Here is a 56,964-nt window from a genome sequence, read left to right on the forward strand (position 1 = left end):
GCTCGTACAGTGCGGCCTTCAAACAATCGGTGCTGGTCAAGATCCGGCGCGAAGGTCTATCGGACACGCAGGCAGCAGTGTTGCTGGGGATTCGCCATACAGGGCACATCACGAAATGGCGCGCCCAGTATGATGCTGGGGGTATAGAGGCGCTGGCGCGTAAGCGTCGAGGAGCAAGCATGCCGCATAAGTATCCCCCCCAGCCGGTGTTCAAGGACATGACCAAGGAAGAACTTGAGCAAGAGTTGGCCTATCTGCGCGCGGAGAACGATTACCTAAAAAAAATGAAGGCCTTGATCGAAGCGGAGAAGACCCGGGCGCTGGTTGGAAAGCGCAAGTGGTCCAAGGATTAAGGCCCAAGCATCCGCTGGCACTCCTGCTACGCGTAGCCAAGCTGTCGCGCAGCACGTTCTACTACCACTTGAAGGCGCAGGGGGCCATCGATCCGTACGCCGAGCTCAAGCAGCGCATCGGCGCGGTCTACACCCGCCACAAGGGCCGCTACGGCTACCGGCGGATCACGGCGGTCTTGCGCCAGGCCGGTGAGCTGGTGAACCACAAGACCGTGCAGAAGCTGATGCAGGCGCTGGGCCTGAAGTCGCTGGTGCGCGCCAAGAAGTACCGCTCCTACCGAGGCCAATCGCACCACGTGGCGGCCAACGTGTTGGCGCGCGACTTCGAGGCGGCGCGTCCGAACCAGAAGTGGGTCACCGATGTTACCGAGTTCAATGTGCGCGGCGAGAAGCTATATCTGTCGCCGGTGATGGACCTGTACAACGGCGAGATCGTGGCCTACGAGATCAGCCGCCGGCCGGTGTTCAAGCTGGTGGGCGGCATGTTGAAGAAGGCGCTGGCGCGGCTGCTGCCCGATGATCGGCCAGTCCTGCACTCCGATCAGGGCTGGCAGTACCAGCAGCAGAACTACCGGCGAATGCTGAAAGATCGATCGGTCACGCAGAGCATGTCACGCAAGGGAAACTGTCTGGACAATGCCGCCATGGAGAGCTTCTTCGGCACGCTCAAAGCAGGGTTCTTCCACTTGAACCGCTTCGAGAGCGTCGAGCAGCTGCAGGCCGGCATCCGGCAGTACATCCGATACTACAATCACGAACGCATCAAGCTCAAGCTAAAAGGCCTGAGCCCGGTGCAGTACCGAGCTCAGGCCTTCGGGCTTTAGCTGACCGTCCAACTTCTGGGGGTCAGTTCATTACGGGGCGTTTACGATGACGGCGATCGCGCGGCGCGCTCAGGTCCGCAGCGGCGGATGGCGCTTGAACAGGTAGCGATACACGAAGCCGGGATAGGCCAACACCAGGTACAGGCTCAAGGTGATGGCGTAGAACTCCCAAGTCTGCTTGAAGCGGTTGCCCAGCACGGACTCGAACGCGAAGCCCAGGGCGCCCACGATCAGGTAGAACACCAGCACTTCAACCAGGCGCAGCCAGAACGGCTTGACCGCCTCGGCTCCGCCCCGCTTCCACGGCAACACCGCAAACACCCGCTCGGTGAGGAACGGCAGGTTCGCGCTGACCAGGGCCAGCGCGATCAGGAGCCATACCGCCAGGGTCTGGTTCATGGCTCCGTTCCGCTCACAGGCTGAGCGAGCTGCGGATGGCCTGCACGCACAGGGCCATCAGGCCGCCGGGCAACAGCCCCAGCACCAGGATCAGCAGGCCGTTGACCGACAGCACGCCGCGCTGGCCCAAGGTGGCCGACATCGGGGCGGCATCGGCCGCCGGCTCGTCGAAGTACACCACCTTGACCACGCGCAGGTAGTAGAACGCGCCGATCAGCGAGAACAGCACCGCAACCACGGCCAGGGTGACGTGCCCGGCGCTGATCAGGGCCTGCAGCACCGCCAGCTTGGCATAGAAGCCCACCAGCGGCGGAATGCCGGCCAGCGAGAACATCAGCAGCAGCACGACGGCGGCATGCCACGGGCTGCGGCGGTTCAGGCCCTTCAGGTCGTCGATCTGCTCGCACTCGAAACCCTGGCGCGACAGCAACAGCACGATGCCGAAGCTGGCCAGCGTGGTCAGCACGTAGGTCAGCATGTAGAACAGCGAGGCGCCGTAGGCGGCCGAGGCAAGTTCCGGCTTGCCGGCCACCGAACCCGACATCAGGCCCAGCAGCACGAAGCCCATGTGCGAGATGGTCGAGTAGGCCAGCATGCGCTTGAAGTTGGTCTGCGCAATGGCGGTGAGGTTGCCGATGGCCAGCGACAGCACCGCCAGGATCATCAGCATCGGCTGCCAGTCGGCGGCCAGACCATGCAGGCCGTCGACCAGCAGGCGCAGCGTGATGGCGAAGGCCGCCAGCTTGGGCGCGCCGCCCAGGATCAGCGTGACCGCGGTCGGCGAACCCTGGTAGACGTCCGGCACCCACATGTGGAACGGCACCGCGCCAAGCTTGAACGCCAGACCCGACACCAGGAACACGATGCCGAACACCAGCGCCATCTTCTCGGCCTTGCCGGCGGCGATGACCTTGGAGACTTCGGCCAGGTCGAGATGACCGGTGGCGCCATAGACCATCGACATGCCGTACAGCAGGAAGCCCGAGGCCAGCGCGCCCAGCACGAAGTACTTCATGGCGGCTTCGGTGGCGACGACGTTGTCACGGCGCAGCGCGATCAGCGCGTACAGCGCCAGCGACATCAGCTCCAGGCCCAGGTAGATCGAGATCAGGTTGCCCGACGAGATCATCACCATCTGGCCCAGCAGGGCGAACAGCGTCAGCACGTACAGCTCGCCGCCGCGGACCATGTCGCGCAACTGAGCGTAGACGCGGCCGTAGACCAGCGTGACCGCCACCGCGATATACGAGGCGATCTTGAGCAGGTGCGACAGTTCATCGGTGACATACAGGCCGTTGAAGGTCGAGCCGGTGACACCGTTCTTCCACTGCAATGCGGACACCACGGTCAGCACGCCCAGCGCCAGCATGGTCAACAGGAACGTCGGCTTGCGCTCGGGGTGATTGCTGACCGCGTCGACGAGCAGGATAGCCAGGCCGAAAACCAGCAGGAGGATTTCCGGTGTCGCCAGGGCGAAATCGATTTGGGATTGCATCATTGTCTTGTCTTACAGTTTCGAGACGGCAACGTGTTGCAGCAGGGCCTCGACCGACACGTGCATCACGTCGGTGAAGGGCTTGGGATAGATCCCCATGTACAGCACGGCGATCGCCATCACGCCAAGAATCACGAATTCGCGGCGGTTGATATCGGTCAGCTCGCGAACGTGGTCGTTGGCGATGTCGCCCAGCACCACGCGCTTGACCATCCACAGCGAATACGACGCCCCCAGGATCAGGGCGGTGGCCGCCAGCAGGCCGATCCAGAAGTTGTGCTCGACCGCGCCCATGATCACCATGAACTCGCCGACGAAGCCGCTGGTGGCCGGCAGGCCGCTGTTGGCCATCGAGAACAGGATGAAGAACGTGGCGAAGCGCGGCATCACGTTGACCACGCCGCCGTAGTCGGCGATGCGGCGCGAGTGCATGCGGTCATAGAGCACGCCGATACACATGAACATGGCGCCCGAGACGAAGCCGTGGGAGATCATCTGCACGATGGCGCCTTCGACGCCGGCCGTGTTGAAGATGAAGAAACCCAGGGTGACGAAGCCCATGTGGGCGACCGACGAATAGGCCACCAGCTTCTTCATGTCGTCCTGCACGATCGCCACCAGGCCGATGTAGATCACGGCGATCAGCGACAGCGTGATCATCAGGCCGGCCAGGCTGTGCGAGGCGTCCGGTGCGATCGGCAGCGAGAAGCGCAGGAAGCCGTAGGCGCCCAGCTTCAGCATGATCGCGGCCAGCACGATGGAGCCGCCCGTGGGCGCCTCGACGTGGGCATCCGGCAGCCAGGTGTGCACCGGCCACATCGGCACCTTGACGGCAAACGCCGCCAGCAGCGCCACGAAGATCAGGATCTGCGGGGTGTAGCCCAGTTTGGTCTGCTGCCAGGTCAGGATGTCGAACGAGCCGCCCGAAGCATTCCACAGGTAGATGAACGCGACCAGCGTCAGCAGCGAACCCATCAGGGTGTAGAGGAAGAACTTGAAGGCCGCGTACACCCGGTTCGGTCCGCCCCAGACGCCGATGATGATGTACATCGGGATCAGCGTGGCTTCGAAGAACACGTAGAACAGCATGCCGTCCAGCGCGCAGAACACGCCCACCATCAGACCCGACAGGATCAGGAAGGCGGCCATGTACTGCGACACGCGGCTGGTGATGACCTCCCAGCCAGCCAGCACCACGATGATGGTGATGAACGCGGTCAGGAGCACGAACCACAGCGAAATGCCGTCGATGCCCAGGTGGTAGTTGACGTTGAAGGCTTCGATCCAGGAGGCCTTCTCGACGAACTGCATGGCAGCCGTCTTGGAGTCGAACCCGGTGTACAGCGGGATCGTGACGAGGAAGCCGGCGATCGAGCCGATCAGCGACAGGCCGCGCGTCAGGCCGGGACGGTCGTCACGGCCCAGCGCCAGCACCAGCAGGCCGAATACGATCGGGACAAAGATCGCAAGCGTGAGCCAGGGGAAAGTGTTGGATGCCATCTCGCTTGCCATCATTGGGGAATCAGCACAAAGAAAGTCACCAGCGCCATGATGCCGATGATCATCGCGAACGCGTAGTGATAGATGAAGCCGGACTGCAGGTGGCGGCTGACGGCCGACACCCAGCCCACCACGCGGGCGCTGCCGTTGATCAGCAAGCCGTCGATGATGCCGCGGTCGCCGGTCTGCCACAGGCCACGGCCCAGGCAACGCAGGCCGCGGGCGATGATCTGCTCGTTGACCCAGTCGACGTAGTACTTGTTCTCAAGCACCTTGTTCACGCCCGACAGGCTCGACTTGATCGCGGCCGGCACCTTCGGGTTGATCAGGTAGCAGTACCAGGCGATGACCGCGCCGGCCACGACCAGCCAGAACGGCAGGGTCTGGAAGGCGTGCAGGCCGAAGGCGACCCAGCCATGCCATTCCTCGTGCAGTTCGTGCATGGCGGGATGCTGCGGCAGCACCGTGATCACGCCGTTGAAGAACTTGCCGAACAGCATCGGATCCACCGCCCAGGCGCCGATCAGCACCGACGGGATCGCCAGCAGGATCAGCGGCAGGGTGACGACCCAGGGCGACTCGTGCGGCTTGCCGCCGTGGTGGCCATGGCCATGGTCGTCGTGGCCGTGGTCGTCATGGCCGTGGCCATGACCGTGGTCGCTGGTATCGAAGCGTTCCTTGCCATGGAAGACCAGGAAGTACACGCGGAACGAGTACAGCGAGGTCACGAACACGCCGATCAGCGTGGCGTAGTAGGCAAAGCTGGCGCCCCAGACGTGGGCGGCGCCGGCGGCTTCGATGATGTGTTCCTTCGAGTAGAAACCCGAGAAGAACGGCGTGCCGACCAGGGCCAGCGTGCCCAGCAGGAAGGTGATCCAGGTGATGGGCATGTACTTGCGCAGGCCGCCCATGTTGCGGATGTCCTGGTCGTGGTGCATGCCGATGATGACCGAACCCGCGCCCAGGAACAGCAGCGCCTTGAAGAACGCGTGCGTCATCAGATGGAAGATCGCCACCGAGTAGGCCGAGGCGCCCAGCGCGACGGTCATGTAGCCCAGCTGCGACAGCGTCGAATACGCCACCACGCGCTTGATGTCGTTCTGGATGATGCCCAGGATGCCCAGGAACAGCGCGCCGATGGCGCCGATCACGATGATGAACGACAGCGCGGTGTCCGACAGCTCGAACAGCGGCGAGAAACGCGCGACCATGAAGATGCCGGCCGTCACCATGGTGGCGGCGTGGATCAGCGCGGAGATCGGGGTCGGGCCTTCCATCGAGTCGGGCAGCCAGGCGTGCAGGGGAACCTGCGCCGACTTGCCCATGGCGCCGATGAACAGGCAGATGCAGGCCACGGTCAGCAGCATCCAGTCCGAACCGGGCAGCGTCAGCTTGGCCAGCTTGTCGGCCTGGGCGAACACTTCACCGTAGTGCATGGTGCCGGCGTAGGCGAACAGCAGGCCGATGCCCAGCACGAAGCCGAAGTCGCCGACGCGGTTGATCAGGAACGCCTTCATGTTGGCGAAGATCGCCGTGGGGCGGGTGTACCAGAAGCCGATCAGCAGGTACGACACCAGACCCACCGCTTCCCAGCCGAAGAACAGCTGCACCATGTTGTTCGACATCACCAGCATCAGCATGGAGAACGTGAACAGCGAGATGTACGAGAAGAAGCGCTGGTAGCCGGGATCGTCGGCCATGTAGCCGATGGTGTAGATGTGCACCATCAGCGACACCGAGGTCACCACGACCATCATCATGGCCGACAGCGGATCGATCAGGAAGCCGATTTCCAGCTTGGTCTGGCCGATCAGGCTCCAGGTGTAGACCGCGCCGTCGAAGCGCAGGCCGTTGAGCACGTCGCCCAGCACCACCACCGAACCGATGGCGGAGATGAGCACGCCCAGGATGGTGATGACGTGCGAGGCGCGGCGGCCGATCGGACGGCCCAGGAACCCGGTGCCGAAAAGGCCCGCGAGGATTGCTCCGGCCAGCGGCGCCAGCGCGATGAGCAGGTAGAGATTGGGTGAGCTAGACATTTTCTTCCAATACCCCGTCAGCCCTTCAGGCGATCGAGTTCGTCAACGTTGATCGTGTTCAGGTTGCGGAACAGCAGCACCAAAATGGCCAGGCCGATCGCCGCTTCAGCGGCGGCCACGGTCAGGATGAAGAACACGAACACCTGGCCGGCGGTGTCGCCGAACCAGCTGGAGAACGCCACGAAGTTCATGTTGACGGCCAGGAGCACCAGCTCGATGGACATCAGCAGGATGATCAGGTTGCGGCGGTTCAGGAAGATGCCGAAGATCCCGATGGCGAACAGGATCGCCCCCAGGATCAGATAATGGGCCAGCGTCAGCGTCATTGTTTTTCTCCTTGGGGCGCGGCGGGCGCGGCGGTGCCGTTCTGCGCCTGGGCGCGCTCGCTCTGGGCGGGCATGCTCACCATGCGGAAACGGTCCTTCGAACGCACGCGGACGGCGGCGACCGGGTCGTTGTACTTGACGTCACGACGGCGGCGCAGGGTCAGCGCGATGGCGGCGACCATGCCGACCAGCAGCAGCGCGGCGCCGACTTCGATGGCATAGATGTAGTGCGTGTACATCGCTTCACCGAGGGCGCGGGCATTGTTGTAGTCGCCGGCCACCGGGGCTTGCGGGCCCGAGCCGTACCAGGTCGAACCCAGCACGAAGGCCATTTCCAGCACCATCACCAGGCCGATCACCAGGCCCAGCGGCAGGTAGGTCTTCATGCCCTGGCGCAGGGCATCCATGCGGATGTCCAGCATCATGACGACGAACAGGAACAGCACCATCACGGCGCCCACGTACACCAGCACCAGCAGCAGCGCGAGGAATTCGGCGCCCAGCAGCATCCACAGCATGGCCGCGTTGGCGAACGCCAGGATCAGGTGCAGGACGGCGGTGACCGGGCTGCGCGCGGTGATCACGCGGAACGCCGCGATCACCAGCACGGCGGCCAGTATGTAAAACAGGACAGTGGTAAAAGTCATGGATCAGGACCCTGGGCTCAACGGTAGGGAGCGTCTTCGGCCCGGCGGCGGGCGATTTCGGCTTCGTAGCGGTCGCCCACGGCGAGCAGCATGTCTTTGGTGAAATACAGGTCGCCGCGCTTTTCGCCGTGGTATTCGTGGATGTGCGTTTCCACGATCGAGTCCACCGGGCAGCTTTCCTCACAGAAGCCGCAGAAAATGCACTTGGTCAGGTCGATGTCGTAGCGCGTGGTGCGGCGGGTGCCGTCGTCACGCTGGTCCGACTCGATGGTGATGGCCAGCGCGGGGCACACGGCTTCACACAGTTTGCACGCGATGCAGCGCTCTTCCCCGTTGGGGTAGCGGCGCAACGCGTGCAGGCCGCGGAAACGCGCCGAGGTCGGCGTCTTTTCCTGCGGGTAGCGCAAGGTGACCTTGCGCTTGAAGAAATACTTGCCCGTCAGGCGCATGCCCTTGAGCAGTTCGGTCAGCATCAAGCTGCCGAAGAAATCTTTGATCGCTTCCATATCCTGCCTCTGCCTGGCGGCTTAGCGCCAAATGTTCCAGGGCGTCTGCATCCAGATCGCCACAACGACCAGCCAAACGCCGGTCAGCGGGATGAAGATCTTCCAACCCAAACGCATGATCTGGTCGTAGCGGTAACGCGGGAACGACGCCCGGAACCACACGAACAACGAAACCACGACAAACGTCTTCAGACCGAGCCAGATCCAACCCGGAATCCAGGTCAGCGGCGCGATGTCGATCGGCGAAGCCCAACCGCCCAGGAACATGATCGAGGCCATGCACGACAGCAGGATCATGTTGGCGTATTCGCCCAGGAAGAACAGCGCGAAGGCCATGCCTGAGTACTCGACCATGTGGCCGGCCACGATTTCCGATTCGCCTTCCACCACGTCGAACGGGTGGCGGTTGGTTTCGGCCACGGCCGAAATCACATAGATCACGAACAGCGGCAACAGCGGCAGCCAGTTCCAGGACAGGAACGTCAGGCCCTTGTCGGCGAACCAACCGCGGTTCTGCACATGCACGATCTCGGACATGTTCAGGCTGCCGGACACCAGCAGCACCGTCACCAGCACGAAACCGATGGCCAGTTCATACGACAGCATCTGGGCCGAGGCGCGCAGCGCGCCCAGGAAGGCGTACTTGGAGTTCGAGGCCCAGCCGGCGACGATCACGCCGTACACGCCGATCGACGTGATGGCCATGATGTACAGCAGGCCGGCGTTGACGTTGGCCAGCACCACGTCGGGGCCGAACGGCACCACCGCCCAGGCGGCCAACGCCGGCATCAGCGTGACCACGGGGGCCACGACGAACAGCACCTTGTTGGCCTGGCTGGGGACCACGACTTCCTTGGTCAGCAGCTTGAAGACGTCGGCGAACGGCTGCAGCAGCCCCTTGAAACCGACGCGGTTCGGGCCCATGCGCACGTGCATGGCGCCGATCATCTTGCGCTCCCAGTACGTCAGGTAGGCGACGCACAGGATGATGGGCACGGCGATGACCACGATCTTGATGAGGGTCCACAGGACCATCCAGACCGTCGGGCCCAGCAATGCCGTTCCCTGGCTTTCAAGAACATTGAGCCATTCCATCAGGCACGCTCCACGCTGAGTTGACCAAATGCGCCACCCAGGGCTGCGGTATTTTCAAAGGCTGCGGCGATGCGCACGGCGCGGTCGGCCACGGCGTCGTCCTGCACGGTTTCGAGCTCGACAGCGCCCTGCCCGCCCGTCACACGCACCTTGACGCCGGCGGTCAGGCCGAGGCTGGTGAGCGTGTTGCCGTTCATGCGCGCGGCGGGCAGCTTGGACGCCGGCGCGGCCTGCAGCGGCTCCGAGCGGCGCACCATGGCATCGCTGCGGTAGATCGGCACGTCGGCGACGCGTTCCAGGCCGGTAAGGGCCTGACCCAGGCCCAGCGGCGCCTTGATGTCGTTGGACAGGCGGGCTTCGACGCCGCCGGCCAGCGCGGTGTCGCGCACGGACTCGGAGGTTTCGTCGTCGAAGCCGGCCAGGTGCAGGACGTTGCCCAGCACGCGCAGGACCTTCCAGGCCGGACGGGTCTGGCCGAACGGCGCGACCGTGCCCTTGAAGCTCTGGGCCAGGCCCTGGGCGTTGACGAACGTGCCCGAGGTTTCGGTGAAAGGCGCCACCGGCAGCATGACGTCGGCCCATTCGGCGGCGGCCGAGCGGTAAGGCGTCAGCGCCACGGCGAATTGCGCGCCGCGCAGCGCGGCGATCGCTTGCTGGCCGTTATCGGCATCCAGCAGCGGCTCGGCATGCAGCACCACGTAGGCCTTGAGCGGCTCGGCCAGCATGGCAGCGGCGTTCTTGCCACCCTTGCCCGGGATGGCGCCGGCCAGGTAACCGCCGACGGTGTTGCCGCCCGAGGTCAGGAAACCGAACTTGCCGCCGGCCAGGTCGGCCACGGCGCGGCCGTTGGCGGCCAGGGTCGAGGCCTGGGCGCTGGCCACGGCCAGGTTGCCCATCAGCACGGCGGTGTTGGCGCCCGACGCCAGGCTGGCGGCGATGATCTTGGCGTTCTCGCCCGGCGTGACCGCGGCGAACTCGGCCGGCACCGCGGCTTCCTTGGCTTGCGCCAGGGCCACGGCCACTTCGGCCAGGGCGCGCGGCAGCTCGGACGGGGCCACGGTCAGGCGGCCGGCGACCGGCATCAGGGGATCGTCGGCGGCGCTGTCGACCATCAGGATCTGCGTGCCGCGCTTGGCGGCCTGGCGCAGGCGCTGGGCCATCAGCGGGTGGTCCTTGCGCAGGAACGAGCCGACCACCAGGACGCGGTCCAGGTTGTCGAGTTCGGCAATGGGCATGCCCAGCCACGGCGCGCCGGTCAGCGCGGCGTCGAAGGCCGGATCGGTCTGGCGCAGGCGGAAGTCGATGTTCTCGGAACCCAGCGCGCGGACCAGGCGACCCAGCAGCGCGTATTCCTCGGTGGTGGCGTATTCGGACGCCAGCGCGCCGATCTGGCCGGCGCCGAAGCTGTCACGCACACGCGACAGGCCCTGGGCCACGGCGGCCAGGGCGTCGGCCCAGGAGGCTTCCTGCCACTTGCCATCGGCGCCCTTGATCATCGGGGCGGCCAGGCGGTCTTCGCTGTTCAGGCCCTCGTACGAGAAGCGGTCGCGGTCGCTGATCCAGCATTCGTTGATGGCTTCGTCTTCGAACGGCACCACGCGCATGACGCGGTCGCCCTTGACCTGGACCACCAGGTTGGCGCCCAGGCTGTCGTGCGGGCTGACCGAACGGCGGCGGGCCAGTTCCCAGGTGCGAGCGCTATAGCGGAAGGGCTTGGAGGTCAGCGCGCCCACCGGACAGATGTCGATCATGTTGCCCGACAGTTCGGACTCGATCGAGCGGCCCACGAACGACGTGATTTCCGAGTGCTCGCCGCGGCCCAGCATGCCCAGTTCCATGACGCCGGCGATTTCCTGGCCGAAGCGCACGCAGCGGGTGCAATGGATGCAGCGGCTCATTTCCTCGGCGGAAACCAGCGGACCCAGGTCCTTGTGGAACACCACGCGCTTTTCTTCCTGGTAACGCGAGGAAGAGCCGCCGTAGCCCACGGCCAGGTCCTGCAGCTGGCATTCGCCGCCCTGATCGCAGATCGGGCAGTCGAGCGGGTGATTGATGAGCAAGAATTCCATCACCGACTTCTGAGCGGCGCGAGCCTTCTCGGAGCAGGTGTGCACGACCATGCCGTTCGTCACGGGGGTGGCGCAGGCGGGCAGCGCCTTGGGCGCTTTTTCCACTTCGACCAGGCACATGCGGCAGTTGGCCGCGATGGACAGTTTCTTGTGGTAGCAGAAATGCGGCACGTAAAGCCCGACTTTCTGGGCCGCATGCATCACCATGCTGCCTTCGGGCACTTCTACCGTATTGCCGTCGACGGTTAGTTCAACCATTGCTGTTCCTGAGACCTACAGATATTGCGGAACCACACACGACTTGTGCTCGATGTGGTGCGCGAATTCGTCGCGAAAATGCTTGAGGAAGCCACGCACGGGCATGGCGGCGGCGTCACCCAGGGCGCAGATGGTGCGGCCCATGATGTTGCCGGCCACGTTGTCCAGCATGTCCAGATCTTCCGGACGGCCGTGGCCGTGCTCGATGCGGTGCACCATGCGGTAGAGCCAGCCGGTGCCTTCGCGGCACGGCGTGCACTGGCCGCAGCTTTCCTCGAAATAGAAATACGACAGGCGCAGCAGCGACTTGACCATGCAGCGCGTCTCGTCCATGACGATCACGGCGCCCGAGCCCAGCATGGAACCGGCCTTGGCGATGGCGTCGTAGTCCATCGTGGTTTCCATCATGATGTCGGCCGGCAGCACCGGAGCGCTCGAGCCGCCGGGGATCACGGCCTTGAGCTTCTTGCCGCCGCGCATGCCGCCCGCCAGTTCCAGCAGGGTCGAGAACGGCGTGCCCAGCGGGATCTCGTAGTTGCCGGGACGCTCGACGTCGCCGGTGATCGAGAACAGCTTGGTGCCGCCGTTGTTGGGCTTGCCGACTTCGAGATAGGCCTGGCCGCTGTTGCGGATGATCCAGGGCACCGCCGCGAAGGTTTCGGTGTTGTTGATGGTGGTGGGCTTGCCGTACAGGCCGAAGCTGGCCGGGAACGGCGGCTTGAAGCGCGGCTGGCCCTTCTTGCCTTCCAGCGATTCGAGCAGCGCGGTTTCCTCGCCACAGATATAGGCGCCGTAGCCGTGGAACGCGTGCAGCTGGAAGTTGAATTCCGAACCCAGGATCTTGTCGCCCAGGAAGCCGGCGGCGCGCGCCTCTTCCAGGGCCTCTTCGAAGCGCTCGTAGACTTCGAAGATTTCACCGTGGATGTAGTTGTAGCCGACGCTGATGCCCATGGCGTAGGCGGCAATCGCCATGCCTTCGATCACGATGTGCGGGTTGAAGCGCAGGATGTCGCGATCCTTGAACGTGCCGGGCTCGCCTTCGTCGGAGTTGCAGACGAGGTACTTCTGGCCGGGGAAGGCGCGCGGCATGAAGCTCCACTTCAGGCCGGTCGGGAAACCCGCGCCACCACGGCCGCGCAGGCCCGACGCCTTGACCTCGGCGATCACGTCTTCCGGCTTCATGCCGGTGGTGAGGATCTTGCGCAGGGCTTCGTAGCCGCCGCGCTTGACGTAGTCGGCCAGGCGCCAGTTGGCGCCGTCGACGTCGGCCATGATCTGCGGCTTGATGTGGCGGCCGTGCAGGCACATCGAATTGGACAGGTCGTTCAGCGGGTTGGGCTCCAGGCCCTGCGCGAACTGCTTGTAGATGTCGGGCGCGTTCATGCCGACTCTCCTTGCGCCTTGAGGGCCGCGACCAGCGCGTCCAGCTTCTCTTCGGTCATGCGCACGCACATATGCTTGTTGTTCACGATCAGCACGGGGGAATCGCCGCAGGCGCCCATGCACTCGCCCTCGACCAGGGTGAACTGGCCGTCAGCGGTGGTTTCGCGGTAGTCCACGCCCAGCTTGCGCTTGAGGTAGTCGCCGGCACGTTCGCCGTCGCGCAAGGCACAGGGCAAGTTGGTGCAGACCGCGATCTTGGTCTTGCCGACGGGCTTGACGTCGAACATGTTGTAGAAGGTGGCGACTTCCTGGACCGCGATGGGCGGGACACCGATGTAGTTGGCCACGTCTTCGATGATGTCGGTAGCCAACCAGCCCTTCTCTTCCTGCGCGATGGCAAGAGAGGCCATGATGGCGGACTGCCGCTGGTCGGCCGGGAACTTGGCGAGTTCTCGGTCGATTTTCTGGTAGGCCTGTTCGGAAAGCAGCATAGTTTGAATCCGGGTTATGCGGGCGTGCTCGTGACGGTTCTGGGCGGATCAGCGATCGATCTCGCCGAAAACGATGTCCTGCGTACCAATGATGGTGACGGCGTCGGCGATCATGTGACCGCGCGACATTTCGTCCAGCGATTGCAGGTGGGCGAAGCCGGGCGCCCGAATCTTCAGGCGGTACGGCTTGTTGGCACCGTCCGACACCAGGTAGATGCCGAACTCGCCCTTGGGGTGTTCCACCGAGGCGAACGCTTCACCCGGGGGCACGTGGAAGCCTTCGGTGAAGAGCTTGAAGTGGTGGATCAGCTCTTCCATGTTGGTCTTCATGGCGGTGCGCTTGGGCGGGGCGATCTTGTGGTTCTCGATCATGACCGGGCCCGGGTTGTTGCGCAGCCATTCCACGCACTGGCGGATGATGCGGTTGCTCTCGCGCATTTCGGCGATGCGGACCAGGTAGCGGTCGTAGCAGTCGCCGTTGACGCCGACGGGAATGTCGAAATCGAGCAGATCGTAGACTTCGTAGGGCTGCATCTTGCGCAGGTCCCAGGCCACGCCCGAGCCACGCAGCATCGGGCCGGTGAAGCCCAGCGCCTTGGCGCGGTCGGGATCGACCACGCCGATGCCGACCAGGCGCTGCTTCCAGATGCGGTTGTCGGTGAGCAGGGTCTCGTACTCGTCGACGCAGGCGGGGAAGCGGTTGGTGAAGTCTTCGATGAAATCCAGCAGCGAGCCCGAACGCGCGTCGTTCATGACGCGCAGTTCCTTGTCGCCGCGATACTTGCTGGAGTCGCCGTACTGCGGCATGGTGTCCGGCAGGTCGCGATAGACGCCGCCCGGACGGTAGTAGGCCGCGTGCATGCGTGCGCCCGAGACCGCTTCGTAGCAGTCCATCAGGTCTTCGCGTTCACGGAAGGCGTACAGGAACACCGCCATGGCGCCCACGTCCAGCGCGTGCGAACCCAGCGACATCAGGTGGTTCAGGAGGCGCGTGATTTCGTCGAACATCACGCGGATGTACTGCGCGCGCAGCGGGGCTTCGACGCCCAGCAGCTTCTCGATGGCCATGACGTAGGCGTGCTCGTTGCACATCATGGACACGTAATCCAGGCGGTCCATGTAGGGCAACGCCTGGATGTAGGTCTTGTGCTCGGCCAGCTTTTCGGTGGCGCGGTGCAGCAGGCCGATGTGCGGATCGGCGCGCTGGATGACTTCACCGTCCAGTTCGAGCACCAGGCGCAGCACGCCGTGGGCGGCCGGGTGCTGCGGACCGAAGTTGAGCGTGTAGTTCTTGATTTCTGCCATGATTCAACGTCCCAAGCCGTAGGTGTCTTCGCGCACCACGCGCGGCGTGATCTCGCGCGGGTCGATCGTGACGGGCTGGTAAATGACGCGCTTCTGTTCCGGGTCGTAGCGCATTTCGACGGTGCCCGAGAGCGGGAAGTCCTTGCGGAACGGGTGGCCGATGAAGCCGTAGTCGGTCAGGATGCGGCGCAGGTCGGGGTGGCCTTCGAAGACGATGCCGTACAGGTCGAACGCCTCGCGCTCGAACCAGCCCACGGCCGGCCAGCATTCCATCAGCGATGCGACCATCGGGAACTCGTCGTCCGGCGCCCAGGTGCGCACGCGCAGGCGCCAGTTGTGCTCGACCGACAGCAGGTGCGCGACCACGGCGAAACGCGAGCGGTGCACCTTGGCGTTGGTTTCCTCGGGCAGCTGGCGCGTGCCGTTGCCCCAGGTCAGGTAATCGACGCCACAGAGGTCGATACAGATTTCAAAGCGCAGGCCGGCTTCGGTGCGCAGCTTGTTGCAGACGGAGAACCACTGCTGCGCGGGCACTTCGAGCGTCAGCTCGCCCAGCGCCTCGGTCAGCGCGATGTCCGCGCCGAGGGTGGTCTGCAAATTGTTTTTCAGGGTTTCGAGCCTGGTCATCATCTTGTACGCTTAGGTGAACCGATACGCTGTTTCGCGGGATCCTGCGGCGGCATTTGCGGCGGCCGCGGACCGGAGCGCAAACTCAGCGCGCAATCGTGTTGGTCAGGCGGATCTTGTTCTGCATCTGCAGCAAGCCGTAGACCAGCGCCTCGGCCGTGGGCGGGCAGCCCGGCACGTAGACGTCTACCGGTACGATGCGATCGCAGCCGCGCACCACGGAATACGAGTAGTGGTAGTAACCGCCACCATTGGCACAGGAGCCCATCGACACCACCCAACGCGGTTCGGGCATCTGGTCGTAGACCTTGCGCAACGCCGGCGCCATCTTGTTGCACAGCGTGCCGGCGACGATCATCAGGTCGGACTGACGCGGGCTCGGGCGGAAGATGATGCCGAACTGGTCCAGGTCGTAGCGGGCCGCGCCCGCGTGCATCATCTCGACCGCGCAACAGGCCAGGCCGAAGGTCATGGGCCACATGGAGCCGGTTTTCGCCCAGTTAAGGAACTTGTCGGCGCTGGTTGTGATGAACCCTTGCTTGAGAATGCCGTCTATAGCCATATTCGTCTCTGATAGCGTGCGGTGATGAAATAACCCGGCGGGTTATTCCCAGTCCAGCGCGCCCTTTTTCCATTCGTAGATGAAGCCGACGGTCAACACGGCGAGGAAAACCATGACCGTCCAGAAGCCGACGATTCCAACCGTACCCTGGGCGATGGCCCACGGGAACAGGAACGCGATTTCCAGGTCAAAAAGAATGAACAGGATCGCCACCAGGTAGTAGCGCACGTCAAACTTCATGCGCGCGTCTTCGAACGCTTCGAAGCCGCACTCATAGGGGGATAGCTTCTCGGCGTAGGGACGCCGCGGGCCAAGGAGGGAGCCCGCCGTCAGAAGCGCGAACCCGATAAGGGTGGCCACTACGATAAACAGCAGGACGGGGAAATACTGTTGCAGGTTCATTCAGGCGTCCGTCAAATGCGCAAACCTTAGGATTGTAGCATTCGCGCGGTTACTTCCGGCTGAACTCTGTAGCGTGAACAGCGGGTGAAAGACTGCATTTCTCCGGTGGAACAATCGCAGTCTTTGACGGGACGCAAACAGGATACCGCAATCTCCATCCAGGCGCCTCGCGCCCACCCGATTTCGGGCCACGACGGACACTGATTCAAATAAAAAAGCCACCCCGAAGGGTGGCTTCATATGAGCTGGCCGCAGCCAGCTCATGCACTACGAATCTTGGCAGGGCTTGCACCCTGCTTTCGATTAGAAGCGGTGACGCAGGCCCACGCCGACGGCGGTCGACTTGACGCCATCCAGGAACGCGTAGTTCTTGGCGTACGAACCGTAGGCGTACAGGTTGGTGCGCTTGGACAGGTCGTAGGTGTAGCCCAGGCTGAACACGTTCATCGTGGCGTCGTCGCCGGTCAGCTTGTCGTTCGAAGCCGACACACGCTGCCACGAACCGAACAGCTTGCTGGCGCCGCCGATGGGGGCCGACAGACCGACCAGGTACGAGTTGGCCTTGAAGCCATCGGCGAAGGCGTTGGTGCCGAAGCCGATCGAACCAGCCGAGGTCTTGACGTCCTGGCTACCGAACCAGCCATCGGTCGTGCGAGCGTAGGCCAGAGCCAGCTTCACGACTTCAAAGTCGTACGAACCGCCAATGGTGTATTGACGCGGGGTGGCGTCAACTTGACCTTGGGTCAGCTTGTTCGAGGCGTTCAGTTGGTCGTACGACAGAGCGACGTTCAGCGGGCCGTTGACGTAACGCAGGCCGGTCGTGATGGCGCGGGTGTTGTCAGCGGTGCGGAAGCCGGTCTGAGCGGTGTTGGTGTCATTGGCGTTGAACGAGTAGCCGACGCCGAACTGGAAGCCGCTGAACGACGGGGTCTGGTACATGACCATGTTGTCGTAGCGGACGGTGTTCGCGGCGCTCAGGCCCAGACCGATGTTGGCTTGGCCGAAACCGGCGCCGAACGGATCGATCGAACCGAAGTACTTCGAGGCGATGTTGGTTTGACGACCGAAGTCAACTTGACCCCAGCTGTCGCTGGCCAGACCGATCGTGGCTTGACGGCCGAACAGACGGCCACCTTGAGCCGAGGTGCCGTTACCCGAGTCGAAGCCCGATTCCAGTTGGAAAACAGCGCGCAGGCCGTCACCCAGATCTTCCGAACCACGCAGACCCCAGCGCGAACCGTTCTGGACGCCGTTGATCATGCCGAACTTGCTGCCGTTCTGAGCGTCAGTGCCACCGCTGATCTTGTTGTAGCCGAGGCCCGTGTCGATGATGCCGTACAGGGTGACAGACGTTTCTGCCTGGGCGACACCGGCAAAACCGGCGAGCAGGGCGGCAGCGAGCAGAGTCTTTTTCATTTAAGAAATCTCCGTTGATTTGAGTGACAAGAGCAGCAATCCAGCAAACCAGCCTGCCGCCCCCCTAACTCCGCGAAGGGAAGTTGACGCTATTGCATCAAAAATCGGGGGGGCTGGCTATGGTCGACACCAGAAAAGTGCAGGTTTGCGACAGGCCTGTTGGGATATTGCAACATCAGACCGACTCCCCATAGGGCTAACCCTGCTTTTTACCAATGACCACGTATCCATGCGACTTTCAGCCCTGGCCCTAATATTTGTCGAACCCATCCCTGGTTTCTTTCAGATCCATTTCAAGACCGATTCCCGATCTCCCTGGCACCCGCCGACGGGCTGCCGGAGCGCGTGCGCGGCACTCCCCTCACCCACTAGAAATGACATTGTTATTTGAATAAAGCGCCGATATTATTCAAGAACACCTGGATACCCCCAATGACCCTCCGTACGCCCCGCAGCGACCGCAACGAACGCCTGACCGCCCTGCGGCGGCAACTCATCCTGGACGCCGCCCAGCGCGTGTTCGAGCGCGACGGCCTGGAGAAGACCAGCCTGCGCGCCATCGCCAAGGAAGCGGGTTGCACGACGGGCGCGATCTATCCCTGGTTCGCGGGCAAGGAGGCGTTATATGGCTCCCTGCTGGACGAATCCCTGCAGCGCCTGCACGCCCACCTGCTGGGCGCGACCGCCACCGGCGTTCCCGCCACGGCGGCGCGCCGGGCCATCCAGGCCTTTTTCGGCTACTACGCCGAGCGCCGCACCGATTTCTCGCTGGGGCTGTACCTGTTCCAGGGGCTGGGCCCGCGCGGGCTCGGCCGCGACATGGACGAGCAACTCAACGACCGGCTGCGGCAATGTGTCGACGTGCTGGGGCAGGCGCTGGCCCACACCAAGTCCTGGACGGCCGAGCGGGTACAGATCGAACAGATGAATGTCTTCACCTACCTGATCGGGCTGTTGCTGCTGCTGCATACCCGCCGCTTGAAATCACTGGGCCAGCAGGCCGACGTCCTGCTGGATCATTACTGTCTCGCGCTGGAACAACGATGACTGCCACGCCCCCGCCCTGCGCCGATCCCGACGCGCCGCTGATCAGCCTGGCCGACTTCCGGCTGTTGCTGGCCGAGCAGCACCCTTTTTCGCTCCTGCTCGGCATCGAGGTCCGGCATATCGGCCGCGGCACGGCGCGGGCCGTGCTGCCGGCGCGCGACAGCCACCAGCGGCTCGGTGGCATCGTTGCCGGTCCGATGCTGATGGGCTTGGCCGATCTGGCCATGTATGCCGCCGTGGTCGGCGCCACCGGCCAGGCGCACGCGGTGACCGCCAGCCTGACCATCAATTTCCTGCGCAAAAGCCCGGCCGGCGCGATCCACGCCGATGCGCGGCTGCTCAAGGTGGGCCGCCTGGCGGCGGGCGAGGTCATCCTGACCGGCGCCGGCAGCGATGAACCGCTGGCCCATATCGTCAGCACCTGGTCGGTCCCCAAGCCATGAGCCCGCGCATCAGCATCGTCGGCATGGGCCGCACCGGCACCCAGGCGGCGCGGCGCCTGCTTGCGGCCGAGCCCGACATCGCCCTGACCGTCTATGACGTCGATCCGGACCGTTGCGAGGATTTCCGTGGCGCCGCCACCTTGGCGACCTCGGCGCGCGAGGCGCTGGCCGAATCCGACACCATCGTGCTGGCCCTGCCGCGCGAACGCGAGATCGACCGCACGCTGGAGCGCTTCAGCGACGGCGAAGTGACCGCGCCTGTGGCAGGCAAGCTGATCGTGGACCTGCAACCGCCGCCGGCCGAGCGCGCGCGCCGCCTGGACCAGGCGATCACCACCGCCGGCGGCCGCTACGCCTGCGCGCCGCTGCGGCCGCGCCCGGACGGCGCACCCGACGCCCGCCTATTGAACGCCCTGATCGCGCCGCGCTGAGGCAGCCTGGCGTTCGGCCACGGCCGCGCACAGCACCAGCCAGGCGAAGCTGATGGCGAAACCGGCCACCACGTCGCTGGCGAAATGCACTTGCAGCAGGACGCGGCTCAGGCCGATCGCCATCACCAGCCCCGCCGCCAGCGCCACGCCCGGCAGCCGCCAGGGCGCGGGCGCCAGGCGCCAGGCCAGGTAGCAGGCCGTGCCGTATACCGCCATCGCGGCCGAGGCATGACCACTGGGAAAACTCCAGCCCAGCGCGGTGGCAAATCCGTGATCGTGCTCGGGCCGCGCGCGCTCGAAGCCGTATTTGAGGACACGGTTGATCAGCCCGCCGCCGCCGGTGGCAGCCACGCAGAAGAGCGCCAGGCCCCACTGGCGGCGCGCCAGCAGCGCGAGGGTCATCACAATGGCGAATACCGTCAGGACGTCGCGGTCGCCCAGCGTGGTGAACCAGGACAGCAGCCATAACAGGGAATCGCCCATTGACATGCTGAGCGCGCCGGCCAGGGCGCTGTCGAATTCCACCACCACGCCGGGCCGCGTCACCGCGTAGGCCAGCGTCAGGAACAGCGCGCCGGCCAGCGCCACGGCCGCGCCCCAGCCGGCCGCGCGCACCACCGGCGCGGCCCGCGCGCTGACGCGCGCCATGGCCACCGCCACGGTCGCCGCGCCCAGCGGCAGCAGCAGGAACAACAGCAGCGCGTGGGCCGATACCCATGCCGCGCAGGCATCGATCAGCGCAGACTGCGCAGCGCTCCCCATCGCCGCGCCCTACCCCGTCACCAGGGTCTTATCGACCGGCGCGAAGGCGTGGGTCGCGTCGGCATAGTCCCAGCGCTCGACATGGCAGGTCCGGGTTTCGCCCTCGCCCTGGCGGGTGATCACATTGACCGAATTGGGAATATTGCCGCGCACCCGGCGCGAGCAGGTCGTACCAGCCTGCACCGCCCAGCCGGCCGCCAGGGCCGGATCGGCGCTGGCCGGCAGCACATAGGGCAGATGGATATGGCCGCCCAGGATCAAATCGACGCCGGCCTCGGCCCACGCGGCCAGCGCGCGCTCGCGCCCGATCAGCAGATTGAAGCGGTCGGATTCGACCTTGGCGCGTACCGGATGGTGCGCCACCACCACCCGCAACTGTCCGGGCCGGGCCTGGCGCAGGCGCTGCGCCACCCGCGCAATCTGGGTGTCGGAGATTTCGCCGTCCTTGTGGCGGCGCGGCCGCGTGGTGTTGACCCCGATCGCCAGCAGGCGGCCGGTCTCATAGACCGGTTCGAGCACGGCGCCGAGCGCGCGCTTGTAGTTGCCGTAAGGGTTGAGCGCGCGCGCGAACAGGTTGAACAGCGGAATGTCGTGGTTGCCCGGCACCGCCAGCACCGGCAGTGACAGGCGCTCGATGAACTTGCGGGCGGCGGCGAACTGGCCGCGGCGGGCGCGCTGGGTGATGTCGCCGCTGATCACGACCAGGTCCGGCGCCAGCGTGCGCGCCAGGTCCAGCGCGGCCTCGAGCACCGGCTTGCGCTCGGTGCCGAAGTGCGTATCCGAGAACTGCAGGATGCGCGTCATGACCGCTCCTGGTCCGGGGCCTTGACCGGCACCACCAGCGGCAGGGGGACGTCGGACACCTTGAATTCCAGCGGCGTCTGCATCCACGAGATTTCGCCATCCATGGCGACCTTGACGCGGCGCCGTCCGCGGATCGAGACCATCAGGCGATCGAAGGCGAAGCTGACGACATGTTCGGCATCGCCCAGGCGGCTGAACAGGCCCCGCAGCAGCAGGCCATATAGCGCCAGCGTACCGACCGGGCGCGCCGCCATCGCCACCAGGCGGTTGCGGTCCAGTTCCGAGGGATCGATGCCGATGTGTTCCAGCTGCAAACGGTTGTTGCCCACCACCAGGGTCGGCGACCGCAGGTCGCGCATCCGCCCTTCGTAGTCGAGCCGCAGGCTGAGCTGGCGCGGCGCGCGCAGCAGCGTCACCAGGCCCGACCACAGCGCCACCATGCGGCTGCGGCCGAAGCGCTGCTTGTAGGCTTCGCGATCTTCGAGCAATTGCGGATAAAGGCCCAGACTGGCATTGACCAGGAACAGGCGGCCGTTGAGCAGGCCGACCTGCACCGGCCGCAGTTCGCCGCCCAACAAGCCGCGCAGCGCGGATTCGGTGTCCTGCGAGATGCCGTAACGCCGGCCGAAATAATTGAAGGTGCCCTGGGGCAGGATGCCGAACGGCACGCCCTGCCCCAGCACCTGGCCGGCAACGGCGTTGAGCGTGCCGTCGCCACCCGCGGCGACCACGATGCCGTTGGCCTGGCGCGCCTGCGCCACGGCGTCGCGAGCGGTGGCGGCCAGGCGCGTCGGATCGTCGACCGGCATCAGTTGATAACGTCGGCCAGCCTCGTCGAGCACACGGCGGATGATGTCCTGCAGCGCTTGCGCGTCGCCGCGCCCGGAGCCGGTGTTCAGGACGATGAAGAGAGGTTCGTGTCCCGCAAGGGGAGGAGCCCCGGTCGCCGGGCTCTGCTGGATAGGCGTCATGGGCAAAAGATAGCCCATGGCGGCAAATCGCCGCAACCGTGCCGGCGCCCGCCCGGCGGGCGCGCCGGCACGCGGCTCAACGGCCAACCGCGTAGGCCTGCATCAAGCGCGGCGTGGCGGCCGCATGCAGCAGGCCGTCGGCGTCGCGCGAGGCGGCGGTCAGGCGGCCGACCGACCATTGGGGCACTTCCTCGATCTGGTGGCCGCGGGCGCGCAGGGCGGCGATGGTCTCGGCGCCGAAGCCGCTTTCCACCGCCAGGTGTCCCGGCTTGCGGTCGCGCGGGTAGAACGAAGAGGGAAAGTGCATGGTGTGCGACATCGGCAGATCGATGGCTTCCTGCAGGTTCAGGCCATGGTGCGCATGGCGCAGGAAGAACAGCAGTTGCCATTGTTCCTGCTGGTCGCCGCCCGGCGTGCCGAACGCCAGGTACGGCCGGCCCTCGCGCAGCGCCAGCGACGGCGTCAGCGTGGTGCGCGGCCGCTTGCCCGGCGCCAGCGTGCCTGGCAGGCCCGCTTCCAGCCAGAACATCTGGGCGCGGGTGTTCAGGCCGAAGCCCAGTTCCGGGATCACCGGCGAGGACTGGAACCAACCGCCGGAAGGCGTGGCCGAGATCATGTTGCCCCAGCGGTCGATGACGTCCACGTGGGTGGTGTCGCCGCGCTTGACCGAGGCGCGCATGTCGGCCAGCGTCGGCTCGCGCGTCACGCTGCCGGGGTCCGACACCTTGGACAGGCGTTGCAGGGTGTCCATCACCCGCGCCACCTGCGCCTCGAAACCGGGGATCTGGCCGGGCCGCAGGTCTTGCGAGGCCCGTTCGCCGATGAGGGCCCGGCGGGCGTCGTTGTACTCGTCGGACAGCAGTTGCGCCAGCGGCACGTCGACGAAGGCCGGATCGCCGTAGTAGGCCTCGCGGTCGGCGAAGGCCAGTTTCATGGCTTCGGTGACGCGGTGCACGAACTCGGCGCTGGTCGGGCCGACGCCGGCCAGGTCCATGTCCTTGAGCAGCGCCAGGGTCTGCAGGAACACCGGTCCCTGGCTCCAGGCGCCGGCCTTGGCCACGGTGTAGCCATGGTAGTCATAGGTCGCGGGCGGGTCGTAGCTGGCCGACCAGCCGGCCAGGTCGTCGGCGGTGATCACGCCGCGATGGCGCGCGCCGCTTTCATCCATGACCTCGTTGTCGCGCGCGAACTTGTCGATGGCCTCGGCGACGAAGCCGCGGTAGAAGGCATCGCGGGCCGCCTCGATCTGGCGCTCGCGGTCGCCGCCGGCCTGCTCGGCGGCCTGCAGCACGCGGGTCCAGGTGGCGGCCAGCGCGGGATTGCGGAACAGCTTGCGGGCCTGCGGCACATTGCCGCCCGGCAGGTAGACCTGGGCGGTGGTGGGCCAGTGCGCCTGGAAAAAATCCTTCAGGCCGGCAATGGTGTTGGAAATGCGCGGCATCAGCGCATGGCCATGCCCGGCGTAATAGATGGCCGGCTCCAGCACGTCGCGCACCCGCATCGTGCCGTGGTCGCGCAGCAACTGCATCCAGGCATCGAAGGCGCCGGGAATGACGGTGGCGAGCAGGCCATTGCCGGGGATCAGTTCGAGGCCTTCGGCGCGGTAGCGTTCGAGCGTGGCGGCGGCGGGCGTGGTGCCCTGGCCGCACAGCACTTCGACGCGGCCGGTGCGGGCGGAATAGAACACCGCCGGCACTTCTCCGGCCGGCCCGACCAGGTGGGGCTCGACCACCTGCAGCACGAAAGCCGAGGCGACACAGGCGTCGAATGCGTTGCCGCCGCGCTCCAGCAGCGACATGCCGGCCGAGCTGGCCAGCCAATGGGTGGAGGTCACGACACCGAAGGTGCCGAGGATTTCCGGGCGAGTCGTAAACATGGTGCGATCCTGTTGCGGACGGCGCGGGGCCGGTGGCCGCGAGAACATGTAAAAACGGGACCCGCAGCCGGGTCCCGTGTCAGTCTTGATGCCTATTTCTTGGCGAGGCTGACGCCCTTGAGGCGGATCAGGCCATCGGGATACGGCACGAAGCCCTCCACCTTCTTCTGGGCGCCGAAGGTCCAGGGCAGGTAGAACAGGTAGATGATGGGGCGCTGCTCCTGCATCACCGACAGCACCTCGTCATACAGGGCGCGGCGCTTGGCGGGGTCGGACTCGGCGCGGGCCTCATTGAGCAGCTTGTCCGCCTGCGGGTCGCAGAACTTGCCGTCGTTCAGGTTGCCCTTGCAGCTCAGGTACTGGTGGATATTGCCGCTGGGGTCGACCCGGCCCGACCAGCCGTTCTGCCCCACTTCGAAATCGCCGCGGGCCAGCGACGCTTGCAGCGAGGCGAACTCGACCGGTCGCAAGGTGATGTCGAAGCCGGCGTCGGCGCCCATGGCCTGCACCAGTTCGAACACCTGTTGCATGGTGGTGTTGTTGCCGAAGGTGATCTCGAACTTGACGCGGTCGAAGCCCGCCTCCTTGAGCAGCGCCCGGGCCTTCTTGGGATCGCGGCCGGTGTGCTCGAACGACTTGTTGTAGGCGAAGCTGGCCGGCGGGAACGGCTGGTAAGCCGGCTGGTACTGGCCTTCGCCGATGACCTGGTTGAGCACGTCGCGGTCGATGGCCAGGTCGAGCGCCTGGCGCACGCGCTTGTCCTTGGCCAGGGGGTTGTTGGCGCGCGCGCCATTGCCCAGGTTGACCGAGATCGACTGGAAGCCCAGACCGGTGACCGGGGCCAGGCGCAGGTTGGCGTCGTCCTTGACCGCCTTGACGTCGCTGGGCGCCACGCGCTCGATGATGTCCAGGTCGCCGGCGCGCAGATTGTTCAGGCGCACGGTGTTGTCCGGGATCGGCGTGAACACCACGCGGTCAAAGTGATAGTTGGCGGCGTCCCAATACTTGGGAAATTTCTCCAGCACGATGCGGTCGTTCTGCACCCGTTCCTTGAACTGGTACGGGCCCGAGCAGACCGGCTTGCCGCCCGGGTCCTTGTCGAAGGAGGCGGGCGAGATCATCATGCCGGCGCGGTCGGACAACTGGGACAGCAGCGATGCATCGGGTTCGGAAAGGTGCAGCACCACGGTGCTGGCGTCGGGCGCGTCAACGCTGGCCACGGTGGCCAGTTCGCTCTTGCGGTTGCTGTCGGGCAGTGTGCGGGCGCGGTCGAGATTGGCCTTGACCGCCGCCGCATTGATCGGCGTGCCATCGTGGAACACGGCATCGGTGCGCAACTTGAAGGTCAGCGTCTTGTTGTCCGGGCTGGTGCTCCAGGACTGGGCCAGTTGCGGCACGAACTTCAGGTCGGGGGTGATGTCGACCAGCTTGTCGCACAGCGAGGCGAATACGATGCGGCCGACGAAGGTGCGGGCACGGGCCGGATCGAGCACGTCCGGGTCGTCCTGCAGGCCGATCCGCAAGGTCGATTGAGCCTGGGCCAGCCCGCTGGCCAACATTCCCGCCACGGCCATGGCGAGGCAAAGTTTACGCATGAATGATCTCCGTCGGTTCCGAAGGCCCGCTTCCCCGCGCGCCGGTGGCGCGCCGCCCGGCATCGAGGGAACAGCCCCCGGTCGTGCCGCATCGCCGGGTCCATCCCCCGTTGCGCACGTTCTTGTCGGATTCTGCGCCAGGCGCGCGCCGATTGTATAGAGCGATGGCCTTCGCCCCCCCGCGCCGCGCCCCCACCGACCGCCTTGCGGACAGGAGGGGCCGCCTAGGAGGGGCCGCCGAGGGGGGGACAGCCCCACCTTCAAGGCAGCCGGCAAGGCGCCGAGAAATCCACCGCCGCGCCAACCGCGGCACGCAGCTCGGCAACCAGCGGCCGGACATCATCGCGGCGGCACTGGAACGAATACGGCAGCGCCGCCGGCTCGGGGTCGCAGCGCAGCACCCGCAAACTGCCCTCGGCCTCCAGCGCCCGGGCCCAGTGGCGCGGCAGTAAGCCGACCCCGGTCCCCTCGATCAGCAGACCGGCGATGGCGCCCCAGTTGTTGCAGCACAGGCGCTCGCCCGCGCCGCCACGCCCGGCGAGCGAATCATCGATGATGCGGGTGGTGCCGGCGCCAGCCGGCAGGGTCACCAGCGGCAACCGGGCCAGCAATTCGGGCGACATCGCGGTGGCGCCATCCAGCACGGACGGCGCCGCGGCCCAGGCGAATGCCGCCTCGCCGATCGGCGTGGAAGCAATGCCGGGACGCGACGACCGGCCCGCGATGACGGCGAAGTCCAGTTCGCCATCGGCGACCCGTTGCTCCAGCACCTGGCCGATGTCCACATAAGGCTCCAACACCAGATCGGGATAGGCGGCGCGCACCACGCCGATCAGGCGGGGCAGCCAGGTCAGCGCGGTCAGCTCGCCCACGCCGAAGCGGCAGCGGCCGCGCAGGCTCGGGGTTTCGGTCATGGAGGCGCGGATCTGGTCGGCCGCGGCGAGCAGTTCGCGCGCCTGTGGCAGCAGCCGCTGGCCGGCGTCGGTCAGCACCGCCTTGTGGCCGCTGCGGTCGAACAGCAGTTGGCCGAGCGTTTCCTCGAGTTCGGCGATGCGCTTGGACAGCGACGACACCGACAGGTGCAGGCGCTCGGCCGCCACGGCGAAACTGGCGCAGGTGGCGGCCCAGTAGAAGGCTTCGAGTTGCTTGAGGGTCATGCCCGGATTGTAGGGGCACGAACCGGGCGCGCTACACGGCCAGCGGCGTCCTCAGTTGCGGCGACAGCCGCAGCGTGTCGATGGCGGCGCGGAGCATGCGCTCGACGCGCGGCCAGATATCGCCCTTGAGGCGATCGGACCAGCAGATGGTGCCAAACACGCCCTCGACCAGGGAGTGCAGATAGATATTGGACAGGCGCACGTCCAGGGCCGGCGGCAGGTCGGCGCGGCTGACGGCGGCGCGCAGCAGTTTTTCGGAAGTGCGCAGGGCGTGGCGTTCCCACAGATCGCGGCGGCGCAACAGCGGCGCATTCTCGTCACTGCGCTCGCATTTCAGGTAGAGAATCTCCAGCACGCGCTGCACCGAGCCTTCCTCGGCATAAATCTGCACGTACTGGCGCATCGACGCATAGAGCGCTTCGAGCGCCTCGCCCTCGGTGGAGACCCGGGTCAGCGACACCGCCTCGCCCAGGGCGCGGTCGCACATGGCGATACAGACGTCGATCTTGTTCCTGTAATGGCCGTAGACGGCGCCCCGCGACACGCCCGCGAAGTCGGCGATATCGCTCATCGTGGTGCTGGCCACCCCTTTGGACAGGAACACGTGCTCGGCGGCGTCCAGGATGCGATCGCGGGTGCGTTGGGATTCTTCTTTCGTCTTGCGGGCCATACAAAGATCTCCTTGTAGAAATGGGTTGAACGGATGGACATGAAAACGGCGGCCCGCCTTGCGGGGGCCGCCGTCTGCGCACTGTAAAAAAGTATGCAGCCGCCAGCATACTTTTGAACAAAACAATTAATCAAGCGTGACGGATTAAATGATAGACTGCGTTCCCCACAGGGAAAACCCGCGCACGTTCCCTCCTCGCCCGCCATGGGCACCCCCACAATAACTTCTAAAAAATGTCGCACCGAGTCCCACTAAGAACGCTCGCATTCGCATCCGTATTGCTTCTTGTTTCAGCTTGTTCGAAGCCGGAAACACCGGAAGCCGCCAAGGCGCCCGCCGCAATCGGCATCATCGTGGCCAAGCCCACCCCCACCACCGTTGCCAGCGAACTGCCTGGCCGGCTGGAGCCCTATCGCGAAGCCGAAGTCCGCGCGCGCGTGGCCGGCATCGTCATTCAGCGCCTGTACGACGAGGGCCAGGAGGTGGCGCGCGGCGCGCCGCTGTTCCAGATCGATCCGGCGCCACTGCAAGCGGCCTACGATTCCCAAGCCGCCGCCCTGGCCAGAGCCCAGGCCAACCTGTCGGCCGCGGCCGACAAGTTGCGCCGCTACGCCGACCTGGTGTCGGACCGCGCCATCAGCGAACGCGATCACGCCGAGAGCGTGGCCGAGGAACGCCAGGCGCGCGCCGAGGTGGCGCTGGCCAAGGCCAATCTGCAAAGTGCCAGGCTGCGGCTGGCGTACGCGCGCGTCACCTCGCCGATCGACGGCCGCGCGCGGCGCGCGCTGGTCACCGAGGGCGCGCTGGTGGGCGAAGGCCAGGCCACGCCGCTGACGGTGGTGCAGCAGCTCGATCCGATCTACGTCAACTTCGCGCAGCCGGCGGCCGAGGTCATGCAGTTGCGCAAGCAGATCCGTGCCGGCGCGCTGGAAGGCGTCGCGCCCGACAAGATGCGGGTGCGCCTGCTGCTGCCGGACGGCTCGGAGTACGGCCAGGGCGGCACGCTGTCGTTCGCCGACCTGGCGGTCGACCCGGGCACCGACAACGTGACCATGCGCGCACTGTTCGCCAACCCCGACCGCACGCTGCTGCCGGGCATGTATGTGCGGGTGCGGCTGGAGCAGGCCGTCAACCGCGACACCTATCTGGTGCCGCGCGATGCCCTGTTGCGCAATGCCGGCGGCGCCCATCTGCTGGTGGCGGGGGACGACGGCGAACTGCGCAGCGTGCCGGTCACCGCGCAGCGTCTGCTGGGCCCGAACTGGGTCGTCACCGAGGGACTGCAAGGCGGCGAACGCGTGGTGGTGGAAAACGCCGCGCAGTTGGCCCCCGGCCAGAAAATCAAACCGGTCGAGCGGGCCGCGCCAAGCGCGCCCGCGGCGACCGGGGAAAAACAAGCAAAAAGGTAAACCGCCATGGCGCGTTTCTTTATCGATCGCCCCGTCTTCGCGTGGGTGATCTCCCTGCTGATCGCGCTGGTCGGCGTGTTGTCGATCCGCGCGCTGCCGGTGGCGCAGTATCCGGACATCGCGCCGCCCGTAGTGAATATCGGCGCCAGCTATCCGGGCGCCTCGGCCAAGGTGGTCGAGGAAGCCGTCACCGCCATCATCGAACGCGAGATGAACGGCGCTCCGGGGCTGATGTACACCGCTTCCAGCAGCGATTCCACCGGTTGGGCCAGCATCAACCTGACCTTCAAGCAGGGCACCAACCCCGACATCGCGGCAGTGGAAGTGCAGAACCGCCTGAAGGCGGTCGAGCCGCGCCTGCCCGAATCGGTGCGGCGCGACGGCGTGCGGGTGGAAAAGGCGGCCGACAACATCCAGCTGGTGGTGTCGCTGAAGTCGGACGGCAGCCTGGACGACATGCAACTGGGCGAACTGGCCGCCTCCAACGTACTGCAGGCGCTGCGGCGGGTCGAAGGCGTGGGCAAGGTGCAGTCGTTCGGCGCGGAAGCGGCGATGCGCATCTGGCCCGATCCGGTCAAGCTCACCGCCCTGTCGCTGACGCCGGGGGACATCGTCTCGGCCCTGCGCAGCCACAACGCGCGTGTCACCATCGGCGAGCTGGGCAACCAGGCCGTGCCAAAGGATGCGCCGCTGAACGCCAGCATCGTCGCGGGCGAATCGCTGCATACGCCGGAACAGTTCGCCAACATCCCGCTGCGCGCGCAACCCGATGGCGCCACGCTGCGCCTGAAGGACGTGGCGCGGGTGGAACTGGGCGGCACCGACTACATGTACCTGTCGCGCGTCAACGGCATGACCGGCACCGGCCTGGGCATCAAGCTGGCGCCGGGTTCGAACGCGGTCGAGACCACCCGCCGCATCCGCGAGACCATGCGCGAGCTGGCCCAGTACTTCCCGCCGGGCGTGAGCTGGGACATTCCGTATGAAACCTCCACTTTCGTCGAGATCTCGATCAAGAAGGTGCTGATGACCCTGCTGGAAGCGGTGGCGCTGGTGTTCTGCGTGATGTATCTGTTCATGCAGAACCTGCGCGCCACGCTGATCCCGACGCTGGTGGTGCCGGTGGCGCTGCTGGGCACGCTGGGGGTGATGCTGGGGCTGGGCTATTCGATCAACGTGCTGACGATGTTCGGCATGGTGCTGGCCATCGGCATCCTGGTGGACGATGCCATCGTGGTGGTCGAGAACGTCGAGCGCATCATGGCCGAAGAAGGCCTGTCGCCGCATGACGCCACGGTCAAGGCCATGGGCCAGATCAGCGGCGCCATCGTCGGCATCACGGTGGTGCTGGTGTCGGTGTTCGTGCCGATGGCATTCTTCGACGGCGCGGTGGGTAACATCTACCGCCAGTTCGCCGTGACGCTGGCGGTGTCCATCGCCTTCTCGGCCTTCCTGGCGCTGTCGCTGACGCCGGCGCTGTGCGCCAGCCTGCTCAAGCCGGTCCCGGCCGGTCACCACGAAAAGCGCGGTTTCTTCGGCGGGTTCAACCGCGCCTTCGCGCGCCTGACCACGCGCTACACGGCGCAGGTGGCCGGCGTGCTGGCGCGGCCACTGCGCTTCGGACTGGCCTACGCGCTGGTGATCGGCGTGGCCGCGCTGCTGTTCGCGCGCTTGCCCTCATCGTTCCTGCCTGACGAAGACCAGGGCAGCTTCATGGCCATGGTGATCCTGCCGCAAGGCTCGCCGCAGGCCGAGACCATGGCCGTGGTCAAGGATGTCGAGCGCTACATGATGGAGCATGAGCCGGTGCAGTACGTGTACTCGGTCAACGGCTTCAGCCAGTACGGCAGCGGCCCGAACTCGGCCATGTTCTTCGTCACGCTCAAGGACTGGAAGGAGCGGCGCGACCCGGCGTTGCAGGTGGACGCAGTGGTCAAGCGCATCAACGAGGTCTTTGCCGCGCGCAAGAACCTGATGGTGTTCGCGCTCAACTCGCCGCCGTTGCCCGATCTGGGCTCGACCTCGGGCTTCGACTTGCGCCTGCAGGACCGCGGCGGGGTCGGTTATGAAGCGCTGACGCGGGCGCGCCAGCAACTGCTGGCCAAGGCGGCGGAACATCCGGCGCTGACGGACGTGGTGTTCGCCGGCCAGCAAGAAGCGCCGCAACTGCAGCTGCACGTCGACCGTGACAAGGCGCAGGCCATGGGCGTGCCGATCGACGAGATCAACACCGCGCTGGCAGTGATGTACGGCTCGGACTACATCGGCGACTTCATGCTCAACGGGCAGGTACGGCGCGTGACGGTGCAGGCCGATGGCAAACGTCGCGTGGACCTGGATGACATCTCGCGCCTGCACGTGCGCAACCTGCAAGGCCAGATGGTGCCGCTGTCGGCCTTCACGACCTTGAAGTGGTCAATGGGACCGCCGCAGTTGAACCGCTACAACGGCTTTCCGTCATTTACCATCAACGGCTCGGCGGCGCCGGGCCACAGCAGCGGCGAAGCCATGCGCGCCATGGAGGCGCTGGCGGCCGAGCTGCCGCGCGGCATCGGCTTCGACTGGTCAGGCCAGTCGTACGAAGAGCGGCTGTCGGGCAACCAGGCGCCGGTGCTGTTCGCGCTATCGGTACTGATTGTGTTCCTGGCGCTGGCGGCCCTGTACGAAAGCTGGTCGATTCCGCTGGCGGTGATCCTGGTGGTGCCGCTGGGCGTGATCGGCGCGCTGCTGGGGGTAACCGTGCGCGGCATGCCGAACGACATCTACTTCAAGGTCGGCCTGATCGCCACCATCGGCCTGTCGGCCAAGAACGCGATCCTGATCGTGGAAGTGGCCAAGGACCTGGTGCGCGACGGCCAGGGCGTGCTGTCGGCCACGCTGGAGGCCGCGCGGCTGCGGCTGCGGCCGATCGTGATGACCTCGCTGGCTTTCGGCGTGGGCGTGCTGCCGCTGGCGCTGGCCAGCGGCGCCGCGTCCGGCGCGCAGGCCGCCATCGGCACCGGCGTGCTCGGCGGAATCATCACCGCCACTGTGCTGGCGGTGTTCCTGGTGCCGCTGTTCTTTCTCATCGTGGGGCGCATGGTCGGCATGCGCGCCCGCCCCGCGCGCCCCGCAGGCCGCGAAACGCTGGAGACGACGCCATGAAAACCGTGGCAATGACCTTGCTGGCGCTGGCCCTGTCCGGCTGCTCGCTGGCGCCGACCCATGAGCGCCCCGCGGCGCCGGTGCCGGCGCAGTACGACACGCCGGCACTGCCCGGCCAGGCCGCCGCGCCACAGGACTGGCGCGCCTATTTCAACGACCCGGCGCTGCAGGCCTGGATCGCGGCCGCGCTGGCCAACAACCGCGACCTGCGGGTGGCGGCGCTGCGCATCGAGGAGGCGCGCGCGCTGTACGGCGTGCAGCAGTCCGAACGCCTGCCGGCCATCGACGCCAGCGGCGAATTCAGCCGCGGCCGCGCGGCCGAGCCCGGCCAGCCGCGCATGCCGGTGGCCAACCGCTACCGCGCGGCTGTCGGCATCACCGCCTTCGAGCTGGATTTCTTCGGCCGGGTCAGGAGCCTGTCGGACGCCGCGTTGGCGCGCTATCTGGCCAGTGAAGAAGCCCACCGCGCCGCCACGCTGGCGCTGGTGGCGGAGACGGCGACGGCCTACTTCAACCAGCGCTCGCTGGCCGAGCAACTGCGCCTGACCGCCGACACGCTGGCATTGCGCGAGACCACGTTGACATTGACCCAGCGCCGCTACGACGCCGGGCTGGAGACGGCCATCGGCCTGCGCACCGCGCAGATGCTGGTGGAGAGTTCGCGCGCCACGCTCGCCGCGCTGACCCGCGAGGCCAACCTGGCGCGGCATGCGCTGGGCCTGCTGGCGGGCGATTTCGCGCTGCCGGTCGGTGTCGATGCCACGCCGCTGGAAAGCCAGGCCCTGACGCCGCTGGCCGCTGGCCTGCCGTCCGAACTGCTGGCCCGCCGCCCCGACCTGCGCCAGGCGGAACAGGCGCTGCGCGCGGCCAACGCCGACATCGGCGCGGCGCGCGCGGCGTTCTTCCCGTCGGTGCAACTGACCACCGACATTGGCACCACCGCCGACCGCTTCTCGGATCTGTTCAGCGGCGGCAGCGGCGGCTGGAGTTTCGCGCCGCGCCTGACGCTGCCGATCTTCAACGCCGGCCGCAACCGCGCCAACCTGTCGTTGGCCGAGACCCGCAAGCACATCGCGGTGGCGCAGTACGAAGGCAGCATCCAGGCGGCGTTCCGCGATGTGGCCGACGCCTTGTCGGCGCGCGATGCGCTGCGCGACCAGATCGCGGCCCAGCGCAAAGTGCGCGACGCCGACCGCGAACGCCAGCGGTTGGCCGAGCGACGCTATGCGCGCGGGGTGGCGAACTACCTGGAGATGCTGGAGGCACAGCGCAGCCTGTTCGAGTCGGAACAGGAATACATCCGGCTGCAGCAGCGCCGGCTGGTCAACGCGGTGGAGCTGTACAAGGCGCTGGGGGGCTGGGACGACGGTTCATCGCCGGCATCCTGACGCAAGGCCGACCTCGCGGCGATGCCGGGCGCGCCGCAAGGTCAGGCGCGCGCGCTGATGCGGTAGGCGCAGCGGCGCGCGCCCAGCAGGATGTGCTCTTCGCGCTCGACCCGCACATCCTGGCCCAGCACCTGCTGGAACAGCGCCAGCTCGCTGCGGCAAAAGCCCATACAGGCCTGGGCCGCCGCGCAGATGGGACAGTGGTTCTCGATGAACAGGAAGTCATCGCCGTCACGGCGCATCTCGGCCATGTAGCCTTCGGCCGAGCGCACCCGCACCAGTTGCTCGAGCCGCTGCGGCAGGTCCCGGGCGTCGGCCAATGCCTGCAGGTAGTTGGCCCGCATGGCCGCCTCGCGCGCCAGGATCAGCTTGTCCACGCCTTCTTCGCCGAACACCTGACGCGCGGCGTTGATCATCTGCACCGTCATGTCGGCGTGCGTGTCGGGAAAACGGTGCTGGCCGGCCTCGGTCAGGAACCAGATCTGGGTGGGCCGGCCGCGCCCCGCGCTGCGGCTTTCCGAATCCACCAACCCGTCCGCGTGCAGGCGCGTCATCTGCTGGCGCACCGCCTCGGCCGTGACGTCGAGCGCCTTGGCGATGACCGCGACCGATTGCGGGCCGCGCGTTTTGAGCGCCATGAGCACGCGGTCCGCCGGCTGGTGCGGCTGCCAGGAAATAGGGTGGGACAGGAGGTCGTCGGACATGGAAGGTCGGTAAGGCGCTAAGCCCCTATGGTGCCACGAACGGCGCCTCCCAGCCGCCGCCCAGCGCCTTGTAGAGCGCGACCAGGCTGGTATAGGAGGCCGTTTCGGCCACCGCCACCGCGTCCTGCGCCCGCAGCTGCGTGCGCTGCGCGTCCAGCACCGTCAGGTAGGGCGCGCTGCCTTCGCGGTAGCGCAGGCGCGCCAGTTCCGCCGCGCGGCCGCTGTAGGCGGCCGCCTGTGCCAGGCTGCCCAGCCGCTGCTGGGTCTGGCCGTACTGCGTCAGCGCCCCCTCCAGTTCCTCGACCGCCTGCAGCACGGTCTGCTCGTAGCGCGCCACCTCGCCCTGCGAACGCGCCTGCGCCGCCCGCTTGCGCGCCTGCGCGGTGGGCAGGTGGAAGGCCGGCCAGTTGACGCCGGGCGCCACGCTGAAGGCGCGGCTGGAGGCGCTGCCGAAGTCGGCGCCGCGCAGAGCCACGAAACCGAGGAAGCCGCCCAGGTCGATGCGCGGATACAGTTCCGCCGTGGCCACGCCCACGTCGGCATTGGCCGCCGCCATGTTGCGCTCGGCCGCCCGCACGTCGGGACGGCGCGCCAGCAAGGCGCCGACGTCGCCGATCGGCAGGCGCGCCGCCAGCGGCGGCTGCGGCGTGGCCGCGTCCAGCTCGCCCAGCTCCACCGGCCGCAGCCCGGCCAGCACCGCGAGGCGGTACCGCGCCAGGCGCCGCGCGGTTTCCTGCAGCGGCACGCTGGCCTGCACCGTTTCCAACTCGGCGCGGGCGCTGGCCAGGTCGCCCTCGTCGCCGCGGCCGGCCGACACCATGGCCTGGATCACACGCAGGCTGTCGCGCTGGCTGTCCAGGTTGGCGCGCGCCACCGCCAGGCGTTGTTCGGCGCCGCGCAGTTCAAAGTAGTTGCGCGCCACCTCGGCCACCACCACGATGCGGGCCTGCGCCAAGTCGGCCGCCTGGGCCTCGCTGCGCGCGGCCGCGCCTTCGGCGGCGCGGCGCAGGCGGCCGAACAGGTCGATCTCCCAGGTGGCGTCAAAGCCCGCGCGGTAGCTCTTGGCCAGGTTGCGCTCGCCCGTCACGCCGGGGTTGGCCTGCGACAGGCTGCGCTCGAAGCGCCCGCCCAGCGTGACGGTGGGGAACTGGTCGAGTTCCTTCTCGTCCAGCGCCGCGCGCGACTCGGCCAGGCGGGCCTGGGCGATGCGGATGTCGTGGTTGCGTTGCAGCGCCAGGGTGACCAGGCGGTCCAGCTGCGGGTCCTGCAACTGCTTCCACCAATCCTGCTGCACGCGGTCGGTGGAGAACAGCGCCTGCTCGGGGCTGGCCAGCGCCACCGGCGCGGCCCGCGGCTTCCGGTAGTCGGGGCCGACGGCGCAGCCGGCGGTAGCCAGCACGGCCAGCAGCACCGTGGCGCCACGGCGCAGGCGTTGGGACAGATCGGGATGTTTCATGGTCGGCTCCTCAGTGCGTTGCGGCGGGGCGCGGCGCGGCGGCCGACCGCGCGTCCTCGGCCTGCGCCTGCGCCAGCTCGCGGGCGCGCGGCGTGTCGTTGGCGGCGCGGTGGTCGCGCGCCAGCAAGGTGTAGACGGTGGGCAGCACGAACAGCGTGAAGAGCGTGCCGACCAGCATGCCGACCACGATCACCAGGCCCAGGCTGTAGCGGCTGTGGGCGCCGGCGCCGCTGGCGAACAGCAGCGGGATCAGGCCCACCACCATGGCGGCGGTAGTCATCAGGATCGGACGCAGGCGGATGCGGGCGGCGTGCTCCATGGCGCCGCGCCGGTCCAGGCCATGGCTGATCTGCATCTCGTTGGCGAATTCCACCATCAGGATGCCGTGCTTGCTGATCAGCCCGATCAGCGTCACCAGGCCAATCTGCGTGTAGATGTTGATGGTCGCCATGCCCAGCGCCAGCGGGATCAACGCGCCGCAGATCGACAGCGGCACGCTCACCAGAATGATGAACGGGTCGCGCAGGCTTTCGTACTGCGCCGCCAGCACCAGGTAGATGACGATGATGGCGAAGATGAAGGTGATCATCAGCGCCGAGCCTTCCTGGCTGAACTGACGCGCGTCCGATTGCCAGTCGTAGCTGAAGCCGGCCGGCAACTGCTGCGCCTGGCGCGTCAGGAACTGCACCGCATCGCCCATGGTCACGCCGGGCATCAGGATGGCCTGGAAGGTAGCCGCGTTGAGCTGGTTGAATTGGGTCAGCTTGTTGGGCTCCACGCCCATCGACACCGACACGATGTTCGACAGCGGCACCTGCGCGCCGCTGGCGCTCTTGACGTAATACCGCGCCAGCGATTCGGGAGAGATGCGGTGCGCGGGCAGGCTCTGCGGGATCACGTCGTACGAGCGGCCGTCCATGCCGAAACGATTGATGTAGTTCTCGCCCACCAGCACCGCCAGCGTGTCGCCCACCGCCCTCATGGTGACCCCCAGGCTGTTGGCCTTGGCGCGGTCCACCTTCAGCTGCACCACCGGGTTGTTGTAGTCCAGGTCACTGTCGACCACCATGAACAGGCCGCTGGCGCGCGCCGCCTGCTTCAGGTTTTCCATGGCCTCGTACACCACCGGGTAGTCGGCCGCGCTCATGATGACCATCTGCACCGGCAGGCCGCCGGTCGAGCCCGGCAGCGGCGGCAGCTGGAAGGCGAAGATATTGCTGCCCTCGATCTGGTTGACCATTGATTGCATGTCGGCCTGGATCTGGTCGGCCGAGCGCTTGCGCTCGCGCCAGTCGACGAAGTCCACGCCGCCGATGCTATTGGATACGCCGTCCGAGCCGTTGATGAGCCAGCGGCCCTTCTGCTCGGGCAGCGTCGCCATCACATCGTCCCACTGCTTGCCGAATTTCTCGACGTAGTCGATGTTGGCGTGCTGCGGCGATTTGATCGCGGTGAGCACGGTGGACTGGTCCTCGACCGGCGCCAGTTCGCGCTGGGCGGCGTTGTACAGGAACGGCAAACTGGCCATCACCCCCACCGCCACCAGGCCGGTGACCCAGCGATGATGCAGCGACACGTCCAGCAACCGGCCGTAGGCGTCGCCCAAGCGGGCAAAGAAGTGTTCGGCGCGGCGCGCCATCCGGCCTTCGGACACCTGGCTGTCGAGCAGGAACGAACTCATTACCGGCGACAGCGTCAGCGCGATCACCCCTGACACCACCACCGCCCCCGCCAGCGTGAAGGCGAACTCCTTGAACAAGGAACCGGTCAGGCCGCCCATGAGGCCGATCGGCGCATACACCGCCGCCAGCGTGATGGTCATGGCGATGACCGGGCCCGCCACTTCGCGCGCGCCGATCAGAGCCGCGCGCACCGGCGACTTGCCCTCTTCGATATGGCGGTGCACGTTCTCGACCACCACGATGGCGTCGTCCACCACCAGACCGATGGCCAGCACCATGGCCAGCAACGTCAGCAGGTTCACGCTGAAGCCGAACAGCGCCATGATGGCTGCGCCGCCCAGCATCGACAGCGGAATGGTGACCACCGGAATCAGCACCGCGCGCAACGAACCGAGACACAGGAAGATCACCGCCACCACGATGACGACGGCCTCCATCAGCGTGTGCACCACGCCGTCGATCGACGCGCTGATGAAGCGCGCCAGCTCGAACGGCACCTGCACGCTGGTGCCGGGCGGCAGGTTCTGCTTGATGCCGGGCAGCAACTCGTTCAGGCGCTTGACGATCACCAGCGGGTTGCCGACCGGCGTGGCATTCAGGCCGAAGTACACGGCAGGCTCGCCGTCCATCAGGCCGCTGGAGTCGGTCGAGGCCGCGCCCAGTTCGACAGTGGCTACGTCGCCCAGGCGCACGATGGCGTCGCCTTCACGCTTGATGACCATGTCGCGGAACTCGGCCACGTTGACCAGGTCGGTGTTGACCTTGATGTTGGCCACCACGTACAGGCCCTTAGCCTGCCCGGGCGCGGCCTGCACGTTGTTCTGGCGCAGGGCCTCGGCCAGCTCGCCGGCCGAGATGCCGCGCGCGGCCAGCCGGTCTGGGTCGAGCCAGACCCGCATCGCCAGCTTCTGGCCGCCGTACAGTTCCACGCTGGCCACGCCGTCGATCGACGATAGTTGCGGCTGCACCACGCGCGACAGGTAGTCGGTCAGCGCCGGCAGCGACATGGTCGAGCTGGAAAAGCCCACATAGGCCACGGCCGTCGCCTCGCCGGCCGACTTGACCAGCACCGGGTCGTAGGCGTCCTGCGGCAAGCGATATTTGACTTCGTTGACCTTGGCCATGACCTCGGTCATGGCCTTATTGGAATCGGCGTTGAGCTTCATGCGCACCGTGATCACGCTGCGGCCCTGGGTCGAGGACGAAGACAGGTAGTCGATGCCTTCGACGGTGGCGACGGACTGCGCGATCGGCTGGGTGACGAAGCCCTGCATCAGGTCGGGCGAAGCGCCCGGGTACTGCGTGGTGATGGTGATGGTGGTGCTTTCGGTCAGCGGGTACTGGCGGATCGGCAGGCCGCTCAGGGCGCGCAGCCCGAGCAACAGCAGCAGCGTGCTGACCACCAGCGCCAGCACCGGCCGGCGCACGAACAGGTCGGTGAATTTCATGATCGGCTCCGCGGGCTCAGCGGGCTTGCGCCACGGATGGCGCCGCGGCGTCCAGCGCCACGGTGTCCTGGGTGCTGATCTCGACGGCCGCGCCGTTGTGCAGGCGCAGTTGGCCCGAGGTCACCACGCGGTCGCCGGGCTTGAGGCCCTTGGTCACCACCACCCGGCCGCGCACGCGCTCGGCGGTCTGCACATAGGCCTGGGTCACGGTGGGCGGCGCCGACGCATCACCGGCCTTGGGCGGCGTCACCACATAGACCGAATCGCCATAGGCGCTGTAGCTGATGGCGGTTTCCGGCACGGTCAGCACGCCCGGCCGCGGCGGCAGCACCACCTGGCCGTGGGCGAACATGCCCGCCGCCAGGGCGCCGTCGGCATTGGCCAGCGTGGCCTGTACCCGCACGGTGCGCGTGCCTGGATCGACCTGCGGTTCGATGGTGGTGACGGCGCCGTCAAACACCCGGCCGGCATGGGCATCGACCGTCACGGTGACCGGCTGGCCGGAGCGCAGGACGCCCAGCGCCTGCTCCGGCAACGTGATGTTGGCGTAGACACTGGCCGCATCGGTCAGCGACACCAGCGGATCGCCGGCGCGGGCGAACTGGCCCAGGTTGACGCGACGCACGCCCAGCACGCCGTCGAACGGCGCCTTGACGCGCTTCTGGTCGATCAGCGCCTGGATCCGCTTGATCTCGCCGATGGCCTGGTCGTAGTCGGCCTGGGCCTGCTCCAGTTGTTCGCGGGTGGCGGCCTGTTGCGGCACCAGGCGGCGGGTGCGCTCCAGCAAGGCGCGCGCGTTCCTGGCCTGGGCCTGCAGGCGCGCCAGTTCGCCCTGCTCGGGCGCGTCGTTCAGTTGCACCAGCAATTGGCCGGCGCGCACCCGCTCGCCCGGCGTGAACAGGATCCGCGCCACGCGGCCATCGGCTTCGGCCGACACCAGCACCTGACGCGTCGCCTCGAGCGTGGCGATGCCCGACAGCGCCACCGGAAAGTCCGCCTGCTGCACGGGCGCGACCGCCACCTTGGCCGGGGCCATGGCCCAGCCGCCCTGTTGCTCGCCGCGGCCGAATTTCCAATACAGCCCGCCGCCCCCTATCACCGCCAGGGCCAGCAGCCCCGCCGCCCACGCGCCCGATTTCGACTTCATGATTCTCTCGCCATTTATCAAAGTAACGGCTTGGATAATCCTTGAAAAATCAGACGAAGTCAAAAAACCTAAAGTAATGTTGAGGATTGAGAAAGCCTATCGGTGGCAAATGGCCAAAAAAAACCGCCAGCAAATGCCGGCGGTTCGGGCAACAACAGGCTGGCGCGGGGCCAGTCCCGGGAAAGTCCGTCCTAGGTGCGGACCATGTGCAGGTAATGGCGATGCCGCTCGTACTGATCGAGGATGTCGCCGATGACGGCATCACGGCTCCAGCCCATGATGTCGTAATCCTGCCCGCCCTCACGCAAGTGGACCTCGGCGCGGAAGTACTTGCGCTCTTCCTCGTCGGCGGCCTCTTCGGGCGTCAGGCTGGGGCGCACGAAGGCCTGCGGCCGCACCGAGTAGAAGAAGTCCAGGTGTTCGCCGTGGTTGACTTCGAGCATGATGTCGCCCTCGCCTTCGCCTTCCTTGACCACGACCGCGTAGCCTTGCTTGCGCAGCTCGTCCGCCACATCCTCCAGCGCCGGCTGCACCACGTCGGCAATGAAGCGCATCACATGGGCCCGCCGCGGCATCATCACCATGTTGCGCAGGCGCCGCTCCCAGGATTGACCGCCGCGCGCCGGGCGCGACAGCGTCAGCGATTGAAACCGGATGCCGCGCTTGGTCGCATCCAGCTTGAGCGCCTTGAACAGCCCCCACAGCGACAACAGCAGGATCACGGAAAATGGCAGGGCGCTGGCGATGGTCGCGGTCTGCAGCGCGGTCAAGCCATCGGCCAGCAACAGCGCGATGGCCACCGCGCCCATCAGCAACGACCAGAAGATGCGCTGCCATACCGGCGTGCGGTCGGAACCGCCAGAGGCCAGCAGATCCACCACCAGCGCGCCGGAGTCGGCTGACGTCACGAAGAACACCGCGACCATGGCGATCGCCACCAGCGAAATCACGCCGCTCCATGGCAATTGCTCGAAAAAGGCGAACAGGGCCAGTGAACTGTCGCCCTGCACCGTCTGCGCGAAATCCTTGAGGCCATCGACCAGGATGAGATGGATGGCGGTATCGCCGAACACCGTCATCCAGAACAGGGTGAAGCCGGCGGGCACCAGCAGCACGCCGCTGACGAATTCGCGAATGGTGCGGCCGCGCGAAATACGGGCGATGAACAGCCCCACGAACGGCGACCAGGCGATCCACCAGCCCCAATAGAACAGGGTCCAGCCGCCGATCCAATCGGTCGGCTCGTAGGCATACAGGTTGAAGGTCTTGTTGACGATGTCCGAGAGATAGGCGCCAGTATTCTGTACAAAGGTCTGCAGCAGGAATACGGTGGGGCCGACCACCAGCACGAACATCAGCAGCACGGCGGCCAGCACCAGATTGGTCTCGGACAGGATACGGATGCCCTTGTCCAGCCCGCTCGCCACCGACAGCGTCGCCAGGCCACAAGTGACGATGATCAGGATGATCTGCGTCGGCACCCCCACCGGCACGCCGAACAGATGATTCAGGCCGCTGTTGATCTGCGCCACGCCCAGTCCCAGCGACGTCGCGACGCCCAGCACGGTGCCGAGGATGGCGAAGATGTCGACCGCGTGCCCTATCGGGCCGTAGATGCGATTGCCGATCAGCGGATACAGCGCGGAGCGCAAGGTCAGCGGCAGGCCATGACGGTAGCTGAAGAACGCCAGGATCAAGGCCACGATGGCATAGATCGCCCAGGCGTGCAGCCCCCAATGGAAGAAGGTGATCTTCATCGCCTCGCGGGCGGCGATGGCATTGCCGCCCGCGCCGACCGGCGGCGACATGAAGTGCATGACCGGTTCGGCCACGCCGAAGAACATCAGGCCGATGCCCATGCCGGCCGAGAACAGCATGGCGAACCAGGTGAAATTGCGGTAGTCGGGTTCGCTGTGGTCCGGTCCCAGCTTGATGTCGCCGTAGCGGCTGACGGCCAATAACACCACCGACAACAGGATGATGGCGACGACCAGGATATAGAACCAGCTGGCATTGCCCAGGATCCAGGCCTGGACTGACTCGAACAGACTCTGCGCGGCCTTGGGCGCGCTGATCGCGAAACCCACCAGCAACAGCGTGAACACCGCCGCCGGATAGAAAACCGGGCGATTGATGGTGGGTGGTCGGGTTTCTGAAGACATGCTGCCGCTCCTTTCGCCCGAGGGATACCAAAGGCTGCGGCGCTGGCCCCCTCAGTCCAGCCGGCGCGCCGCATCATTACTAACATGTTGTGGGCGGCCATGACAACAATGGCCGCCAGTGCCGCCGCCGCGCAAGGCGGTCATGGGCCCATGGCTGACGCCCGGCGCTAGCCGGAATCGCGGTCGCCGAACACCACGCGGCGGAAGAATCCCGCCAGTACCGCTTCGGTCGTTTCCGCCGGCACACCCTGCGGATCGAAGGCGAAGCTGAACTGCATGCCATCGGACAGCGCCAGCAGGCCGATGGCCAGCTCTCGGGCCGGCAGCGGCAAAGGCGTGCCGACGAGCAGCGAAAACTGGCGGATGTACTCAGTGGTGGCGTCGCGCAATTCGCCCATGCAGGCGATGAAGCCCACCCGGAATTCGGGATCGCGCGCCGCCTGCAGCTTGGCTTCCATCCACAACAGAAAGCACTCGTTGTCGCGGAAGTGACTGCTGTAGTAACGCAGCACGCTCTCTTCCATCTGCTCGCGGCTTTCACCGCCTTCGAAAATGGCGCGCATGTCGCCCATCACGTTCTCGTGATCGCGCTTGAGCAGTTGCAGGAAAAGTTCGGATTTGCTGGAGAAATTGGAATAGAAAGCGCCGCGGGTATAGCCGGCCAGTTCGGCGATGTCCTCGACGCTGGCGGCGACGAAACCCTTGGCCAGGAAGATCGATTGCGCGGCATCGAGCAGACGCTGGCGCGTCTGGTCACGGCTTTGCTCTCGCGTAAGGCGGACTTTTGACATGGGCCGATTCTAGCATCGGCCACTATTTCAGATTCATTCTTGTATCTGAATACATATATGAATTAGAATCCATCGCGTATTTGATCGCCCGAGTACGACATCGCTGTCCGCCGTACTCCCTGCCTTCTTCCCTGCCCGCGTCGCGAGGTGTTTCGTGAATCTTCCTGGTCTTTGCGCGTCCGCCGTCGCGCGCAATCCCGCCGCCCGCGCGGCACACTCCCCGTCGCCTCCGCGCGGCGCCCGGCCCGTCCTGGCCTTGATGCTGGCCCTGGCACTGGCCGGCTGCGGCAGCCAAGAGGCCGAAGCGCCTGCGCCGCGCCCCGTGGTCGCCATGCCCGCCCAGGCCGACGCCGCGCTGCCGGCCTGGATCCTGCCGGGAGAGGTGCAGGCGCGCTACAGCACGCCACTGTCGTTCCGCGTGGGCGGCAAGATCATCGAACGCACGGTACGGCTGGGCGATCGCGTCGCGCCCGGCCAGGTAGTCGCCAAGCTCGATCCCGCCGACGCCGCCAAGAACGCGGCCAGCGCCCGCGCACAGTTGGCCGCGGCCCGGCACCAACTGGACTACGCCAGGCAACAACTCGATCGCGATCGCGCCCAGGCCAGGGAGAACCTGATCGCCGCCAATCAGCTCGAACAGACCCGCAACGCCTATGCCTCGGCCCTGGCGCAGCGCGACCAGGCGGCGCAACAGGCCGCGCTGGCGGCCGACCAGCTCAACTACACCACCCTGACGGCCGGCCATGCGGGCGTCATCACCGCCGAACAGGCCGACACCGGCCAGAACGTGGCAGCCGGGCAGGCGGTCTACAACCTGGCCTGGTCGGGCGAGGTCGACGCGCTATGCGACGTGCCCGAAAGCGTGCTGGCCGGCCTGGCCGTCGGCCAGCGCGCCACCGTCACGCTGGCGCCACTGCCCGGCAAGACCTTCAGCGCCGTGCTGCGCGAGATCGCGCCGGCCGCCGATCCGCAGAGCCGCACCTACCGCGCCAAGCTGACGCTGGAATCGCCCCCGCCCGAACTGCGCCTGGGCATGACCGCCAGCATCAGCTTCGACAATCGCCAGGCCAACGGCGCCACCACCTACACGGTGCCGGCGACCGCGCTGTTCCATGACGGCACCGAACCGGCCGTCTGGGTCATCAAGCCGCAGGAAGACACGCTGGAACTGCGCCGCGTGCAGGTGCTGCGCTACGACGCCCGCAGCGTCACCCTGTCGCAGGGCGTGCAGGCCGGCGAGCGCGTGGTATGGCAGGGCGTGCATGCCGTGTCGGCCGGCGAGAAAGTCCGCGCGGTGCCGCCGCTGCACCCCGAGGACTTCGCCTCATGAGCGCGCCCGTTCCTGACAATCAAGGCGCGTCGCCGCGGCACGAGGAAGGCCGGTTCAACCTGTCGGCCTGGGCGCTGCGGCACCAGCCACTGGTGATTTTCCTGATCACGCTGGTGACGCTGTTCGGCGTGCTGTCGTATTCGCGCCTGGCGCAGTCGGAAGACCCGCCCTTCACCTTTCGCGTGATGGTGGTCAAGACCCTTTGGCCCGGCGCCACGGCGCAACAGATGCAGGAGCAGGTCACCGACCGCATCGCCAGGACGCTGCAGGAAGCGCCCTCGACCGACTTCCTGCGCAGCTACTCTCGCCCCGACGAATCGCTGATCTTCTTCACCATGAAGGACTCGGCGCCGGCCAGCGAGGTAGCCGATGAGTGGTACCAGGTGCGCAAGAAGGTCGGCGACATGGCCGCCACCCTGCCGCAAGGCGTGCAGGGACCGTTCTTCAATGACGAATTCGGCGACGTCTACACCAACATCTACACGCTGGCGGGCGACGGCTTTTCGCCCGCGCAACTGCGCGACTATGCCGACAGCCTGCGCACCGTGCTGCTACGGGTGCCGGGCGTGGCCAAGGTCGACTACTTCGGCGAGCAGCCCGAACACGTCTACATCGAGATCAGCAACGCCCAGCTGACACGGCTGGGGGTGTCGCCGCAGCAGATCGCCCAGGCCATCAACAGCCAGAACGCGGTGGCCAGCGCCGGCACCCTGACCACCGCCGACGACCGCGTGTTCGTGCGTCCCAGCGGTCAGTTCCAGGATATCCGCGCGCTGGCCGAGACGCTGATCCGCGTCGATGGCAAGTCGATCCGGCTGGGCGACATCGCCACCATCCACCGCGGCTACGATGATCCCCCCATCGAGCAGATGCGCGCGGGCGGCCAGCCGGTGCTGGGCATCGGCATCACCATGCAGCCGGGCCGCGACGTGGTGCATCTTGGAAAGGCGCTGGACGCCAAGTTCGGCGAACTCAAGGCCCGTTTGCCAGCCGGCCTGACGCTGACCGAAGTGTCGAGCATGCCCAAGGCGGTGTCGTTCTCGGTGGACGAGTTCCTGCGCTCGGTGGCCGAGGCCGTGGCCATCGTGCTGATCGTCAGCCTGGTGTCGCTGGGCCTGCGCACCGGCATGGTGGTGGTGATCTCGATTCCGGTGGTGCTGGCGGTGACGGCGCTGTTCATGGACCTGTTCGGCATCGGCCTGCACAAGGTCTCGCTGGGCACATTGGTGCTGGCGCTGGGTCTGCTGGTGGACGACGCCATCATCGCGGTCGAGATGATGGCGGTGAAACTGGAACAGGGCTGGAGCCGCGCGCGCGCCGCCGCCTTCGCCTACACCAGCACCGCCTTCCCCATGCTGACGGGTACGCTGGTGACGGTGGCGGGCTTCCTGCCGATCGCGCTGGCCAAGTCCAGCACCGGCGAATACACCCGCTCGATCTTCCAGGTGTCGGCCATCGCGCTGATCACCTCGTGGTTCGCCGCGGTGGTGCTGATCCCGCTGTTGGGCTACCGCATGCTGCCCGAGCGCAAGCGCGAGGCGCACCTGCCCGACGACCACGAGCACGACATCTACGACACCCGCTTCTACCGGCGCCTGCGCGGCTGGGTCGCGTGGTGCGTGGACCGCCGCTGGCGCGTGCTGCTGGCGACGCTGCTGGTGTTCATCGTGGCGATGGCCGGATTCCGGCTGGTGCCGCAGCAGTTCTTCCCCAGCTCGGACCGCACCGAGCTGCTGGTGGACGTGCGGCTGCAGGAAGGCGCCTCGTTCGCGGCCACGCTGCGCCAGGTTGAACGGCTTGAAAAGGTGCTGGCGGGCCGGCCCGAGATCGCCCATTCGGTGAGCTTCGTCGGTACCGGCGCGCCGCGCTTCTACCTGCCGCTGGACCAGCAGCTGGCCACGCCCAACTTCGCCCAGATCGTCATCACCGCCAATTCGGTGGAGGACCGCGACAAGCTGGCACACTGGCTGGAACCGGTGCTGCGCGAGCAGTTCCCGGCGATCCGCAGCCGCCTGTCGCGGCTGGAGAACGGCCCGCCGGTGGGTTTCCAGGTCCAGTTCCGCGTCAGCGGCGACAAGATCCCCGAAGTGCGCCAGGTGGCCGAAAAGGTCGCCGCCGAGGTGCGCGCCGACAGCCGCGCGGTCAACGTGCAGTTCGACTGGGACGAGCCGTCCGAGCGTTCGGTGCGTTTCGATATCGACCAGCAGAAGGCGCGTGAGGTCGGCGTAAGTTCGAGCGACATTTCCAGCTTCCTGGCGCTGACGCTGTCGGGCTACACCGTGACGCAATACCGCGAACGCGACAAACTGATCAATGTCAGCCTGCGCGCGCCCGAACACGAGCGGATCGATCCGGGCCGCCTGGCGACCCTGGCCATGCCCACGCCCAACGGCCCGGTGCCACTGGGCAGCCTGGGCCAGGTGCGCTACGGCCTGGAGTACGGCGTGATCTGGGAACGCGACCGCCAACCCACCATCACGGTGCAGGCCGACGTCACCGCCGGCGCCCAAGGCATCGACGTCACCCATGCCATCGACCGCAAGCTGGACGCGCTGCGCGCCGGGCTGCCGGTGGGCTACCGCATCGAAGTCGGCGGCCCGGTCGAGGAAAGCGCCAAGGGCCAGTCGTCCATCAACGCGCAGATGCCCATCATGATTGTGGCGGTGCTGACGCTGCTGATGGTGCAGCTGCAGAGCTTCGCCCGCGTGCTGATGGTGGTGCTGACCGCGCCGCTCGGGCTGATCGGCGTGGTGGCCGCGCTGCTGCTGTTCGGCAAGCCGTTCGGCTTTGTCGCCATGCTGGGCGTGATCGCGATGTTCGGCATCATCATGCGCAACTCGGTGATCCTGGTCGACCAGATCGAGCAGGACATCGGCACCGGGCACAAGCGCATCGACGCCATCGTCGGCGCCACGGTGCGGCGCTTCCGCCCCATCACCCTGACGGCCGCGGCGGCGGTGCTGGCGCTGATCCCGCTGTTGCGCAGCAACTTCTTCGGCCCCATGGCCACCGCGCTGATGGGCGGCATCACCAGCGCCACGGTGCTGACGCTGTTCTTCCTGCCCGCGCTGTATGCCGCCTGGTTCCGTGTGCGCCACGACGAGCGCGAAACGCCCGAAGGCGTACCGCCCGGCGCCCACGCCGGCGACAACGTAGAACGAGGAGCCTGACGATGTCCCCCCGTCTCCCGACCCCGGCCTGGCGCCTGGGCACCCTGCCGCTGCTGCTGGCGCTGGGCGCCTGCGCCTTCGCCCCCGACGGCAGGCCACCGGCGATGGCGCAACCCGCGCAATATGGCGTCGAACCGCTGCCGGCCAACGGCGTCCCCGCCCAGGGCGTGGCGCAACGCTATGCGCGCGATGCCCACCCGGTGCCCGAGTGGTGGCAGCACTACGGTTCGGACGCGCTCAACGCCATGGTGCAGGAAGGTCTGGCCAACAGCCCCGACCTGGCCGCGGCCGAGCGCAACCTGGCTGGCGCCCGCGAGCAATTGCGCGGCCAGGTCAATGCCTCGCTGCTGCCATCGATCGACGCTGGCGCCGAGGGGTCGCGCAAGCGCGCGTTGACCATGCCGGAAATGCGCGACCCCACCGCGCTCTATAACGTCTTCACCGGACAGATCCAGGCCCGCTACGAGCTGGACCTGTTCGGCGCAGCGCGCTTCGAGAACCGCTCGGGCGCGGCGCAGGTGGCGCAGCAGGCGTTCCGGCTGGAGGCGGCGCGCCGTGCCCTGGCCGGCAATATCGTCACCGGCGCCATCACCTCGGCCTCGCTGGCCGAGCGCGTGGCCTTGACTGAAAAGCAAGTCGTGCTGGCACGCCGGGTGGCGCGCGACACGCAGCGCCGCTACGAACTGGGAGCGGCCTCGCAGAACGATGCTTTGCAGGCCGACCAGGATGCCGCCACGCTGGCGGCATCCCTGCCGGGACTGCGCGCGCAATGGCAGGCGACGCGCCATGCGCTGGCGGTGTTGATGGGCCGCACCCCGGACCAGGCCCCGCCTGACCTGGCCTTCGGCGCCCTGACCGTTCCGGCCGAAGTGCCGGTGCTGGTGCCCTCCGAATTGCTGGCGGCCCGCCCGGACATCCGAATCGCCGACGCCGCCCTGCAGGCCGCCGCGGCGGATGTCGGCATGACCACGGCGCGCTTGTTTCCCAGCCTGTCCTTGTCGGCCTCCATGGGCCAGGGCGGGTTCAACTGGCCGGCGGCGCTGTCCGGCGCGGGCTCGATCTGGGCGCTGGGCGCGTCCCTGACGCAGCCGATCTTCCACGGCGGGGCCTTGCTGGCCGAGCGCCGCGCCGCCAGGGAGCGTTATGCCGCCGCCACCCAGCAATACAAGCAGACCGTGCTGACCGCCTTCCGCGACGTGGCCGACACGCTGGCGCGGCTGGACGCGGACGGCCAGGCGCTGGCGTCGGCCGAGACATCGCGACGGGCCGCCGAGCAGTCGCACCGCAATACCGCCAACCGGGTGCGGCTGGGGGCGCTGCCCCCCTACGCCGCGCATGCCAGCGAACAGCATTACGTCGCGGCACGCGTGCGCGAGGTGGAATACGCCAACGCCCGCCTGACCGAGACGGCGGCGCTGTTCCAGGCGATGGGTTCACCGGTGCACGCGCCACAGGCGCCGGCGGGCGTCGACTCGGCCGCACCGTCCGCGCCTGGGCCGCAGCAATAGCGCGGCAAGGGCGCGGGTGATGGCGGCGCCCGCCAATTTTCGGAACGTGGTGTGGGTTGGAGCAACCGGGGAGGAATCTCTAACGGGTGGTTCGTGCTGTCGCCCTGGCGGTGTTTGGGCCTTCGTGGCGACGCAGGTTTGTTCGATGGAAGATCTTGCAGGGTCGCCCAAGGCGGCCGCGCGGGCGGCTGTTGTGGACGTTCGGTAGTGCGAAGATCGGTAGCCGGCTCAATCGAGCTTGTAGCTTTTCAGGTGAATGCTGGTTTCCGTGGCGGAGATGGCCTTGATGAGGCGAACGCGGTCCAGGACGCGGGACATTTCCTCGATGTTGGCGACGCGCAGTTCGGCCAGCAGGTCCCAGCGGCCGTTGGTGTCGTGCAGGGCGACGACGGCGGGGTCGCCCAGGAGGATGCTGACGACGCGGCGGGTTTCGTTGCCGTCGACGGCGATGTTCATCCAGGCGCCGATCTGGTCGGGTTGGGATTCGGGGCGCAGCCGGACGGTATAGCCGACGATGATGCCCTCGTCTTCCATACGGGCGATGCGGTTGTTGATCGTGCCCCGCGACACGTCGAGCTTCTTGGCCAGGGTCGCGACGGTTGCGCGTGCATCGGCACGCAACAGGCCCAGCAATTGCTGATCGAGTGTGTCCATGATTGCTCCAGCCTGAAAATTGGCCCCAGCCCCGCATCGTATACGGATTCGATGCGGGGCTGGCGCGGCAGTCCGGCCAGGCGTTCAGGCCTTGATGTACACCCAGGCGTGCACGCCGGACTTGAGCAGCACCGCGACGCGCTTGTAATCGGACACCTCGTAGCGATCGGCCGCCTCCAGTTCCTGCTGCGTGACCTCGAACACCATGCCCGGCACTTCGTCCTTGGGGTCGTAGGTGGCATGGACGATGGGATGCCGTGCCAGGCCACTGGTCTTGATGACCTCAGGGTCGGTGATATCGACCCAATGCTGCACGTAGCCGGTCATGGCGTCCTCCCGGCCGTCGAGTTCACGGCCGAAGTTGGCGCGTTGCACCGCCTTGTCCCGCAACGTGCCGTAGGAGAAAAGCAGAATGCGGGCTTCGTTCGATTCAGGCACTTTCGTGTCCTCCAGGAAATACCTTTTCCGCCAGTTTATGGGTTTTGAATGAACGTCAGGGAAACCGGGCCGCGGCAGCGGCGCCAACGCGAGCAAGGCGGCTCGCGCATGCCGGCGCAAACGACATGGCCGCCCGGTTGCCCTGGGCGGCCATGTCGTTTGCGCCGGCGCTTGCCGCGCGGACCCGTCGCCGGGCCTGGCGGTCAAGCGGGCCTGGCATGCGCATCGACCACGATGCGGCCGTGATGGATTGCGGCATCCACCGCCATGCTGGGGCTGGAGACGGATCCACCCGCCGCGAACAGCGGCACGGCGTAGGGTTCGCCGAGCCGGTCCTGATCGCCGGCCAGTTCCACCGCGACCGTCGCCGTGAAGGCGGGGCCATTCGATCCGCCCGCGGCCACGCGGGACACGCTCGCGGTCAGCCGGTAGCCTTTGTAAACCATGTTGTTGTGGAGCATAAGCCCTCCGTCGTTAAGCAAAAGGCCCGCTTGCGCGGGCCTTTCTTTCACAATGCGCGGATCTGCGTCGCGTGCGGCCCCTTGGAGCCCTGTGCGGTGACGTAACTGACGCGCTGGTTTTCCAACAGCACCTTGTGGCCATCGCTGACGATTTCGGAGAAATGGGCGAAGAGATCCTTGCCGCCGTTCTCAGGCATGATGAAGCCAAAGCCCTTGGCGTCGTTGAACCATTTGACGATTCCGGTTTCCATGTTTCTTTCCTTGGTGGATAACGGGCACAGCCCGCGAAGTGAGCCAGTCAAGGAAAGGACGGCGAACAATGAGGCCCCTCGAAAGAGGAGCAAGACCGGACGATGATCACGATGCTCGAAAAGCTTCTATCCCACTATGGGTGCTGGCCACCATAAAGTCAACCACCGTTTCCAAATAGCGCCTCGCTCGCCATTGCGCGCTGGCCGTGGCCCGCTGTGACCGGGAAAACCGCTGATTTTTCACGAAATACGCCGTTCGCGCCTGGCAACCGGCGCGCTTTCCCGCGCAGGGACGCCAAAGCGCGTATGCTGTCCCGATGGTGCTTGACCGCGCGATCCTCGCCGCATCGCCATGTACAGGAGCACCACCATGACCTCGCACTCTCCCCCCGCTACCCGCCCTGGCCTCGGGCTTTCGGCAGCGCGCGCTTGAGCGCGCTCAAGCGGTCGATCGCGCGTTTCGCCAACGCCTGCGTCAAGCTGCTGCCCCGGCCATCCGGCCCGCCCGCCAGCCCCGCGCCGCGCGCTGCCTCGCATGGCGGCGCCGTCGCCGCACGCCCGGGCCACGCGGCGATTTCCTCGCCCTGGCGCATCTATCGCATCTATGCCCGCCCGGGCCACCTGCTGATCCGCAATGAACAGGGCGAAATCCACGAACTTGGCGTCATGAAGGGCAGTGAGCCCAACCTCAGCTATCGCCTGTATGCCAAGGACCTCAAAGGCCAGGGATTCGCCTCCCGCACGCAATTGCTCGACGATATCGCGCGCCGGATCGAGACGGGGGAAGTGGGTCGCGAACTGCTCTCGCTGCCCGTGAACAGCACGCCTCTGGGCGTCGATCTGGATCGCGGTTCGCACACCGATGTGTCGATGAAGCTGGCGCGCTAGCCGCCGGCATTGCCGCGTCCGGCGGCCCACGGCAAGAAACGGATAGCCGGGCCGGTCGGAGCTGCCTATCGTGGCCGTGTCATTCACTCACAGGAACGATCATGCAGCAACTGACCGGCAAAGTCGCCATCATCACCGGCGCCAGCTCGGGAATCGGCTATGAAGCGGCCAAGCTGTTCGCCCGCGAGGGCGCCAGCCTCGTGCTGGTGGCACGGCGCCAGGCCGAACTGGAAGCACGGGTCGCACAGATCGAAGCCGATGGCGGCCGCGCCGTGGCGCTGGCGGGCGACGTCCGCGACGAGGCCCTGGCCGAGGCCGCCGTCAGCCTGGCCGAAACCTGCTACGGGGGCCTGGACATCGCCTTCAACAATGCCGGCATGACCGGCGAAGCCCTGCCCCTGCACCAGGTCTCGCCCGAAGCCTGGCGCGAGATCCTCGATACCAACCTGGGCAGCGCCTTTCTCGGCGCGCGCCACCAGATCCCGGCGCTGCTGCGGCGCGGCGGCGGGTCGCTGATCTTCACCTCCACCTTTGTCGGCCACACCGCCGGCATGGCCGGCATGGGCGCCTATGCCGCCAGCAAGGCCGGCCTGATCGGGCTGACCCAGACCATTGCTTCGGAGTATGGCGCGCACGGCATCCGCGCCAACGCGCTGCTGCCCGGCGGCACCGACACGCCGATGGGCCGCGCGTCGATGCCCACGCCCGAGGCGCGCCGCTACGTCGAAAACCTGCATGCGCTCAAGCGCCTGGCCGCCCCGCAGGAGATCGCCCGCTCGGCGCTTTACCTGGCTTCGGACGCCTCCAGCTTCACCACCGGCACGGCGTTGCTGGTGGATGGCGGCGTGTCGATCCATCGCGGCTGAACCGGCGTGGTGCCATGCGCCTGCGCCGCATGGCACCGCGGCCTTCTCAGAAGCGCGTTTGCAAGCCCACGCGCAACGTACGTCCGGGCGCTGGCATGAAACTCGACGCCAGCGGATCCAGGTAATAGCGGTTCGTGAGATTCTGCACCGACAGACTGATGAGAGTCTGGTGGCGCAGCTCGTAGGTCATGAAAAGGTCGAACAAGGTGACTTGCTGATAGACGAGCTGCGGCGTAGTCGGCGCAGTCTGCCACGGCTGGTCGGCCGTGGCGTTGGGCCCCGACGTGTAGGTCATGCGCCCGCCCAGGGTCAGCGTTTCGTTGAAGAAGCGCAGGCCGGACGTCAGGCTCACCGCCAGTCGCGGCGGATTCTGGGTGTTGGTGTACGACCCCATGAAGCTGCCCGCCGTGCACACGGGCGTGTTCTCCGTGCGCTGATAGGGCCCGGCACTATTGCGCAGTGTCTGCGCAAAGGCCGCATCGCAGGTTTCGGTTTTCAGATAGTACGTGGCCGCCAGATCCAGGAACACGCGCCCGGCATCGTAGTGGGATTGGAATTCCAGCCCACTGGTCTGATAGCTGTCGGTATTGCGGAACTGCATCACCCCCTGGTCGTAATAGCGCGTGATGTAGTGCTTGATGTTGTTGTTGAAGTACGCGAGCTTGGCGGCAACCGCATCCCCGTCCATGAACAGGTTGCCACGCATCGTGCTGGTGCCGACCTCCCAGCTGTTGGCGCGTTCCGGCTTGAGCCCGCGCCCGGGCGTGAGCTGCAGCGTGCCCAGGCTGGTCTCGAACAGCGACGGCAGGCGTAGCCCCTGGGTGTAAGAGGCATAGACGAAGGTGTCCGCCGCCAGCTCCAGGTTGAAGCCGAACGCTGGCGAGAACGCGCCCCCGCCACTGCGCTGCCGCGGCGCATGGTCGTAGCCGGTGACGATCTCCACTTCATCTTCGGGAAAAACCCGTGTCCGGGTTTCGTCCGCGCCGAAGCCGTCGTAAGGCACTCCGACCTCCGGGCGATTGCTGTCGAAGAACACCGTGCCGCCGTGCAGGCGCGGGTCGGTGACATCGGTATAGCGGCCGTTCTCGTCAGGGAACCACATCAGATAGCCGATGCCGCCCGGCATCCACGCCGCGTCCCCCGGTTTGAACAGCATGATGTGGCGGAAGTTGCGCGCTTCGCGGCGCGCAGTGGAATAGACACCGTTGTCCCTGACACTGAAATGGCTGTAGCGCCCCCCGCCCCATAGCGTCAGCGCCTGCACCGGCTGGTATTCCAGCTTGCCGTTCAAGCTGAACTCCTTGCGCGAGGCATCCCGTAGCGCGCGGTTGCCATCGATGTCCTGCGGCGTCGTCACGACGCCGCGTTGCGGGCGGATATCCTCGATCTGGAACGAGCCGCCCAGGTCGAGCTTGAAGTCACCGCGCGCCGTCCGCCAGCGCGAGGTATTGGACAGATCGCCACCGATGCGGCGGTCGGCCTGGCGGGTCCAGTTGCGGTCCGTCCGATAGGCCTGGGTAGCGGGCGCCCACACCGAGGTCAACTGGCTGGTCTTGGCGTCGGTCAGCCACAGGCTGGCGCTCAAGTCCAGCAGTGGGTTGTCCGCTGGCTCGAACCGGTAGCGCGCGGTGTAGGTATCGATGTCGGTCTGTCCCAGCGGATACTGGCTGATCCCCGCCGTGCCCGAACGGAAGATATCCGATGGCATGATTTCGCCGAGAGTGCCGCCGTAGCGGCGATAGCCTAGTTCCAGCGTATGACCCTGCGCCGGGCGCAGGACCAGCTTCAGCAGCGTCGACTCGGTTTCGGCGGAGGAATTCAGCACCTCTTCGCCCGGGTTGTAGACCTTGGCCACGCTGTTCCGCTCGTAGCCGTTCGAGTAGTAGGTGCGATAGCGCTCGCGCCCTTTCCTGCCCGAGAAATAATTGCCCTGCCGGCGGTGGGCGTAAGCCGCCACGATGTCGAGATGCTCGTTGGTGTAGGCAAAGGCCACGCTGCCCGATCTGGCGCGCGAACCGGACAGGCTGCCCTGGGCATCATGCGGTACCGCGTTCAGGTTTTCCTCGGGCTCCCCCACGGCGGCGGGCGCCTTGCCGGTCCGGCGGGCTGGCGCCACGCCGTTGTCCCACGCTTCGCCCTTCAGACGCAGGCCGATGTGGTGGCCTTCCGGCAGGATATCCTGCACACCCAGCGTGCGCATCTCCACCGAACCGCCAATGGCGCCGGAAGTCACCGACGGACCTTTGTTGACCGTCACGGTGCTGATCAGGTCGGGATCGATGTAGCTGCGCTGCTGCGTGCCCGCGTAGCCCCGGTACACGTCCAGCGCCTGCTCCGAACCGTCGACCCGCACGGCCACGCGGCTCTGCCCCTGGATACCGCGGATATTGACATCCAGGCCGCCGCCATTGCGGCTGTCACCAACCTGCACGCCCGGAATGCCGGCAAGCAGATCACCCGCCGACACCCGTCCGAAGCGGTCGAGGTCCTGGCTGGACAGGTGCACCGATGAGCGTGGCGCGCGGTAGGCCTCTTTTTCGGCCAGCGCATCGGCCTTGACGACCACGGGCGCCAGCGCCGCGGTCCCCGGCGCCATCACCAGCACATACCCGGATGCGCCCCGCCGCGCCTGCAGTCCGGTATCGCGCAGCAGCGCGGCGAAGCCGTCATCCAGCGTGAAGCGGCCATGCAGGCCCGGGCTCTGGAGACCGGCCACCTGGCCGGCAATCAGCGACAGCGCGACGCCGGATTGCTGCGCATAGCGGCTCAAGGCATCCGCCAGCGGCCCGGCGGCGATGTCGTACTGCCGGTCTACCTGCTGCGCCTGGGTGTTCGCCGCGGCGCATACGCCCAGCCCGGTCAGCATCAGGCGCGACAGCAATGCCAGGCCGGCGATGGCGCGCGGCGCGGAAAACGGAGAACGGCGGCGCGGACCTGCCGCGTGAATCGGGTGCATGATCGTAGTCCTCGGATGGGGCGCCCGGGTCGCTCGATACGCGCCGGGTCATCGCCTTTCAAAAGACATGACGCACCAGAATCCGGAACACGAACCGCGCGGACGCAACCTGGCCGAATGGCGGATCAATTCACTGCCCGCCCAACCCACACCAGATAGGAAGACGCGAATCGCAACGTCAACCCCGGCACGCTTTCCGCCAGCAGGCGCAGCGCCCGGTCGGAATCGTCCAGCGGCAGCACCGCCGCCATGCGGATGCCGTCCAAGGCTGTCCTGTCATAGAGAATCCAGCCGGGCCGGTGGCGGTTCAGTTCGTCCAGCACGTCCGTCAAGGGCCGGTCGTGCGCCACCAGTTGATGCAGGCGCCAGGCATCCGCCACCTCGCGCGGGTCGACCGTCGTGAGCGGCCCCGCGCCTTGCGCCGAGACTGCCACCCGTTGCCCGGCCCGCACCACCACCGGCGATGCCTCGACGCCACCGGCGGTCTCGACCCGCACCCCCGATTCGAGCATCGTCAGTGTCGTCACCGCATCATGGCGCGCGACGATATAGCGCGTGCCCAGCGCGGTCAGACGGGCCTCGCCAGTGCGCACCACGAAGGGTCGCGCGGCGTCCTTTGCCACCTCGACCAGCACCTGGCCCTGCAACAGTTCAAGCTCCCGGCGCCGCGAATCGAACGCCAAGTTCACCGCGCTGTTGCCGGCCAGCGTGATCCGCGAGCCATCTTCGAGAACGCGACTGCGCCATTGACCAGGAGTGCTGCGCGCATCCGCCAAGAGATAAGCCACGGGATAGGCCTGCAAGACGGTCCACCCTGCCGCCGCCGCGAGCAACAAGGTGCCAAGCGCGAAACGCTGCCGGTTCGCGCGGCGCTTGCCCACATGCGCGAAGGCGGCATCGAATCCCGCCCGCGCCGGCCCCGCCGCAAGCGCCGCCGCGCCACGCAGTTCCTGCATCTGCTCGATCACTCGCCGCATGTCCCGCGCCGCGGCCGCGTGCGCCGGGCTTTGCCGCGCCCAGGCCGCCAAGTCCCGCCGCGCGGCCTCCCGCTCGGCCACATCGGCCCCGCTCAGGCGCACAACCCACAGGGCCGCCTGCTCGGCAATGGCATCGACACTGGGCGCCCGCGTCATGACGGCGGCTCCCGGTCCCCTGACCGTCCCCTGGCCGTCACGGAGCCAGCACCTGATGGCAACGCAGCAGCCCCTGCGCCAGGTACCTCTGCACCATCCGCACGGAAATACGCAGGCGCGCCGCCACCTCTGGCTGGCTCAGGTCCTCCAGGTAATGCAGCAAGAATGCCTCGCGGCCCTTTGGAGCCAGCGTCGCCAGCGCCGCCGCCAACTGCTCCACCGCCTGTATTGCGCTCATCAGCGCCTCGGGTGAAGGCGCCCCTTGCGGCAAGGCCGCCGCCGCCAGCGCCATGGCGTCGAGATAGGCCTGCTCGATGCGTTGGCGCCGCAGGCGGTCGAGCATCAGGCGGCGCGCGGCCGTGACCAGGTAGGCCCGTGGCTGCGCCAGTTCGGCCGGCGGCACCCTGGCCGTCAGCAGCCGCAGAAACGTGTCATGGGCCAGGTCCGCCGCCTGCTCCGGGCACTCCAGCCGGCGGCGCAGCCATGACGTAAGCCAACCGTGATGGTCGACGTAGAGCGCCTTGA

Annotated in this window: 48 protein-coding genes (2 of these 48 running past the window's edge); 12 read left to right on the forward strand and 36 right to left on the reverse strand. The window is 66.8% G+C overall.

Annotated features, from left to right (window positions below; all coding sequences use genetic code 11):
* Positions 1-1,177, forward strand: a protein-coding gene (locus tag K2W61_RS02115) for an IS3 family transposase (protein WP_236754989.1) whose coding sequence is annotated in 2 segments (ribosomal slippage) — positions 1-296 and positions 299-1,177 — 1,344 coding nt in all; it begins 169 nt to the left of the window's first position. Because the reading frame shifts where the segments join, the coding sequence is not laid out codon by codon here.
* Between the two features lie 69 nt (positions 1,178-1,246).
* Here K2W61_RS02115 and K2W61_RS02120 read toward each other — a convergent pair.
* The 16 genes from K2W61_RS02120 to K2W61_RS02195 all read right to left on the reverse strand — a co-directional run bounded on the left by K2W61_RS02120 (position 1,247) and on the right by K2W61_RS02195 (position 17,697).
* Entirely contained in the window at positions 1,247-1,576 is a 330-nt protein-coding gene (locus tag K2W61_RS02120; RefSeq protein WP_175140885.1) for a DUF2818 family protein, read from the reverse strand.
* A gap of 13 nt (positions 1,577-1,589) precedes the next feature.
* Positions 1,590-3,074: an NADH-quinone oxidoreductase subunit NuoN gene (gene nuoN / locus K2W61_RS02125; protein WP_175133036.1), complete on the reverse strand. Its 1,485-nt coding sequence runs from the start codon at positions 3,072-3,074 to the stop codon at positions 1,590-1,592.
* A gap of 9 nt (positions 3,075-3,083) precedes the next feature.
* Positions 3,084-4,586, reverse strand: coding sequence for an NADH-quinone oxidoreductase subunit M (locus K2W61_RS02130; protein ID WP_175133035.1), 1,503 nt, complete (start codon positions 4,584-4,586; stop codon positions 3,084-3,086).
* Entirely contained in the window at positions 4,583-6,610 is a 2,028-nt protein-coding gene (nuoL, locus tag K2W61_RS02135; protein WP_175133034.1) for an NADH-quinone oxidoreductase subunit L, read from the reverse strand. Before nuoL ends, K2W61_RS02130 begins: the two co-directional genes overlap by 4 nt.
* 17 nt (positions 6,611-6,627) lie before the next feature.
* Entirely contained in the window at positions 6,628-6,936 is a 309-nt protein-coding gene (nuoK, locus tag K2W61_RS02140) for an NADH-quinone oxidoreductase subunit NuoK (RefSeq protein ID WP_006217969.1), read from the reverse strand.
* On the reverse strand, positions 6,933-7,583 hold the full coding sequence (locus K2W61_RS02145) for an NADH-quinone oxidoreductase subunit J (RefSeq protein ID WP_236754990.1): 651 nt from the start codon (positions 7,581-7,583) through the stop codon (positions 6,933-6,935). Before K2W61_RS02145 ends, nuoK begins: the two co-directional genes overlap by 4 nt.
* Positions 7,584-7,600: 17 nt before the next feature.
* Complete coding sequence (gene nuoI, locus K2W61_RS02150) at positions 7,601-8,089, reverse strand: NADH-quinone oxidoreductase subunit NuoI (protein ID WP_175133032.1); 489 nt, start codon at positions 8,087-8,089, stop codon at positions 7,601-7,603.
* A 21-nt stretch (positions 8,090-8,110) separates the two neighbouring features.
* On the reverse strand, positions 8,111-9,184 hold the full coding sequence (nuoH, locus tag K2W61_RS02155) for an NADH-quinone oxidoreductase subunit NuoH (RefSeq protein ID WP_175133031.1): 1,074 nt from the start codon (positions 9,182-9,184) through the stop codon (positions 8,111-8,113).
* A complete protein-coding gene (gene nuoG, locus K2W61_RS02160) occupies positions 9,184-11,511 on the reverse strand; it encodes an NADH-quinone oxidoreductase subunit NuoG (protein ID WP_175133030.1) in 2,328 nt (775 codons plus the stop codon). The genes nuoH and nuoG overlap by 1 nt, the downstream gene beginning before the upstream one ends.
* Before the next feature lie 15 nt (positions 11,512-11,526).
* Positions 11,527-12,894, reverse strand: a complete 1,368-nt coding sequence (gene nuoF / locus K2W61_RS02165) for an NADH-quinone oxidoreductase subunit NuoF (protein WP_175133029.1) — start codon at positions 12,892-12,894, stop codon at positions 11,527-11,529.
* Positions 12,891-13,385 (reverse strand): NADH-quinone oxidoreductase subunit NuoE, encoded by a 495-nt coding sequence (nuoE, locus tag K2W61_RS02170; protein ID WP_006389212.1) that lies wholly within the window; start codon positions 13,383-13,385, stop codon positions 12,891-12,893. The genes nuoF and nuoE overlap by 4 nt, the downstream gene beginning before the upstream one ends.
* A 48-nt stretch (positions 13,386-13,433) precedes the next feature.
* The gene (locus K2W61_RS02175) at positions 13,434-14,690 is read right to left on the reverse strand and encodes an NADH-quinone oxidoreductase subunit D (RefSeq protein ID WP_175133028.1); all 1,257 of its coding nucleotides are present in this window, start codon (positions 14,688-14,690) and stop codon (positions 13,434-13,436) included.
* A 3-nt stretch (positions 14,691-14,693) separates the two neighbouring features.
* Positions 14,694-15,320: an NADH-quinone oxidoreductase subunit C gene (locus K2W61_RS02180; RefSeq protein ID WP_175133027.1), complete on the reverse strand. Its 627-nt coding sequence runs from the start codon at positions 15,318-15,320 to the stop codon at positions 14,694-14,696.
* Between the two features lie 82 nt (positions 15,321-15,402).
* Positions 15,403-15,879, reverse strand: a complete 477-nt coding sequence (locus tag K2W61_RS02185; RefSeq protein WP_006217960.1) for a NuoB/complex I 20 kDa subunit family protein — start codon at positions 15,877-15,879, stop codon at positions 15,403-15,405.
* 42 nt (positions 15,880-15,921) lie between these two features.
* Positions 15,922-16,281: an NADH-quinone oxidoreductase subunit A gene (locus K2W61_RS02190; RefSeq protein ID WP_020924744.1), complete on the reverse strand. Its 360-nt coding sequence runs from the start codon at positions 16,279-16,281 to the stop codon at positions 15,922-15,924.
* A 303-nt stretch (positions 16,282-16,584) separates the two neighbouring features.
* Positions 16,585-17,697 carry a porin gene (locus K2W61_RS02195; RefSeq protein WP_175133026.1) on the reverse strand — a complete coding sequence of 371 codons (1,113 nt, stop codon included), beginning with the start codon at positions 17,695-17,697 and terminating at the stop codon, positions 16,585-16,587.
* Between the two features lie 432 nt (positions 17,698-18,129).
* On the opposite strand from K2W61_RS02195, the gene K2W61_RS02200 reads away from it, so the two are divergent.
* Genes K2W61_RS02200 through K2W61_RS02210 form a run of 3 tightly spaced genes read left to right on the forward strand, consistent with a single transcriptional unit; the run spans position 18,130 to position 19,618 of the window.
* On the forward strand, positions 18,130-18,744 hold the full coding sequence (locus K2W61_RS02200; protein WP_236754991.1) for a TetR/AcrR family transcriptional regulator: 615 nt from the start codon (positions 18,130-18,132) through the stop codon (positions 18,742-18,744).
* Positions 18,741-19,187: a PaaI family thioesterase gene (locus K2W61_RS02205; RefSeq protein WP_175140888.1), complete on the forward strand. Its 447-nt coding sequence runs from the start codon at positions 18,741-18,743 to the stop codon at positions 19,185-19,187. The genes K2W61_RS02200 and K2W61_RS02205 overlap by 4 nt, the downstream gene beginning before the upstream one ends.
* On the forward strand, positions 19,184-19,618 hold the full coding sequence (locus tag K2W61_RS02210; RefSeq protein ID WP_175133023.1) for an NAD(P)-binding domain-containing protein: 435 nt from the start codon (positions 19,184-19,186) through the stop codon (positions 19,616-19,618). The genes K2W61_RS02205 and K2W61_RS02210 overlap by 4 nt, the downstream gene beginning before the upstream one ends.
* Here the strand turns inward: K2W61_RS02210 and K2W61_RS02215 are convergent.
* From K2W61_RS02215 to axyZ, 7 genes are all read right to left on the reverse strand, one after another.
* Entirely contained in the window at positions 19,589-20,380 is a 792-nt protein-coding gene (locus tag K2W61_RS02215; protein WP_175140889.1) for a phosphatase PAP2 family protein, read from the reverse strand. The genes K2W61_RS02210 and K2W61_RS02215 overlap by 30 nt on opposite strands.
* Positions 20,381-20,389: 9 nt before the next feature.
* Entirely contained in the window at positions 20,390-21,184 is a 795-nt protein-coding gene (locus tag K2W61_RS02220) for a metallophosphoesterase family protein (RefSeq protein ID WP_236754992.1), read from the reverse strand.
* Entirely contained in the window at positions 21,181-22,173 is a 993-nt protein-coding gene (locus K2W61_RS02225; RefSeq protein WP_217467941.1) for a diacylglycerol/lipid kinase family protein, read from the reverse strand. The genes K2W61_RS02220 and K2W61_RS02225 overlap by 4 nt, the downstream gene beginning before the upstream one ends.
* A 58-nt stretch (positions 22,174-22,231) precedes the next feature.
* Complete coding sequence (locus tag K2W61_RS02230; protein ID WP_175140891.1) at positions 22,232-24,031, reverse strand: gamma-glutamyltransferase family protein; 1,800 nt, start codon at positions 24,029-24,031, stop codon at positions 22,232-22,234.
* A 92-nt stretch (positions 24,032-24,123) separates the two neighbouring features.
* Complete coding sequence (locus K2W61_RS02235) at positions 24,124-25,626, reverse strand: ABC transporter substrate-binding protein (protein ID WP_175131392.1); 1,503 nt, start codon at positions 25,624-25,626, stop codon at positions 24,124-24,126.
* A 260-nt stretch (positions 25,627-25,886) separates the two neighbouring features.
* Positions 25,887-26,783 (reverse strand): LysR family transcriptional regulator, encoded by an 897-nt coding sequence (locus K2W61_RS02240; RefSeq protein ID WP_175131391.1) that lies wholly within the window; start codon positions 26,781-26,783, stop codon positions 25,887-25,889.
* Positions 26,784-26,814: 31 nt separating this feature from the next.
* The gene (gene axyZ / locus K2W61_RS02245; protein ID WP_175140892.1) at positions 26,815-27,453 is read right to left on the reverse strand and encodes a multidrug efflux transcriptional repressor AxyZ; all 639 of its coding nucleotides are present in this window, start codon (positions 27,451-27,453) and stop codon (positions 26,815-26,817) included.
* Positions 27,454-27,686: 233 nt separating this feature from the next.
* Between axyZ and K2W61_RS02250 the strand changes: the two genes are divergently transcribed.
* Genes K2W61_RS02250 through oprZ form a run of 3 tightly spaced genes read left to right on the forward strand, consistent with a single transcriptional unit; the run spans position 27,687 to position 33,394 of the window.
* Positions 27,687-28,862: a MexX/AxyX family multidrug efflux RND transporter periplasmic adaptor subunit gene (locus tag K2W61_RS02250; protein WP_175140893.1), complete on the forward strand. Its 1,176-nt coding sequence runs from the start codon at positions 27,687-27,689 to the stop codon at positions 28,860-28,862.
* 6 nt (positions 28,863-28,868) lie between these two features.
* Positions 28,869-32,006, forward strand: a complete 3,138-nt coding sequence (gene axyY, locus K2W61_RS02255) for a multidrug efflux RND transporter permease subunit AxyY (protein WP_175140894.1) — start codon at positions 28,869-28,871, stop codon at positions 32,004-32,006.
* Positions 32,003-33,394, forward strand: coding sequence for a multidrug efflux RND transporter outer membrane subunit OprZ (gene oprZ, locus K2W61_RS02260; protein WP_175131388.1), 1,392 nt, complete (start codon positions 32,003-32,005; stop codon positions 33,392-33,394). Before axyY ends, oprZ begins: the two co-directional genes overlap by 4 nt.
* Before the next feature lie 41 nt (positions 33,395-33,435).
* On the opposite strand, the gene K2W61_RS02265 is transcribed toward oprZ, so the two are convergent.
* From K2W61_RS02265 to K2W61_RS02290, 6 genes are all read right to left on the reverse strand, one after another.
* On the reverse strand, positions 33,436-34,098 hold the full coding sequence (locus K2W61_RS02265) for a helix-turn-helix transcriptional regulator (RefSeq protein ID WP_236754993.1): 663 nt from the start codon (positions 34,096-34,098) through the stop codon (positions 33,436-33,438).
* A 25-nt stretch (positions 34,099-34,123) separates the two neighbouring features.
* Positions 34,124-35,554 (reverse strand): efflux transporter outer membrane subunit, encoded by a 1,431-nt coding sequence (locus K2W61_RS02270; protein ID WP_175131386.1) that lies wholly within the window; start codon positions 35,552-35,554, stop codon positions 34,124-34,126.
* A 10-nt stretch (positions 35,555-35,564) separates the two neighbouring features.
* On the reverse strand, positions 35,565-38,684 hold the full coding sequence (locus tag K2W61_RS02275; protein WP_236754994.1) for a MexW/MexI family multidrug efflux RND transporter permease subunit: 3,120 nt from the start codon (positions 38,682-38,684) through the stop codon (positions 35,565-35,567).
* Between the two features lie 16 nt (positions 38,685-38,700).
* Positions 38,701-39,831, reverse strand: a complete 1,131-nt coding sequence (locus tag K2W61_RS02280; RefSeq protein ID WP_236754995.1) for an efflux RND transporter periplasmic adaptor subunit — start codon at positions 39,829-39,831, stop codon at positions 38,701-38,703.
* 191 nt (positions 39,832-40,022) lie between these two features.
* Positions 40,023-41,993 carry a BCCT family transporter gene (locus tag K2W61_RS02285; RefSeq protein ID WP_175131383.1) on the reverse strand — a complete coding sequence of 657 codons (1,971 nt, stop codon included), beginning with the start codon at positions 41,991-41,993 and terminating at the stop codon, positions 40,023-40,025.
* A gap of 167 nt (positions 41,994-42,160) precedes the next feature.
* Positions 42,161-42,784: a TetR/AcrR family transcriptional regulator gene (locus K2W61_RS02290; protein WP_175140900.1), complete on the reverse strand. Its 624-nt coding sequence runs from the start codon at positions 42,782-42,784 to the stop codon at positions 42,161-42,163.
* 259 nt (positions 42,785-43,043) lie between these two features.
* Here K2W61_RS02290 and K2W61_RS02295 point away from each other — a divergent pair, with 259 nt between their 5' ends.
* From K2W61_RS02295 to K2W61_RS02305, 3 genes are read left to right on the forward strand one after another with little or no spacing between them, the layout of a single operon-like run.
* Positions 43,044-44,114: an efflux RND transporter periplasmic adaptor subunit gene (locus K2W61_RS02295; protein ID WP_236754996.1), complete on the forward strand. Its 1,071-nt coding sequence runs from the start codon at positions 43,044-43,046 to the stop codon at positions 44,112-44,114.
* A complete protein-coding gene (locus K2W61_RS02300; protein WP_236754997.1) occupies positions 44,111-47,284 on the forward strand; it encodes an efflux RND transporter permease subunit in 3,174 nt (1,057 codons plus the stop codon). Before K2W61_RS02295 ends, K2W61_RS02300 begins: the two co-directional genes overlap by 4 nt.
* A 2-nt stretch (positions 47,285-47,286) precedes the next feature.
* Positions 47,287-48,792, forward strand: a complete 1,506-nt coding sequence (locus K2W61_RS02305; RefSeq protein WP_236754998.1) for an efflux transporter outer membrane subunit — start codon at positions 47,287-47,289, stop codon at positions 48,790-48,792.
* A 228-nt stretch (positions 48,793-49,020) separates the two neighbouring features.
* Here K2W61_RS02305 and K2W61_RS02310 read toward each other — a convergent pair whose 3' ends face one another.
* From K2W61_RS02310 to K2W61_RS02325, 4 genes are all read right to left on the reverse strand, one after another.
* Positions 49,021-49,446, reverse strand: a complete 426-nt coding sequence (locus K2W61_RS02310) for an Lrp/AsnC family transcriptional regulator (protein WP_047992161.1) — start codon at positions 49,444-49,446, stop codon at positions 49,021-49,023.
* Between the two features lie 84 nt (positions 49,447-49,530).
* Positions 49,531-49,884, reverse strand: a complete 354-nt coding sequence (locus K2W61_RS02315) for a gamma-glutamylcyclotransferase family protein (RefSeq protein ID WP_175131378.1) — start codon at positions 49,882-49,884, stop codon at positions 49,531-49,533.
* 203 nt (positions 49,885-50,087) lie between these two features.
* Positions 50,088-50,345, reverse strand: a complete 258-nt coding sequence (locus K2W61_RS02320; RefSeq protein WP_175131377.1) for a hypothetical protein — start codon at positions 50,343-50,345, stop codon at positions 50,088-50,090.
* 47 nt (positions 50,346-50,392) lie between these two features.
* The gene (locus K2W61_RS02325; protein WP_175131376.1) at positions 50,393-50,596 is read right to left on the reverse strand and encodes a cold-shock protein; all 204 of its coding nucleotides are present in this window, start codon (positions 50,594-50,596) and stop codon (positions 50,393-50,395) included.
* Positions 50,597-51,025: 429 nt separating this feature from the next.
* Between K2W61_RS02325 and K2W61_RS02330 the strand changes: the two genes are divergently transcribed.
* Both K2W61_RS02330 and K2W61_RS02335 read left to right on the forward strand, forming a co-directional pair.
* Positions 51,026-51,484: a hypothetical protein gene (locus tag K2W61_RS02330; RefSeq protein WP_175131375.1), complete on the forward strand. Its 459-nt coding sequence runs from the start codon at positions 51,026-51,028 to the stop codon at positions 51,482-51,484.
* Between the two features lie 101 nt (positions 51,485-51,585).
* Entirely contained in the window at positions 51,586-52,350 is a 765-nt protein-coding gene (locus tag K2W61_RS02335; RefSeq protein WP_236754999.1) for an SDR family oxidoreductase, read from the forward strand.
* 46 nt (positions 52,351-52,396) lie between these two features.
* On the opposite strand, the gene K2W61_RS02340 is transcribed toward K2W61_RS02335, so the two are convergent.
* The 3 genes from K2W61_RS02340 to K2W61_RS02350 form a co-directional block, all read right to left on the reverse strand.
* Positions 52,397-55,306, reverse strand: coding sequence for a TonB-dependent receptor (locus K2W61_RS02340; RefSeq protein ID WP_236755000.1), 2,910 nt, complete (start codon positions 55,304-55,306; stop codon positions 52,397-52,399).
* A gap of 125 nt (positions 55,307-55,431) precedes the next feature.
* On the reverse strand, positions 55,432-56,439 hold the full coding sequence (locus tag K2W61_RS02345; RefSeq protein ID WP_236755001.1) for a FecR family protein: 1,008 nt from the start codon (positions 56,437-56,439) through the stop codon (positions 55,432-55,434).
* A 37-nt stretch (positions 56,440-56,476) separates the two neighbouring features.
* A protein-coding gene (locus tag K2W61_RS02350) for a sigma-70 family RNA polymerase sigma factor (RefSeq protein ID WP_175140906.1) crosses the window boundary here: on the reverse strand, positions 56,477-56,964 show its 3' portion. It continues 31 nt past the right edge of the window; only the last 488 of its 519 coding nucleotides appear in the window; the start codon falls outside the window, past its right edge; it ends in the stop codon at positions 56,477-56,479.

This window comes from Achromobacter pulmonis (assembly GCF_021733725.1).
Taxonomy (GTDB): domain Bacteria; phylum Pseudomonadota; class Gammaproteobacteria; order Burkholderiales; family Burkholderiaceae_B; genus Achromobacter; species Achromobacter pulmonis.

What these genes read in the sequence shown, in the direction of transcription:
- K2W61_RS02120 (WP_175140885.1), bottom strand. Translation starts at nt 1,576, where the DNA reads ATGAACCAGACCCTGGCGGTATGGCTCCTGATCGCGCTGGCCCTGGTC.
- nuoN (WP_175133036.1), bottom strand. Translation starts at nt 3,074, where the DNA reads ATGATGCAATCCCAAATCGATTTCGCCCTGGCGACACCGGAAATCCTC.
- K2W61_RS02130 (WP_175133035.1), bottom strand. Translation starts at nt 4,586, where the DNA reads ATGATGGCAAGCGAGATGGCATCCAACACTTTCCCCTGGCTCACGCTT.
- nuoL (WP_175133034.1), bottom strand. Translation starts at nt 6,610, where the DNA reads ATGTCTAGCTCACCCAATCTCTACCTGCTCATCGCGCTGGCGCCGCTG.
- nuoK (WP_006217969.1), bottom strand. Translation starts at nt 6,936, where the DNA reads ATGACGCTGACGCTGGCCCATTATCTGATCCTGGGGGCGATCCTGTTC.
- K2W61_RS02145 (WP_236754990.1), bottom strand. Translation starts at nt 7,583, where the DNA reads ATGACTTTTACCACTGTCCTGTTTTACATACTGGCCGCCGTGCTGGTG.
- nuoI (WP_175133032.1), bottom strand. Translation starts at nt 8,089, where the DNA reads ATGGAAGCGATCAAAGATTTCTTCGGCAGCTTGATGCTGACCGAACTG.
- nuoH (WP_175133031.1), bottom strand. Translation starts at nt 9,184, where the DNA reads ATGGAATGGCTCAATGTTCTTGAAAGCCAGGGAACGGCATTGCTGGGC.
- nuoG (WP_175133030.1), bottom strand. Translation starts at nt 11,511, where the DNA reads ATGGTTGAACTAACCGTCGACGGCAATACGGTAGAAGTGCCCGAAGGC.
- nuoF (WP_175133029.1), bottom strand. Translation starts at nt 12,894, where the DNA reads ATGAACGCGCCCGACATCTACAAGCAGTTCGCGCAGGGCCTGGAGCCC.
- nuoE (WP_006389212.1), bottom strand. Translation starts at nt 13,385, where the DNA reads ATGCTGCTTTCCGAACAGGCCTACCAGAAAATCGACCGAGAACTCGCC.
- K2W61_RS02175 (WP_175133028.1), bottom strand. Translation starts at nt 14,690, where the DNA reads ATGGCAGAAATCAAGAACTACACGCTCAACTTCGGTCCGCAGCACCCG.
- K2W61_RS02180 (WP_175133027.1), bottom strand. Translation starts at nt 15,320, where the DNA reads ATGATGACCAGGCTCGAAACCCTGAAAAACAATTTGCAGACCACCCTC.
- K2W61_RS02185 (WP_006217960.1), bottom strand. Translation starts at nt 15,879, where the DNA reads ATGGCTATAGACGGCATTCTCAAGCAAGGGTTCATCACAACCAGCGCC.
- K2W61_RS02190 (WP_020924744.1), bottom strand. Translation starts at nt 16,281, where the DNA reads ATGAACCTGCAACAGTATTTCCCCGTCCTGCTGTTTATCGTAGTGGCC.
- K2W61_RS02195 (WP_175133026.1), bottom strand. Translation starts at nt 17,697, where the DNA reads ATGAAAAAGACTCTGCTCGCTGCCGCCCTGCTCGCCGGTTTTGCCGGT.
- K2W61_RS02200 (WP_236754991.1), top strand. Translation starts at nt 18,130, where the DNA reads ATGACCCTCCGTACGCCCCGCAGCGACCGCAACGAACGCCTGACCGCC.
- K2W61_RS02205 (WP_175140888.1), top strand. Translation starts at nt 18,741, where the DNA reads ATGACTGCCACGCCCCCGCCCTGCGCCGATCCCGACGCGCCGCTGATC.
- K2W61_RS02210 (WP_175133023.1), top strand. Translation starts at nt 19,184, where the DNA reads ATGAGCCCGCGCATCAGCATCGTCGGCATGGGCCGCACCGGCACCCAG.
- K2W61_RS02215 (WP_175140889.1), bottom strand. Translation starts at nt 20,380, where the DNA reads ATGGGGAGCGCTGCGCAGTCTGCGCTGATCGATGCCTGCGCGGCATGG.
- K2W61_RS02220 (WP_236754992.1), bottom strand. Translation starts at nt 21,184, where the DNA reads ATGACGCGCATCCTGCAGTTCTCGGATACGCACTTCGGCACCGAGCGC.
- K2W61_RS02225 (WP_217467941.1), bottom strand. Translation starts at nt 22,173, where the DNA reads ATGGGCTATCTTTTGCCCATGACGCCTATCCAGCAGAGCCCGGCGACC.
- K2W61_RS02230 (WP_175140891.1), bottom strand. Translation starts at nt 24,031, where the DNA reads ATGTTTACGACTCGCCCGGAAATCCTCGGCACCTTCGGTGTCGTGACC.
- K2W61_RS02235 (WP_175131392.1), bottom strand. Translation starts at nt 25,626, where the DNA reads ATGCGTAAACTTTGCCTCGCCATGGCCGTGGCGGGAATGTTGGCCAGC.
- K2W61_RS02240 (WP_175131391.1), bottom strand. Translation starts at nt 26,783, where the DNA reads ATGACCCTCAAGCAACTCGAAGCCTTCTACTGGGCCGCCACCTGCGCC.
- axyZ (WP_175140892.1), bottom strand. Translation starts at nt 27,453, where the DNA reads ATGGCCCGCAAGACGAAAGAAGAATCCCAACGCACCCGCGATCGCATC.
- K2W61_RS02250 (WP_175140893.1), top strand. Translation starts at nt 27,687, where the DNA reads ATGTCGCACCGAGTCCCACTAAGAACGCTCGCATTCGCATCCGTATTG.
- axyY (WP_175140894.1), top strand. Translation starts at nt 28,869, where the DNA reads ATGGCGCGTTTCTTTATCGATCGCCCCGTCTTCGCGTGGGTGATCTCC.
- oprZ (WP_175131388.1), top strand. Translation starts at nt 32,003, where the DNA reads ATGAAAACCGTGGCAATGACCTTGCTGGCGCTGGCCCTGTCCGGCTGC.
- K2W61_RS02265 (WP_236754993.1), bottom strand. Translation starts at nt 34,098, where the DNA reads ATGTCCGACGACCTCCTGTCCCACCCTATTTCCTGGCAGCCGCACCAG.
- K2W61_RS02270 (WP_175131386.1), bottom strand. Translation starts at nt 35,554, where the DNA reads ATGAAACATCCCGATCTGTCCCAACGCCTGCGCCGTGGCGCCACGGTG.
- K2W61_RS02275 (WP_236754994.1), bottom strand. Translation starts at nt 38,684, where the DNA reads ATGAAATTCACCGACCTGTTCGTGCGCCGGCCGGTGCTGGCGCTGGTG.
- K2W61_RS02280 (WP_236754995.1), bottom strand. Translation starts at nt 39,831, where the DNA reads ATGAAGTCGAAATCGGGCGCGTGGGCGGCGGGGCTGCTGGCCCTGGCG.
- K2W61_RS02285 (WP_175131383.1), bottom strand. Translation starts at nt 41,993, where the DNA reads ATGTCTTCAGAAACCCGACCACCCACCATCAATCGCCCGGTTTTCTAT.
- K2W61_RS02290 (WP_175140900.1), bottom strand. Translation starts at nt 42,784, where the DNA reads ATGTCAAAAGTCCGCCTTACGCGAGAGCAAAGCCGTGACCAGACGCGC.
- K2W61_RS02295 (WP_236754996.1), top strand. Translation starts at nt 43,044, where the DNA reads ATGCTGGCCCTGGCACTGGCCGGCTGCGGCAGCCAAGAGGCCGAAGCG.
- K2W61_RS02300 (WP_236754997.1), top strand. Translation starts at nt 44,111, where the DNA reads ATGAGCGCGCCCGTTCCTGACAATCAAGGCGCGTCGCCGCGGCACGAG.
- K2W61_RS02305 (WP_236754998.1), top strand. Translation starts at nt 47,287, where the DNA reads ATGTCCCCCCGTCTCCCGACCCCGGCCTGGCGCCTGGGCACCCTGCCG.
- K2W61_RS02310 (WP_047992161.1), bottom strand. Translation starts at nt 49,446, where the DNA reads ATGGACACACTCGATCAGCAATTGCTGGGCCTGTTGCGTGCCGATGCA.
- K2W61_RS02320 (WP_175131377.1), bottom strand. Translation starts at nt 50,345, where the DNA reads ATGCTCCACAACAACATGGTTTACAAAGGCTACCGGCTGACCGCGAGC.
- K2W61_RS02325 (WP_175131376.1), bottom strand. Translation starts at nt 50,596, where the DNA reads ATGGAAACCGGAATCGTCAAATGGTTCAACGACGCCAAGGGCTTTGGC.
- K2W61_RS02335 (WP_236754999.1), top strand. Translation starts at nt 51,586, where the DNA reads ATGCAGCAACTGACCGGCAAAGTCGCCATCATCACCGGCGCCAGCTCG.
- K2W61_RS02340 (WP_236755000.1), bottom strand. Translation starts at nt 55,306, where the DNA reads ATGCACCCGATTCACGCGGCAGGTCCGCGCCGCCGTTCTCCGTTTTCC.
- K2W61_RS02345 (WP_236755001.1), bottom strand. Translation starts at nt 56,439, where the DNA reads ATGACGCGGGCGCCCAGTGTCGATGCCATTGCCGAGCAGGCGGCCCTG.